The sequence below is a fragment of the Microcoleus sp. B7-D4 genome (genome assembly GCF_036705125.1).
In the GTDB taxonomy this organism is placed as follows: Bacteria; Cyanobacteriota; Cyanobacteriia; order Cyanobacteriales; family Microcoleaceae; genus Microcoleus.
Genome location: NZ_JAUBTT010000071.1, coordinates 1 through 47,092 on the forward strand (window position 1 = coordinate 1; position 47,092 = coordinate 47,092).

The 47,092-nt window shown below is 45.3% G+C and carries 39 protein-coding genes; 24 read left to right on the top strand and 15 right to left on the bottom strand.

Annotation, left to right across the window (positions count from 1 at the left end; genetic code table 11):
• Positions 1–91: 91 nt before the first annotated feature.
• On the bottom strand, positions 92–3,043 hold the full coding sequence (locus QUB12_RS25305) for an AAA family ATPase (RefSeq protein WP_333141985.1): 2,952 nt from the start codon (positions 3,041–3,043) through the stop codon (positions 92–94).
• A gap of 91 nt (positions 3,044–3,134) precedes the next feature.
• Here QUB12_RS25305 and QUB12_RS25310 point away from each other — a divergent pair, with 91 nt between their 5' ends.
• The 3 genes from QUB12_RS25310 to QUB12_RS25320 are packed head-to-tail and all read left to right on the top strand — an operon-like array spanning position 3,135 to position 5,880.
• Positions 3,135–3,443: a hypothetical protein gene (locus QUB12_RS25310; protein WP_333308956.1), complete on the top strand. Its 309-nt coding sequence runs from the start codon at positions 3,135–3,137 to the stop codon at positions 3,441–3,443.
• A gap of 5 nt (positions 3,444–3,448) precedes the next feature.
• Positions 3,449–4,864, top strand: coding sequence for an MBOAT family O-acyltransferase (locus QUB12_RS25315; protein WP_333308958.1), 1,416 nt, complete (start codon positions 3,449–3,451; stop codon positions 4,862–4,864).
• A gap of 5 nt (positions 4,865–4,869) precedes the next feature.
• A complete protein-coding gene (locus QUB12_RS25320; protein WP_333308960.1) occupies positions 4,870–5,880 on the top strand; it encodes a DUF459 domain-containing protein in 1,011 nt (336 codons plus the stop codon).
• Between the two features lie 96 nt (positions 5,881–5,976).
• Here QUB12_RS25320 and gloA read toward each other — a convergent pair whose 3' ends face one another.
• The 4 genes from gloA to QUB12_RS25340 form a co-directional block, all read right to left on the bottom strand.
• Positions 5,977–6,372: a lactoylglutathione lyase gene (gene gloA / locus QUB12_RS25325; protein ID WP_333308963.1), complete on the bottom strand. Its 396-nt coding sequence runs from the start codon at positions 6,370–6,372 to the stop codon at positions 5,977–5,979.
• A gap of 110 nt (positions 6,373–6,482) precedes the next feature.
• Entirely contained in the window at positions 6,483–6,995 is a 513-nt protein-coding gene (locus QUB12_RS25330; RefSeq protein ID WP_333308965.1) for a cupredoxin domain-containing protein, read from the bottom strand.
• A gap of 19 nt (positions 6,996–7,014) precedes the next feature.
• Positions 7,015–9,270 carry a heavy metal translocating P-type ATPase gene (locus QUB12_RS25335; protein ID WP_333308967.1) on the bottom strand — a complete coding sequence of 752 codons (2,256 nt, stop codon included), beginning with the start codon at positions 9,268–9,270 and terminating at the stop codon, positions 7,015–7,017.
• A 165-nt stretch (positions 9,271–9,435) separates the two neighbouring features.
• The gene (locus tag QUB12_RS25340) at positions 9,436–9,636 is read right to left on the bottom strand and encodes a heavy-metal-associated domain-containing protein (RefSeq protein ID WP_333103811.1); all 201 of its coding nucleotides are present in this window, start codon (positions 9,634–9,636) and stop codon (positions 9,436–9,438) included.
• A 247-nt stretch (positions 9,637–9,883) separates the two neighbouring features.
• Between QUB12_RS25340 and QUB12_RS25345 the strand changes: the two genes are divergently transcribed.
• The 7 genes from QUB12_RS25345 (at position 9,884) to QUB12_RS25375 (ending at position 16,348) form a co-directional block, all read left to right on the top strand.
• Positions 9,884–10,387 carry a helix-turn-helix domain-containing protein gene (locus tag QUB12_RS25345; protein WP_333141990.1) on the top strand — a complete coding sequence of 168 codons (504 nt, stop codon included), beginning with the start codon at positions 9,884–9,886 and terminating at the stop codon, positions 10,385–10,387.
• Positions 10,388–10,430: 43 nt separating this feature from the next.
• Positions 10,431–10,979 (top strand): RNA-guided endonuclease TnpB family protein, encoded by a 549-nt coding sequence (locus QUB12_RS25350; protein ID WP_333142031.1) that lies wholly within the window; start codon positions 10,431–10,433, stop codon positions 10,977–10,979.
• Between the two features lie 249 nt (positions 10,980–11,228).
• Positions 11,229–11,951 (top strand): DUF305 domain-containing protein, encoded by a 723-nt coding sequence (locus QUB12_RS25355; RefSeq protein ID WP_333141991.1) that lies wholly within the window; start codon positions 11,229–11,231, stop codon positions 11,949–11,951.
• A gap of 348 nt (positions 11,952–12,299) precedes the next feature.
• A complete protein-coding gene (locus QUB12_RS25360) occupies positions 12,300–12,497 on the top strand; it encodes a hypothetical protein (protein WP_333141992.1) in 198 nt (65 codons plus the stop codon).
• Positions 12,498–12,699: 202 nt separating this feature from the next.
• Positions 12,700–14,643 (top strand): efflux RND transporter periplasmic adaptor subunit, encoded by a 1,944-nt coding sequence (locus QUB12_RS25365; RefSeq protein WP_333141993.1) that lies wholly within the window; start codon positions 12,700–12,702, stop codon positions 14,641–14,643.
• A gap of 109 nt (positions 14,644–14,752) precedes the next feature.
• On the top strand, positions 14,753–14,971 hold the full coding sequence (locus QUB12_RS25370; RefSeq protein ID WP_333300771.1) for a hypothetical protein: 219 nt from the start codon (positions 14,753–14,755) through the stop codon (positions 14,969–14,971).
• 135 nt (positions 14,972–15,106) lie between these two features.
• On the top strand, positions 15,107–16,348 hold the full coding sequence (locus tag QUB12_RS25375; RefSeq protein WP_333141995.1) for an ABC transporter substrate-binding protein: 1,242 nt from the start codon (positions 15,107–15,109) through the stop codon (positions 16,346–16,348).
• A 63-nt stretch (positions 16,349–16,411) separates the two neighbouring features.
• Here the strand turns inward: QUB12_RS25375 and QUB12_RS25380 are convergent, their stop codons facing one another.
• Positions 16,412–16,570 (bottom strand): hypothetical protein, encoded by a 159-nt coding sequence (locus tag QUB12_RS25380; RefSeq protein WP_333141996.1) that lies wholly within the window; start codon positions 16,568–16,570, stop codon positions 16,412–16,414.
• Between the two features lie 428 nt (positions 16,571–16,998).
• Between QUB12_RS25380 and QUB12_RS25385 the strand changes: the two genes are divergently transcribed.
• Positions 16,999–20,112 carry an efflux RND transporter permease subunit gene (locus tag QUB12_RS25385; protein WP_333141997.1) on the top strand — a complete coding sequence of 1,038 codons (3,114 nt, stop codon included), beginning with the start codon at positions 16,999–17,001 and terminating at the stop codon, positions 20,110–20,112.
• 39 nt (positions 20,113–20,151) lie between these two features.
• Complete coding sequence (locus tag QUB12_RS25390; RefSeq protein WP_333141998.1) at positions 20,152–20,655, top strand: hypothetical protein; 504 nt, start codon at positions 20,152–20,154, stop codon at positions 20,653–20,655.
• A gap of 106 nt (positions 20,656–20,761) precedes the next feature.
• Here the strand turns inward: QUB12_RS25390 and QUB12_RS25395 are convergent, their stop codons facing one another.
• From QUB12_RS25395 to QUB12_RS25405, 3 genes are all read right to left on the bottom strand, one after another.
• A complete protein-coding gene (locus QUB12_RS25395) occupies positions 20,762–21,715 on the bottom strand; it encodes an FTR1 family protein (RefSeq protein WP_333141999.1) in 954 nt (317 codons plus the stop codon).
• Between the two features lie 87 nt (positions 21,716–21,802).
• A complete protein-coding gene (locus QUB12_RS25400) occupies positions 21,803–23,080 on the bottom strand; it encodes a helix-hairpin-helix domain-containing protein (RefSeq protein ID WP_333142000.1) in 1,278 nt (425 codons plus the stop codon).
• A 160-nt stretch (positions 23,081–23,240) separates the two neighbouring features.
• Entirely contained in the window at positions 23,241–24,245 is a 1,005-nt protein-coding gene (locus QUB12_RS25405) for a multicopper oxidase domain-containing protein (protein WP_333308968.1), read from the bottom strand.
• 288 nt (positions 24,246–24,533) lie between these two features.
• On the opposite strand from QUB12_RS25405, the gene rppA reads away from it, so the two are divergent.
• The 5 genes from rppA to htpG all read left to right on the top strand — a co-directional run bounded on the left by rppA (position 24,534) and on the right by htpG (position 29,863).
• Positions 24,534–25,223: a two-component system response regulator RppA gene (rppA, locus tag QUB12_RS25410; RefSeq protein ID WP_333308971.1), complete on the top strand. Its 690-nt coding sequence runs from the start codon at positions 24,534–24,536 to the stop codon at positions 25,221–25,223.
• Between the two features lie 86 nt (positions 25,224–25,309).
• A complete protein-coding gene (locus QUB12_RS25415) occupies positions 25,310–25,540 on the top strand; it encodes a hypothetical protein (protein ID WP_333103822.1) in 231 nt (76 codons plus the stop codon).
• Complete coding sequence (locus tag QUB12_RS25420; protein WP_333142003.1) at positions 25,537–25,884, top strand: type II toxin-antitoxin system PemK/MazF family toxin; 348 nt, start codon at positions 25,537–25,539, stop codon at positions 25,882–25,884. Before QUB12_RS25415 ends, QUB12_RS25420 begins: the two co-directional genes overlap by 4 nt.
• Before the next feature lie 20 nt (positions 25,885–25,904).
• Complete coding sequence (gene rppB, locus QUB12_RS25425) at positions 25,905–27,236, top strand: two-component system sensor histidine kinase RppB (protein WP_333308972.1); 1,332 nt, start codon at positions 25,905–25,907, stop codon at positions 27,234–27,236.
• 638 nt (positions 27,237–27,874) lie between these two features.
• Complete coding sequence (gene htpG / locus QUB12_RS25430) at positions 27,875–29,863, top strand: molecular chaperone HtpG (RefSeq protein WP_333142005.1); 1,989 nt, start codon at positions 27,875–27,877, stop codon at positions 29,861–29,863.
• Between the two features lie 23 nt (positions 29,864–29,886).
• Here htpG and QUB12_RS25435 read toward each other — a convergent pair whose 3' ends face one another.
• A complete protein-coding gene (locus QUB12_RS25435) occupies positions 29,887–30,159 on the bottom strand; it encodes a hypothetical protein (protein WP_333279982.1) in 273 nt (90 codons plus the stop codon).
• Between the two features lie 23 nt (positions 30,160–30,182).
• Between QUB12_RS25435 and rpmB the strand changes: the two genes are divergently transcribed.
• Positions 30,183–30,419 (top strand): 50S ribosomal protein L28, encoded by a 237-nt coding sequence (gene rpmB, locus QUB12_RS25440; protein ID WP_006634309.1) that lies wholly within the window; start codon positions 30,183–30,185, stop codon positions 30,417–30,419.
• 79 nt (positions 30,420–30,498) lie between these two features.
• Here rpmB and QUB12_RS25445 read toward each other — a convergent pair whose 3' ends face one another.
• The 3 genes from QUB12_RS25445 to proS form a co-directional block, all read right to left on the bottom strand.
• Complete coding sequence (locus QUB12_RS25445; RefSeq protein WP_333142007.1) at positions 30,499–32,562, bottom strand: adenylate/guanylate cyclase domain-containing protein; 2,064 nt, start codon at positions 32,560–32,562, stop codon at positions 30,499–30,501.
• A 139-nt stretch (positions 32,563–32,701) separates the two neighbouring features.
• A complete protein-coding gene (locus QUB12_RS25450) occupies positions 32,702–35,674 on the bottom strand; it encodes an adenylate/guanylate cyclase domain-containing protein (RefSeq protein WP_333308975.1) in 2,973 nt (990 codons plus the stop codon).
• Between the two features lie 535 nt (positions 35,675–36,209).
• On the bottom strand, positions 36,210–38,015 hold the full coding sequence (proS, locus tag QUB12_RS25455) for a proline--tRNA ligase (RefSeq protein WP_333308977.1): 1,806 nt from the start codon (positions 38,013–38,015) through the stop codon (positions 36,210–36,212).
• An 85-nt stretch (positions 38,016–38,100) separates the two neighbouring features.
• Between proS and QUB12_RS25460 the strand changes: the two genes are divergently transcribed.
• From QUB12_RS25460 to QUB12_RS25475, 4 genes are all read left to right on the top strand, one after another.
• Entirely contained in the window at positions 38,101–38,406 is a 306-nt protein-coding gene (locus QUB12_RS25460) for a hypothetical protein (protein ID WP_333142010.1), read from the top strand.
• A 288-nt stretch (positions 38,407–38,694) separates the two neighbouring features.
• Complete coding sequence (locus QUB12_RS25465) at positions 38,695–39,708, top strand: hypothetical protein (protein WP_333142011.1); 1,014 nt, start codon at positions 38,695–38,697, stop codon at positions 39,706–39,708.
• An 80-nt stretch (positions 39,709–39,788) separates the two neighbouring features.
• Positions 39,789–40,094 carry a hypothetical protein gene (locus tag QUB12_RS25470; RefSeq protein WP_333142012.1) on the top strand — a complete coding sequence of 102 codons (306 nt, stop codon included), beginning with the start codon at positions 39,789–39,791 and terminating at the stop codon, positions 40,092–40,094.
• A 506-nt stretch (positions 40,095–40,600) separates the two neighbouring features.
• Entirely contained in the window at positions 40,601–43,771 is a 3,171-nt protein-coding gene (locus QUB12_RS25475; RefSeq protein WP_333308979.1) for an MFS transporter, read from the top strand.
• An 86-nt stretch (positions 43,772–43,857) separates the two neighbouring features.
• On the opposite strand, the gene QUB12_RS25480 is transcribed toward QUB12_RS25475, so the two are convergent.
• On the bottom strand, positions 43,858–44,445 hold the full coding sequence (locus tag QUB12_RS25480) for a Uma2 family endonuclease (RefSeq protein WP_333308981.1): 588 nt from the start codon (positions 44,443–44,445) through the stop codon (positions 43,858–43,860).
• Between the two features lie 288 nt (positions 44,446–44,733).
• Here QUB12_RS25480 and QUB12_RS25485 point away from each other — a divergent pair, with 288 nt between their 5' ends.
• Positions 44,734–45,213, top strand: a complete 480-nt coding sequence (locus QUB12_RS25485) for an orange carotenoid protein N-terminal domain-containing protein (RefSeq protein ID WP_333142015.1) — start codon at positions 44,734–44,736, stop codon at positions 45,211–45,213.
• Between the two features lie 227 nt (positions 45,214–45,440).
• Here the strand turns inward: QUB12_RS25485 and QUB12_RS25490 are convergent, their stop codons facing one another.
• The gene (locus tag QUB12_RS25490) at positions 45,441–46,115 is read right to left on the bottom strand and encodes an acetoacetate decarboxylase family protein (protein WP_333142016.1); all 675 of its coding nucleotides are present in this window, start codon (positions 46,113–46,115) and stop codon (positions 45,441–45,443) included.
• A 205-nt stretch (positions 46,116–46,320) separates the two neighbouring features.
• Here QUB12_RS25490 and QUB12_RS25495 point away from each other — a divergent pair, with 205 nt between their 5' ends.
• A complete protein-coding gene (locus QUB12_RS25495; protein WP_333142017.1) occupies positions 46,321–47,025 on the top strand; it encodes a glycerol-3-phosphate ABC transporter substrate-binding protein in 705 nt (234 codons plus the stop codon).
• Positions 47,026–47,092: the final 67 nt, after the last annotated feature.

The window sequence follows — 47,092 nt, forward strand, 5'->3', positions numbered from 1 at the left end:
CTAATTTTCAATAACAGGCAGGATGCCTGTTCCACAAGAAAATGGATGGTTTGTGGAACAGGCATCTTGCCTGTTCCCAACTATTCGGCAACTACAAACTGTTACCTGTCAGCGCTGGGCGAGACTCTTTTTTGCGAAATTGCAAAGAGTTATTTTCACAGTCGATCGCAATTGTATCACCCTCCACAAACGCATTTTCCAGAATCTTGTTAGCCAGCGGGTTTTCTAGCTCCCGCTGGATGGCACGTTTCAAGGGACGAGCGCCGTAAACCGGGTCATAACCAACATCTGTGATATGATTTTTCGCCGCATCGGACAGTTCCAAAGTGATTTTTTGCTCTGCCAACAAACGCTCGATCCGCTTCACTTGAATGCTGACTATTTGCCGCAGTTCGATCTTGCTCAAAGTGTGGAACAAAATTATCTCGTCCACCCGATTGAGAAATTCGGGCCGGAAGTGCGATCGCAGCGCTGCCATCACCCGTTTTAACATCTGTTCGTACTCTTGGTCTGTCTCCCGTTCTTGAGTCAATAAATTGTCATTTTCACTCTTGTTCTCAGTCTTGTTTTCACTCTTAGTTACAGTATCACCATCGACTCGCTGGGCCGACACCTCAACAGTACCGTCTGCAGCCACTTTATAATCTGTCTTTTGACTTGACAAATCTTTCGTTTCCTGCTTCCGGCTAGCAGGTTTTTTGACGGTTTTTTCCTTCTTAGTAAACACGTCTAAAATGTGATCGCTGCCGATATTGCTAGTCATCACAATTACGGTATTTCTAAAGTCAACCACTCGACCTTGAGAATCGGTAATTCTGCCGTCATCCAACACTTGCAGCAAAATGTTAAATACGTCCGGGTGCGCTTTTTCCACTTCGTCAAACAGCACTACCGAATAAGGATGTCTCCGCACTGCTTCGGAAAGTTGTCCCCCTTCATCGTAACCGACATATCCGGGAGGAGCTCCTACCAACCGAGAAACGCTGTGCTTCTCCATGTATTCCGACATATCGATGCGGACGATCGCATCGTCGCTGTCAAACAAAAACTCCGCCAACGCCCGCGCTAACTCAGTTTTTCCGACGCCTGTCGGGCCCATAAACAAGAAAGAGCCGATCGGTCTGCCGGGGTCTTTCATACCCGCCCTAGCGCGCCGAATTGCCGCCGCCACGGCTGTTACAGCTTCCTCTTGACCGATAACTTTTTGGTGCAAATGTTTTTCCAATTGCAGCAATTTTTGGCGTTCGGACTCTAACAACCGGTTAACCGGAATGCCCGTCCATTTAGCGACAATTTCCGCAATATCGCCCTCAGTAACTTTTTCGCGCAGCAGGGAAGAACCTTGAGCTTGCTGTTTCAAAAGTTCCGCTTCTTTGGCTTCGCGATCGCGCACCGCAGTTTCCAACTTGCCGTACTTTAACTGGGCGGCTTTATTCAAATCGTAAGCCCTTTCTGCTTGTTCGATTTGGACTCGCAGTTGGTCTTCTTCTGCTTTCAATTTATTGATTGCATCCAACAACTGCTTTTCGCCCAACCACTGAGAGGACAATTTTTCCTGCTTGACTTTTAAAATGTCAATCTCAGAGGTGATGCGTTCGACGCGGAAGCCGAGCCCAGGGGCTAGAGCACCTTTTCCTTCCCCTTCGATCGACAATTTTTCCATTTCCAACTGCATCACCCGGCGGTCAATGCCTTCCAATTCCACAGGTTTAGAGGTAATCTCCATTTTCAAGTGGGCGGCCGCTTCATCTACAAGGTCGATCGCCTTGTCTGGCAAAAAGCGATCGGAAATATAGCGAAAAGACAGAGTTGCAGCAGCTACCAGGGCCGAATCAGTAATTTTTACCCCGTGGTGGCGTTCGTAACGGTCTTTCAATCCGCGCAAAATGGAAACAGTATCTTCAACGCTGGGTTCGCCGACAAATACTTGTTGAAAGCGGCGTTCCAGTGCAGGATCTTTTTCAATATTCTTGCGGAATTCGTCGAGAGTTGTAGCGCCGATGCAGCGCAATTCGCCTCTGGCCAACATGGGTTTTAACAAATTTCCCGCATCCATTCCCGAACCGGAACTGCCACCGCCGCCAGTGCCTACAACCGTGTGCAATTCGTCAATAAATAGGACAATTTGCCCGTCGGAATCGATGACTTCCCGCAGAACAGACCGCAATCGTTCTTCAAATTCGCCCCGGAATTTTGCCCCAGCAATTAAACTGCCCATGTCGAGGCTAAATAGCTGGCGATTTTTCAAAGATTCGGGTACGTCGCCGTTGACAATTCGTTGGGCTAAACCTTCGGCGATCGCAGTTTTTCCGACTCCGGGATCGCCAATTAACACCGGATTGTTTTTTTGGCGGCGGGAAAGAACTTGTACCACGCGGCGGATTTCCTCGTCGCGGCCGATTACTGGGTCGAGTTTGCCGGCTTTGGCGGCTTCTGTCAAATCGCGGCCGTACTTGCTGAGGGCGTCGGAGTTAGCTTCGCCATCTTGATCTTGGGCTTTAGCGCTGCTGCGGCTGCCTTTCCCCGTTTCGGAATTTTTTTCTTGGGCTTTAGCAGTGGCGCGGAAAGATTTGATGGCTTCTTCGAGTTTTGGTCGATCGAGTGTACCGGCTGGGGGTTTGCGATCGTAACCGGGGCGACCTGGCGGGCCGTCGCCTTTTGTCAGCAACCTGCGCCCGACTCGTTCGTCTTCTACTAAACCAATTAATAAATGTTCAACGGCGATAAAATTATCTTGCCAAGTCGCCCTGGTGGCCTCGGCAACATCTAACATCACTTCTAAGCCGCGACCGAGGTATAGTTGGTCAGCGTTGGCAACTCTGGGCTGTCGTTTGGCAAAAGCATCTAACTGCTGGGCCAAGCGGGGGGCATCGACTCCAGCTTTGCTGAGAATGCTGTTGGCCTGGCCTTGCTGTTCGAGAAGGGCGATGGCTAAATGTTCAACCTCTAGCTGCTGATTGGCAAAGCGGCGGGCTACATCCTGGGATTTGACAATGGCTTCCCAGGCTTGATCTGTAAATTTGCTAGGGTCTGTTGGCTGCACGTTGGTTCCTCGCAATCAAGGGGATTCCTGTTGTTATCCGTTAATACATCGTCTCACAACCATCATAATCTTTAAACAGGATTATGAATTTATGAGTGCGGTTAACTACGGCGCAAGTTGTGACCTAATTGACAAGATTGCAAAAGCTTACAGTCCGCAATCCACCCCGAAATTTGCTGCGGTGAGACTCACATCTTGCGCCATTCTCAAGAACGGGCAAGATGCCCGTTCCACAAAAGATAAATTTTCTTGTGGAACAGGCATCTTGCCTGTTCATAAAAGGCTAACTGACAATGGTGCAACATATGAGTTCAGACCGACTCTGGCGATTCCCTTGGGGATAGGTTCGCTGGCCGTACTTATAAAAATATTGCCACAAACAAGATTTTTTAGCGACTGAGATTTATGCTATTTCCCACTTACCAATTTTTAGTATTTTTCCTAATTATTTTTAGCCTGATCGTCTCGGTGAAACCCCAAGTCGATTTGTATAAAATTGTCTTGTTAGCTTCGAGTTTATTATTTTATTCGTTTTGGAGCTTTGACTTTCTCTTGCTCCTCATTTTCTCTACCGTATACAATTATATCATTCTCCGGGTGATCTGCAACAGTAAGTATAAAAAAATTGCTTTCATCTCCGGCTTAGTTTTCAACATTGGCTATCTCGGCATCTTTAAATATTGCAACTTCTTTGTAACTTCTTTATTTGAGGTACTGAACCAGCTACAAATTCCCGCCAACTTTCCCGTTTTGCAAATAATCGCCCCCGTCGGCGTGTCTTTCTACACTTTTAGAATGATTTCTCATTTAATCGATTGCTACCAGCAAAAAATCCCTTGTCCGAAATTTGTAGACTATGCCGCCTACATTACCTACTTTCCGCAAATTGCCTCCGGGCCAATCTCGCGAGCTCGCGAATTTTACGGGCAGCTAAATTCACCGGAAAAATACGACTATAAAATTGAAGAAGTTATAGTTTTGATTTTGTCGGGACTCTTCAAAAAATATACTTTATCGAGCTTTTTGTTTAACTTCACTGACTTGCCATTCAAAGTCCCCCAGCAGTACAGCAGCATCGATTTAATCCTCGCGGCAATTTCCTATTCCTGTTTAATTTACGTAGATTTCAGCGGCTACTCGGATTTAGCCAACGGCATCTCCTGTTTGCTGGGTTTTAAACCCATTGCCAACTTTAATATGCCATACCGATCGCTGAGCCTGCAAGAATTTTGGAAAAGGTGGCACATCAGTCTTTCCGAGTGGCTGAGGGATTACGTTTACTTTCCCTTTGGCGGCAACAAATACGGTAAGTTGAGGAAGTACGTAAATTTACTGATGACAATGGCGATCGGCGGATTGTGGCACGGCGCAGGTTTAAACTTTATTTTCTGGGGAGCAATTCACGGTTTAGGATTAATTGTCAACCATTTATGTAAAGATATCCCCCAAGCTATCCACTTTAAATTAGACTATGCCTTTCCCAGATTTGCTAAATTTTGCAGTTGGCTGCTAACATTTACTTTTGTTACTTGTAGCTGGGTATTTTTCGGCACTCCCAACTGGGAAACTGCGATGAGTTTTTTTGAAGGAATTTTCCATCCAGCAGTCGCCACTTTTCAATTTAACTTTTGGCAATTGTATTTAGTAATTGCAGTCATTGGCGCGATCAACTTGTGGGGCGATCGCATCGCGAAACTATTGCAAACCGTATTGTCATTAAAAAACATTTTCTTTCGGGTTGTCTTAGTTTCACTGCTCGTGTATACTATCTTGATGTTGGGACCGAGTACCATGCCGCCTTTTATTTACTTTAATTTCTAAGAAATATGAAAGACCGGGAAATTTTGCTGATTGTTACTTCTGTAATTCTCACTTTAATATTTTCAAACTTATCATTATTTCTAAAAAGCTTTGCTTCAACTCCTTTCGCCAGTCCAGAAATCAAAGAAGCAGCGCGCCAGATCGAAATAGACGGTTTCAGAAAATCCGAACAAGCTTTTTGGAGCAAAATTAAAGATATTAACTTCGATAGCCTCCCCAAAGAATCAGAAATTCCTCCTGTCACAACCGAAACAAAAGCCGCCGTTGAACCCCCAAAGCCTGCTAATGCTAAAAAACCAACCCCAGCTAAAAAACCAACCCCAGCCAAACCTAAACTGACCAGACCTTATCGCAGATTTTTATTTATTGGAGATTCCGTAATGTTCGACTTAGGAATTCAACTCCAGTACACTCTTAAGACAAAATACAATATCGCCGATACGAAAATAGACTACAAGGTCTCGACCGGATTAAATCGGATAGATTATTATGATTGGTATGCCAGAACTCGCCAAATTATTAATAATTACCAGCCGGATGTAGTGATAGTTATGTTTGGAACCAATGACCGTCAAAATATCATTGATTCTCAAGGAAAAGGCTGGGCTGTTATGACCAAAGAATGGCAAAAAGCTTATCAAGAAAGAGTTGAAAAATATGCAAATTTACTTGATTCGTCATCCGTGAGAAAAGTGTATTGGGTCGGTCAATCGATGCCTAACAAATCTTCGTATCTCAAAGCTTTTCCCATCATGAACAATATTTATAAAGCTGCCAGCAAATCTTCATCCAAAATAGAATTTATTTCTACTTGGGAGACATTTGGACAAGGAGGAAAATTTGTTCCAGTAGTTGCTAATAAATCTGGTAAGCGAGGCTATGTAAAAAATAATGACGGCTTGCACTTTACCTCCCACGGAGCTCAGATTATCAGCGAATTAATCGTTGATAAAATGGGGAAGGACAACATCTTAAAATCTCCCCAACCTCCCCAATCTCCCAAAAAGAAACCCTAAACTTTAATAATTGGTTCCCATTGGGAGTCAGAAACCGGGTTTCTTCACCAAGTCTCGATGAGGATGCCAAAATTATCGCAGAAACCCGGTTTCTTTCTAGTCGCGTGGATTTTGCAGTTGAATTAATTCAACTTTATATCCATCTGGGTCTTGTACAAAAGCGATGACAGTTGAACCGTGCTTCATCGGGCCGGGTTCCCGACTAACTTTACCACCGCGAGCTTTAATTTCTTCGCAAGTACCGTAAATGTCGTCAACGCCGATCGCAATATGACCGTAAGCATCCCCCAAATTGTACTCTGTGACGCCCCAGTTGTATGTTAACTCCAAAACTGTAGTGTCGGATTCATCGCCGTAGCCCACAAAAGCCAGAGTAAATTTACCGTCTGGATAGTCCTTTTGTCGCAGCAATCTCATGCCCAGAACCTCGGTGTAAAATTTGAGGGACTCTTCCAGGTTGCCGACTCGGAGCATCGTGTGTAGTAGTTGCATTTAGCTCACTCCAAATTTTTTAAGCTTTCATCTATTTTAGCTATTTCCTGCGGAAAAAACTCGCCCCTCAACCGTGGCAGTTCCCGCAGGTTGATAACTGTCTATTTGATTTAGCTTTGTACTTCCACCACACCCCGAAACATATTCATGCCGCACGTAAATAGGTATCGTCCAGGTTTGTCAGGGGTAAATTCAACAGCCGTTACCTGATTGAGAGGTAATTCTCGCACAATGTGAAAATCTGGTAACAACACTTTTTCAAGACAACTATTGGGGTCGCGCCTCAAGAATTTGAGCCTGACTAATTGACCTGCGTTCACAACTACAGTGGCAGGCTCATAACCCCCGTCTACAGTAATAGTCAACTCTTGTATCCCCTGACTAGATTCAGCTTGCTGCCCTTTAGCTTTACTGAATAAAAACCACCACAATTCCAAACCAATTAATGTCAAACCACCTATTGTTACGCCAACTTTTAAACCTAGTGGCTGTTCAATGCTGCGGAATTGAGTCGTTGAAGTAGAATGCTGGACGGACATTTTGGAAGCTTGAACTCCCGATGCCATTCCCATCACAAGCCCTAAACTCGCGAGACTTCCCAAAATTTTACGATGGTGTAACATTTTTCTAATTTCTCCAAATTTATGCACTAGATTTGGCTTTAAAATTTCGCAATCGCAAAGCATTAGTAACTACAGAGACTGAACTGAAAGCCATTGCTGCACCGGCGATAATTGGATTTAGCAGCCAGCCAAAAATGGGGAACAAAATGCCCGCCGCGATCGGGATTCCAGCGATGTTGTAAATAAACGCAAAAAACAGATTTTCGCGGATGTTCCGCATGGTGGCGCGGGAAAGTTTAATTGCAGTAACTATGCCTTGCAAATCTCCTGAAATTAAGGTAATGTCGCTGGCGGCGATCGCGACATCTGTGCCGGTGCCGATCGCAATTCCCACGTCTGAAGCGGCCAAAGCCGGTGCGTCGTTAATCCCGTCTCCCACCATCGCGACAATTTTTCCTTCCCCTTGCAGGGCTTGAATTTGAGCTGCTTTTTGGTCGGGTCTAACTTCGGCAAAAACGCGAGTAATGCCTACGGATTGGGCGATCGACTCCGCAGTCGCGCGATTATCCCCAGTCAGCATCGCCACCTCCAAACCGAGCTTTTGAAGCGCTTTCACCGCCTGCGCTGACGAGGGTTTGAGGGCATCCGCAATGCCCAGAATTGCCTCTATTTTGCCTTCTACAGCCATCCAAACAACCGTTTTGCTCGCAGCTTCCAAAGCTCTCCCGCGCAGTTCCAGATATTCAGTATCGCCGCCGAGTTCCTGCATCCACCTCAGCGTTCCCAGGGCGATCGACTTTCCGGCTACAACCCCTCGAACACCACTCCCCGCGATCGCCTCAAAATCCTTAACATCCGTCAAATTAACCTCTTGAGATTGAGCGTATCTAACAACAGCTTCCCCCAAAGGATGCTCCGAATTTCGCTCTACAGACGCAGCCAATTGCAGCAAGTTTAACTCATTGCTGTTCGCCGTTCCTCTAACAGTCACAAAATCAGTTACAGTCGGCTTGCCTTCTGTGAGGGTTCCCGTTTTATCTAACACGATAATTTGGATTTGGTGAGCCAATTCTAAACTCTCGGCTCCTTTAATTAAAATCCCATTTTCTGCACCTTTTCCCGTTCCCACCATCACAGCAGTCGGAGTCGCCAAACCCAAAGCACAGGGACAGGCAATAATCAGCACCTCCACCATTGTTACGGTTGCTAAAGTGATATTTCCAGTCGCGTTAAACCAGATAATAAAAGTAGCTAAAGCGACGGCAATTACTACAGGAACAAACCAACCCGTCACTTGGTCTGCTAACTTTTGGATCGGTGCTTTTGAACCCTGTGCGTCCTGCACCATCTTGACAATTTGAGCTAAAAATGTATCTTTGCCAACTCTTGTCGCCCGAAACTTGAAACTGCCAGTTTTGTTAATTGTGGCTCCGATAACTTCGTCGCCAAGCTGCTTTTTGACAGGCAAACTTTCTCCCGTAACCATTGCTTCGTCTACTGTGGAAGAGCCTTCAATAACATCTCCATCTACGGGGATTTGCTCTCCCGGCCGCACCTGCACGATGTCGCCAATTTCCACTAGGGCGATCGGCACTTCCAACTCTTCCCCGTTGCGAATTATCCGAGCAGTTTTTGCTTGCAAACCCATGAGTTTGCGAATGGCTTCGGAAGTCTCTCCCTTCGCCCGATTTTCTATGGTTTTTCCCAACAAAATTAAGGCGATAACACTGGCCGCAACTTCGTAGTAAACGCCATGATTTAAACCTTTGGCTGTGAATAAACCTGGGAAAAATGTCACAAATACAGAATAAAAGTAAGCAGCACTTGTACCCAAGGCAATCAGGGTATCCATTGTTGCTACACGCCGTTTTAGGGATTTCCAAGCTCCCACATAAAACGATTTGCCGCACCAAAATTGTACGGGTGATGTCAGCACTAATTGCAGCCAATAATTGTGCAGCCACGCGGGAATAAATGGCAGGTGCAAGCCGGTCATCGCTGGAATAGCGCCCACAACTAGCAGGATGCTGATGATACCTGCTGTCCAGAGTTTCCGCTGCAAGGTTTGAGATTCAGATTTGCGATCGGCTTGTTCGGAATCATCCTCTGGCGCAGCCATTTCTTGAAGCGGCAAAGCTTCGTATCCCGCATCATCAACAGCAGATTGAATTGTTTCTAAGTTGGTTTGCTTGGAGTCGTATTGGATGGTTGCTTGTTCCATCCCAAAATTGACATGACACTCAATTACGCCGGGAACAGATTGAATTGCTTGTTCGATAGAGGAAGCACAAGAAGCACAACTCATGCCCCGCAATTTAAGTGTGAGATTGTCCATAGATGCCCTCCTAAATTATAAAGTTACCTTATGTCTTCAAAGGACCTCGCCTAAAAACGGATAACGTGCGACGTACTCCTGTCGTGGAGAATCAAAAATTTTAGACTCTTGTTAAATCTCCCAGATTCAAAGCTGCAAGTAAATCTAAAATCTAAAATCTAAAATCTAAAATTGACTTGTTGGATAGCCCGCCGATGCGATCGCTTTCCTAACTTCACTTTCCGACTTAGCGGTTTGAATCGTGACCAATTTTGTCTTGAGATCCGCCTCAACCGTTGAGGCTGAGTCAATGGCTTGGACTGCTTTTGTGATTGTAGTCGCACAAGCAGAACAAGCCATCTTAGGCACTTTTAGCTGTAAAGTCATAATTTGAACCTCAGCAGAAACTACTCTGCTCAATCAATGAATTAACTTTATTGTAAAGTCTCCAGTCCACAGGAGAGTCAAGGGGAATTGCAAAATAAATCAGGAATTCTGAAAAAACTGGTTTGACACGCTATCCATAGGGGTAAGGCGCGCACTGTGCACCCTACATAATTAGGTTGTGAGTAAGACTTAAGTGTCAAATAGTTTGCTAAACTTGTCCATAGTTAATCGCCATTGAGGAAGTTTTATGTTTGCCATTAAACGAGCGCTCAAATTAAATAACAAGGAAGCGACCTTGATGGCGAAACACGCAGGGTTCCGGCGCGTAGTTTTTAACTTTGGGTTGAGCTTGCGGACTCAAATGTATGGCGAGGGAAAATTTACCGACTCGAAGGTGATCAACGAAGTCAAGAAAGTTCTCACCAACCATGTCAAGAAAAAGCCTGAATTTGCTTGGATGAACCAATTGTCTAGCCGAGTCTACCAAAATGCTTTGATCGATCTCAAAGATGCGTTTAGTCGCTACCGTTCTGGGAAAGCAGGTCATCCAAGATTCGCTAGTCGCAGGGACGGTCAATCTTTTACGGTCGATTCGTCTCACGGCAAAGTTTTGCTAACTGCTGGCAGAACGATTAAGATTCCTACATTGGGAACTTTTAGGCTTTTTGAACCCCTAGAATGTAGCTTCCTCTCTCAAACTTTCACGATTTCAAAAGAAGGAAATCGCTGGGAAAGTCTCCTTTTGCGTTGATGCAGAACGCCTACCTGTTCAGCCGTCTGAAAGTTCTGTAGGAATAGATCTCGGTATTAAGTCTTTTGCCACGCTGTCAACCCAGCAAACTTTTGATGCACCAAAGCCGTTGATAGCCAGTGCGAAAACCAAGCTTGCCACTTTGCAGCGCAAAGCATCAAAGCAGGTGCGAGGCTCTCAAAACCAGCGTAAAACCTACAGTAAAATCAGCCGACTCCATGCGCGGATAGCTCGCATTCGCTTAGATTTCCTTCACAAGTTGACAACTTACTTAGCTAAAACATTCAAGTTAATTAAGATTGAGAACTTAAACGTTCATGGAATGATGGCGAATCACAAGTTAGCTGGAGCAATATCTGACCTTGGATTCTACGAGTTCAAACGTCAACTTGACTACAAGTGTCAAATGTATGGAGCTAATTTAGTATTGGTAGACCAGTGGTTTCCTAGTACCAAGACTTGTTCCAATTGTGGCACCAAAAAAGATATGCCACTAAGCATTCGGACTTTTGACTGTCCTGCTTGTGGCATATCTTTAGATCGGGACTGGAACGCAAGTCTAAATATTTTAAATTGGGAACCCTCGGCTTGAGGGGGATAGCCTACTTATCTTGGGATTAGCCGTCTACCCAACAGCGTAGGAAGTAAGCACAAACTGTGTCTAAAAATGAGTTTAGAGAAGTTTAGGTAAGTTTTACAAAGCAGTTCTGTAAATCTTAACTTTGAGTGCGATCGACGGCAGAGCAATAATTCTTTACAAGTTCGCAGCAAAAATTTCATCCTAATTTCATTTATATGTGGAAAGCTGAAGATAAATGGCAGTTTTAAGGATATAAGCTCTATGAAACCAATTTCATTAAAAACAGGCTTTGCAGCGCTGATGTTGACCGCCACAGCCGCTTTAACCAGCGGAGTGCTTGCAGCTTGTTCAAATGCCCCTTCCAGTGAAACTCCCGCCCCAAATGTTACGGCTGCAACCGAAGCAAACAACAAGCAAAACGTGGCACAAGGCGGTGGCATGGGTGGCATGGAGCATCATGGCATGAATCACGATATGTCAATGGATTTAGGCCCTGCTGATGCCGACTACGATTTGCGATTTATTGATGGCATGACAGTACACCATCAAGGTGCTGTAAAAATGGCTCAAGATGTGCTTAAACAATCTAAACGCCCGGAAATGAAAAAACTTGCCACTGATATAATTGCTGCTCAAAACCGCGAAATCAATCAAATGAAAGAGTGGCGAAAAACTTGGTATCCCAAAGCCAGCAGTACCCCGATGGCTTATCAGGCTCCAATGGGTCGCATGATGGCCATGACTCCCGAACAAATGCACCACATGATGATGAGCATGGATTTAGGGGCGGCTGACGACCAATTTGACTTGCGATTTATCAATGCGATGATTCCTCACCACGAAGGAGCTTTAGTGATGGCCCAAGATGCTTTGAAGAAGTCAAAACGCCCGGAAATGAAGAAATTGTCTCAAGAAATTCTGACTTCGCAAAAGCAAGAAATTGAGCAAATGAAACAGTGGCGGCAAGCTTGGTACAAAAAGTAATTTAGCTCACCTCAACAAAACGTGACCAAAATCATGAAAATAAGTGACCTTAATCACAGTAGTTCGATAGTTAAGAAAATACTTGGTTCACAAAAGCAAGAAATTGAGCAAATGAAAAAGTGGCGACAACCTTGGTAGACAAAGTAATGTAGCTTGACTGTGGCTGTCAGCATTGGTCTGACTCCACCTCAGTTTCCTGAGAGTACCTACACAGACTGTAGATAATTGAGCCGCCCTAGCTCTAAAGTAGTAGAAAGTTACGTAAGAATACTGTAGACAATTGCTCAGCCATACCTCTAAAGTAGTAGATAGGTCAGCAAAAAGCTAGATAGATAGAGAGGGTAGTTTATGATATTGAATAGCTTGGAATTAAACACCACTTATAAATCAAATGCAGCCGTAGATGAGCTAGTGAGCGCATTGACCAACGAAATTGCAGCGCCAGCAGAGATAAAAAAACCGGCAAAAAATCTACAGCCAAATCGCTTGTCACTAGGCGCAACTTATATGGGTATTTTAGCAGCCGGTGGGTATCTGGGCTGCTGAGGCGAAATTTCATCCTAATTTCATTTGACCGTGAAATACTAGGTTGAGTAGAGCATTTCTAGCTCTTGGTCATTGCTTAGCAGTCGCTTCTTGGAAAATGCTAATAAGTAACTTTACTTAATGGGTATCACTTACTTACCTTGGCAAAATACCAACTGCTAAACCTGTGGCACTCAACCTGATTTCAAGGACATTGCCAACGATGATATTCCACAAATATGCTCAATATCCGGCAATTATTAGCAGCTTTTCGGGAAGTTTGTTCAGCCTAATTTTGCTAAGTTCTCCTGCCGCTGTTTTTGCCCACGCTGGCCACGGAGATGAATTTCACCAAAGCGGCGAAACAACTGAAACTCCTGCTGCTATTTCTGTCGATGCCGAAACAGCAAAACGATTAGGTATTAAAGTCTCCCCTGCCTCCCGCCAGCGACTAGATATCGGCATCAAAACCACAGGACAAATTGAAACTTTACCCAACGAAAAAGTTGAAGTTACGGCTCCTGTTGCTGGGAAAGTAGTAGAGTTGCTGGTTAAGCCTGGGGACAAAGTATCAAAAGGTCAACCGGTGGCGGTTTTATCGAGTTCAGAATTAGGACAGTTGCGGGTTGAATCTCTCTCGAAACGTGCCGAAGCTGAGGCAGATTTGCAGCAAGCGGAAGGCGATCTCAAACTAGCACGAGAAAATTACGATCGCCAAAGTCAAATATCCGCAGCAGAAATCGCCCAAGCCCAAACCCAATTGGCAGCGGTAACTAAGCAGTACCAGCAAGAACAAGAATTAGTAAACAAGCGTTCAGTTGTACAAGCCGCTAAAGAAAACTATCAGCGTCAAGTTGAAATAGCGCAAGCCGAAATAGCACGGGCAGAAACAGAATTAACTGTTGCCAAAGAACAGTTCGATCGCGACAAAGAATTAGTGGCATCAGGGGCGATCGCGCGGCGCACAATGCTGGAATCGCAAGCCCACTTCGCCGAAGCAAAAGCCGCTGTTGCTAAGGCAAAAAGCCGTCCAGAAGTTATCAAAGCCCAAACCGAAATTAAACAAGCCGAAGTAGACCTCCCAATGCGGGAATTGCGGGAATCTCAAGGCAGAGTAGCGGAAGCAAAAGCTCAACTTACCAGAGCTCAGAGCCGCCGGGAAGTCCTAGAAGCCGAGAACCAACTCAAACGCGGCAAAACTGCCGTCGAAGTCGCTCAGTCGCGGATTCGCTTGGCTGACGCAGCCTATCAAGCGCGACTCCAACAATTAGGAACTGTTGCCAACGATCGAGGACTCGTTACCGTAGTTGCTCCGATTTCCGGGACGGTAGCCGATCGCGAAATCACCCCAGGAGAGTCAGTAAACGCTGAAAAACCGTTGATGAGTCTGTTAAATGACAGCCGCGTTTTTGCCACAGCCAATATTTACGAAAAAGACCTGAATAAAGTAAAACAGGGTCAGGAAGTGAGGGTAAAAGTCGCTAATTTACCCGATCGCACTTTCAAGGGAAAAATCGCCTTAATTGGGTCATCCGTGTCAGGAGAAACGCGGGTGGTGCCGGTGAAAGCAGAACTAGATAATATTAACGGTGAATTAAAGCCCGGACTGTTTGCGGAGTTGGAGATTTTAACCGACAAAACTGCAACAAATATTTTAGCAATTCCCAGTGCGGCGGTAGTGGATGTTAGCGGTAAAAAAACCGTTTACGTCCAAAATGGCAATGCTTATCAAGCTGTTGAAATTGAACTCGGTCAAACGGCCGGAGATTTAGTTGAAGTGAAGAGGGGTTTATTCGAGGGAGATTTGATAGTAACGCAGCGAGCACCTCAACTTTACGCACAATCTTTGCGGGGTGGCAGCAAGCCATCAAAAGACGAGGAAAAGAAAGACGCAAATCCCAAGGCAACAGAGGTTAATTTTAATAATTTACCCGTGTCTTTATGGTGGGCGGGAATAGGGGGAGGAGTTGCGATCGCATCCCTGACTTTCACAGCCGGCGTGTTGTGGGGAAATCGGCGCAAATTGCCAGCAATAGCAGCGGCTCCTGGAAACAATGCTGCAAATAATGGTTTTTCCGCCTCTACATCGGCGTTGGACAATGAACTGCTGTTACACAATGACAACCATCACGTTAAAAATGCAGAGACAGAAGTCAATCGATTTTAGATTTTAGATTTTAGATTTTAGATTGAAGCATTGACCCCACGGATAAATACGTTCGGCAAGTTTCATCGAATACAGGTTTGTTATTTCTGGGTCCTGAGTCTGCGAAGGAATGAATCACGTGGCGGGTATCCTGGATGCTTTCGGTCAAGAGTTTGAAGTAACAGCACGACACGGAAGTAACGGATACACGGATAGTTGTTTTTATCAATGCCCAATGCCCAATGCCCAATGCCCAATGCCCAATGCCCAATTCCCAATTCCCAATGCCCAATGCCCAATTCCCAATTCCCAAATTATTAAATGTTCAGCACTATTCTTAGATGAGTAATTAACCGCCGCTGGCTAGTTTCGCCTTATCCCAGTTGGCGAAAGTTCGGAGTAAGATAGAATTACCAATTACCAATTACCTAACTAAATGTTCAGGACTATTGTAGTTGCACATACTCACTGCGGAAGTCCTAAGATGTTTAAGAAAAGTATCTTTACTCACATTCTCACCTCGTTCATCACTTTTATACTGGTTGTTGCTTGTAGTCAAACCAATCAACCTACCACCACCACCACTAATACTCCGAGCAATACACCAGCAGCAGCTACACCCAATTCAGCTACTGCCCTTCCAATTGGAGCAGCATTCTCGCAAACCAGCAACTATGCTCTTTTAGCTCAGGAATCAGTGGGTGGTGTCAAAATTGCTGAGAAATATTTCAACGACAGGGGAGGTGTTAATGGTACTCCTATTAAAATGGTGTTTCAAGACACTGGAGGAGATGAAGCAGGAGCCATCAACGCCTTCCAAACTCTAATTAATCAAGATCGAGTGGTTGGCATTGTTGGGCCATCGTCTTCTCAGCAGGCATTTAGTGCCAATCCAATCGCAGAACGAGCAAAATTGCCAGTCATTGGCGCATCGAATACTGCCAAAGGGATTCCTGAGATTGGTGAGTATATTGCGCGTGTCTCTGCACCTATTTCGCTTGTAGCTCCCAATGCAGTAAAGGCAGCGCTTAAGCTTAATCCTAAGATTAAAAAAGTCGCTGTCTTTTATGCTCAAAATGACGCTTTCACCACATCGGAGACAGAAATTTTCCAGCAAGCGATTAAAAACCAAGGGCTTGATATCGTCACCGTCCAAAAGTTCCAAACTACTGACACGGACTTCCAAGCTCAAATTGGTAATGCACTCGCTCTCCAACCCGACTTAGTTGTTATTTCAGGATTGGCAGCCGATGGGGGTAACTCGATCCGGCAACTGCGGGAACTGGGTTATCAAGGTACCATCGTTGGCGGCAATGGTTTGAACACGTCTAATATCTTCTCGGTGTGTCAAGCACTCTGCGATGGTATTATCATTGCTCAAGCCTATAGTCCCGAAGCCCCCGGCGAAATCAATGCTGCCTTCCGCGATGCTTATGTAAAGCAAAACAAGAAGGAACCACCGCAGTTTAGTGCTCAAGCCTTCACTGCCGTACAAGTATTCGTGGAAGCCTTGAAAGCTTTGGATAGTAAAACCAAACTCAGCGTGTTGTCATTGGCAGAGTTACGCACAAAGCTGAATCAGCAAATCCTAGCTGGAAAGTACAATACCCCTCTCGGTGAAATTTCCTTTACCCCTGAAGGTGAAGTTGTACAGAGCCAGTTTTACATTGCTCAAATCAAGATGGATGTAGATGGAAATAATGGCAAGTTCATCTTTTTGAAGTAAGTCAAAAGGGTACATCCCTATTTTGCAAAATAGTTGATTAATTTACCTGCACCCAGAAAGGCTCTACGATCGTTCTTCATCGAAAATATACGGCAGAGGTTTTTTACGCCCTTTGAACTGAGCGCGCATGATTACCCGTTCCGAGCGCTTTGGCGGTACTGGATTGTAGTCTATTTCGCCAATGCTTTCTAGAGTTTGTGAGGAGTGTTTTGGTGCTTGCATAATAACTATTCTGATATCTTGCACTATTGTCAAGAACGGGCAAGATGCCCGTTCCACAAAGAATGAGTTTTCTTGTGGAACAGGCCGAAAAGCCTGTTCCTAAACAAGTAATTGAGAATGGTGCAAGATGTGAGTATTGTTGTAAGCTGCATTGTCAAAAATAGCAACGCAGGTTATATCATTTTAGATTTTAGATTTTAGATTATAGATTTTACATGACTTATGAATTCGGGTTGAAAGTTAAAATATTTCATCCTAATTTCATTTTTGGGTGTCAAGCTAAATAGAATGGCTATTTAACACTGTTCAGCCAAGGAATCGCGGGAAAAGCTACGGCAGCCGGAGCATTTAATATTGGCTAAATTTTATTGTTAAATGGTCGATCGCCCAACGGTGGCTGGTAGTCATCACCTCTATAAAATCATAAAATGTTCAGCACTATTCTTAGATGGGTAATTAACCGCCGCTGGCTAGTCGTTGTCGCCACCATTATTGTTAGTCTTTGGACATTGTATATCATCCCCCAAATGTCCCTTGATGTCTTCCCTCCTTTTGCACCCCCGCAGGTGGAAATTCAGACGGAAGCACCGGGGCTCGCGCCGGAAGAAATCGAGTCTTTGGTAACACTACCGATCGAAAGTGCGATTAACGGAACTCCTGGGGTAACAGCAGTGCGATCGTCTTCCGCTGTGGGCCTTTCTTCGGTTAAGGTAATCTTTGATTGGGGAACTGAAATTTATCAAGCGCGCCAGTTGATAACAGAACGGTTGCAGCAAGCTCAAAGCAAACTCCCGGCTGGGGTAGAAACACCGCAAATTTCTCCCACAACTTCTCCTGTCGGCACTGTTATTACCTATGCTTTTACCTCGGAAACTACTCCTTTGATGGAAGTGCGCCGTCTGGTTGATTGGCAAGTCACAAATCGGCTTTTGGCAGTGACAGGCGTTGCTCAAGTGGTGGCATACGGCGGCGAAGAAAGGCAGTATCAAGTATTAGTAGAACCTGCCAAGTTAAAAGCTTTTAATGTGTCGTTGCAGCAAGTAGCTGAAGCGGCGGCGGCTGCGAATGTTAACGCGCCGGGGGGGTATTTAATTACGCCGGATCGAGAAACTTTAATCCGGGGGGTGGGGCGGATTGAGTCTGTGGAAGATTTGCAGCAATCGGCGATCGACTCTCGCCACGGAACACCCGTCAGAATTAGTGATGTGGCTGAGGTCAAGATTGGTGCTGCAATCAAGCGGGGCGATGGCAGTTTTAACGGCAAAAAAGCTGTGATTGTGATGGTAAACAGACAGCCAGTTGCTGATACTCCGACGGTAACGAAAGCAGTTGAGGCAGCAATGGCTGAGGTGCAGCAAGCTCTGCCCAAAGATATTAAAGTTACTGTGACTTTCCGCCAGGAAGAGTATATCAATTCCTCGGTGGAGAATGTGCGATCGGCTTTAATTGAAGGCAGTATCATTGTCACCCTTATTCTCATCCCGTTTTTGATGAATTGGCGCACTCTCGCGGTTGTTTTGCTGGATTTCTTTCTGACTTGGCTGTTGGCGCTGCTGGCGATGAATTGGCTGGGGCTGGGATTAAATACGATGACTTTGGGGGGTTTGTCGGTGGCGATCGGCACTGCGATCGACGATGCGATCGTCTATGCCGAAAATACCTACCGCAATTTGAGAGAAAATAAGGCTTCTCTTCATCCTCGCCCGGTGATGGATGTGATTTTTGATGGCAGTCAAGAGGTGCGCGATTCGTTAATTGGAGCGACTGTTATTGGGATTGTTGTTTTTTCTCCAATTTTTACTTTGCCCGGTGTAGAAGGTCGAATTTTTACGCCGATGGGGATTACTTATTTGGTAGTTGTTGTGATTTCTAGTCTGGAATCGCTGTTAATATCTCCGGCCCTTTGTGCTATCTTGTTGCCTACCAAACGCATGAGTGCTGCGGAACCTTGGCTGCCGAGATTTTGCAAGCGTATATATCATTTTTCGATAAATTTGTCAATGCGCTATTCGGGGATTATTTTAGCTTTAGCGGCTGCTAGCATGGTGGCTGCATTAATTATTTTGCCTTCCTTTGGACGGGTGTTTTTGCCAGAGTTTCAGGAGCAAACTTTGGTGAATACTATTATGCTTTATCCGGGGGTGTCTTTGGAGACAACAGATAGCGCTGCTTTTGCTATTGAAGATGCACTTAAGGATGATACCAGGTTTGAATACGTGCAAGTGCGATCGGGCAGAGCTCCGGGTGATGCTGATGCTGCGGGAGTTAATTTGGCTCACATTGATATTGGTTTAAGCGAGGAGGGCATGAAAAACAGGCCAAAAACTTTGGAAGCGCTGCGGCAGGAGTTTGGTAAATTGCCGGGAGTTGCACCAAATATCGGCGGTTTTATTTCTCACCGGATGGATGAGGTTTTATCTGGTGTCAGAAGTCAGATTGCTGTCAAAATCTTTGGCCCGGATTTGGATCAACTTCGCAGCATCGGTGCCAAAGTTGAAGAGCAAATGAAAACAGTGGAAGGCATTGTGGATTTGCAACTCGAACCGCAGGTGCCAGTGCCACAAATTCAAATTAAGTTTAACCGCCAAGCTGCGGGTAGATACGGTTTGAAAATCGGAGAGCTTTCTGAAATAATTGAGACCGCTTTAAACGGCAAAGTTGTTTCTCAAGTTTTGGAGGTTCAGCAAACTTTTGACTTAGTTGTTTGGTTGCAGGCTGAAGCCAGAAACAACCTAGAAACTATTCAGAATTTGTTGGTTGATACTCCAAGCGGCAACAAGATTCCCCTCGCCCAAGTTGCGACTGTTAAATACGGTACGGGGCCAAATACGATTAACCGCGAGAATGTTTCCCGGTTGATTGTGGCGGCGGCGAATGCTAAAGGTAGGGATTTGCGATCGGTTGTGAATGAAATTCAAGCTAAAGTCAAACGAGAGGTGCAGTTGCCTTTTGGCTATTTTATCCAGTACGGCGGTCAATTTGAAGCAGAACAAAGAGCTTCGCAAAATATTATGATATTTAGTGCGATCGCCTTTTTGGTAATTACAGTATTGATGTACTTGTCCGTCAAGTCAATTCCTTCAACTGCTATGATTATGATTAATTTGCCGATCGGATTAGTAGGAGGAGTAATTGCGGTAGCTTTGACTGGCGGCATCATCTCTGTAGCTTCCCTGGTTGGCTTTGTCACTTTATTTGGCGTTGCCACCCGCAACGGCTTGTTATTAGTAGACAACTACAACACTAAATTTGCCGAGGGAATGGCTTTTAAGGAAGCAATTATTAAAGGCTCGATGGAACGGCTAAACGCTATCCTGATGACCGCTTTAACATCAGCTTTGGGTTTAGCACCTTTAGTCTTAGAAGGCGGCCCGGGAAAGGAAATTTTGCAACCGCTGTCAGTCGTAGTTTTAGGAGGGTTATTTACTTCTACAGCCTTAACTCTGTTAGTTTTGCCAGCTTTGTATGCTCAATTTTGGCATTTTTTACGACCTCAACAACCTCAGCCAGTTATTGAAGACGGCAAGGTAGTTAATGTGTGATATTTTCCAATTATTGTCAGTCAGCAAGGAGTCAAACAAATGAAATCGCTTAAGTCAAATTTAATTGTTCTAGGTAGTGTTGGATTGCTGTTTTTGGGAGCTTGCAGTCAAGGCGAGAAAGCCAGCGATCCAAATAACAGCCCGACATCCAATCCAGCAGCCTCTCAAACTGAGCCTTCACCTCCAAATGCTTCCCCGGCAGCAACAGCTAAAACAGAGCATACGAAAACATCTCAAGGAGGTCAAGTTGTCGAGTCTGGAGCTTATTACTTAGAGTTTATAACTCAGAAACAAGCAACCGGAACTCACTTAGATCTTTATTTGAAAAAAGGGGACAAACGCGAACCCGTTACCGACGCCAAAGTCATCGCTCAAGTGCAGTTAGCGAATGGAAAACTACAAACTATGGAACTCAAATACGACGCTGAGGGCAAACATTACTACGGGATTTTTCCAGGTACAGAAGCCGGACAATATCCAGTGAAAGTGATAGCGGATATTAAGGGAGAAAAAGTTGACGGTCGTTTTACCTTCAATCAATAGATGGCTGATTTCCTAATGCGCTCTAACTTAGGAGCGCATTAGTTATTAGCCACAAACAACTGCCTCCTGCATTTCGACTACAAAGCCGATCGCGTTTCGATCGCACTTAATTTCTTATTTCGTTACCTGAGTTTTTTTTGAACGGGAAAAACACTCGACCCGCCAAACTTTGAAAATAAATCCCGCCCACGGTAATTAAAAAGACGAAATAAGCGATCGCCTGCACGACATAGAGCTTATCCGTGTAGCCAAACAACGCACTCAACAGCAAACCGGGAAACTTGTCTTCTGGAACCAGTTTCGAGGTATTCCAGACCATTGGGCCGAGAATACAAGAGTGGATTTTAGTAAATCTTTCGTAATAGAAACACAGCGCTGCTGACTCGCGATTTGCTTGCGATAAAATATTCACCGCGCTGTCAAATAATCCCAAAGTAGATACCACTAAACCCGCTACAATGAAGAGCAATAAAATGCCCATATATTTAAAAAACAGGCGGATATTAATTTTGACTCCCCATTTAAACAGCAGGACACCAAGTCCGGTGGCTGAAAGTATTCCTCCCAAAGCGCCGATGGCTGGAATAATGCCTTGTTGAAACTTGGCGACGACAAACAAAACAGTTTCAAACCCTTCGCGCAAAACGGCAATAAAAACTAAACTAAATACGCCCCAACCGGCATGAGAGTTTTGCGTTAAGGCGGCACTCACAGCGCCTTCGACTTCGGCTTTCATAAATCGCGCTTGCTTAGTCATCCAAATCAGCATCCAGCTCAGCATTGCTATTGCTATAACCCCAAAGGTGGCCTCTAGCAGCGATTCCATAATCGGTGCAAAAGGCTGATTGGATGCGGACAAAATTTGCATAGTCCAGCCGAAAAGTACACCTATCAAAGCGCTGGCAATAAGTCCAACCCCAACACCGCCGAAAACCCAAGGACTTAAATAACTTTGTCCTGATTTTTTGAGGCAAGCTAGAACGATGCCGACAACTAAGGCGGCTTCGACTCCTTCGCGGAGAGTAATTACAAAGGTGGGCAATGCTTCGCCAAAATTCATTTTTTTATGGTAGGAATGGGAGTGGTTAAGGAGCGAGGTAATTGGCAGATTATTTACCAATTACCGCTCTTGATGAGAAGTGATTTTTTAGGAGGCTGGTTTGAGAACTTTTTGGCTGTCGCTTTCGATAGTTTTAACTAGCTTGGTGACTTCTTCGGTTGTTTTTACGGGCGCGGGGGGTGCGATCGCCGTTGGCCAATTTGTCTTCAGTTCAGTCATGTTGGCAACAATTGCTTTGTCAATTTCCGGGCTAGTTTTAGCCACTTGCTCGGCGATATCTTGGTACAGGTTTTCCGCGTACATGACAAAACCCCGCGAATCTTGATATTCAATAATTGCGGAAATTTTGCCGTTAGCAACTGCCGCTCCGTATTCGGAATTAGCTGTATCCAGCAAGCCGTTAATCACTTGCAGCACGAATTTCGGATCTTTTCGCTGCGCTTCGGGAAGAGCGGCAATTGCTCCATCTACAGCTTGCATCGATGTGTCAAATTCCGCAGTCACTTGAGCCGGGTCTTTTGCACCCGCTTTAACTAAATCCTGCAATTTAATTAAAGTAGTCTTAAATTCGGGAATTTTACGCTCGTTTAGCTGATCTTCCACATCGGCATAAATTTCTTCGACTGGATGCCCGATGTGAGGTTCTGCCTGGTCTGGTTTGCCTTGATCCAAGAGTTCTTTTGCTACGATAAGATGCCCTTTCATCAATCCCATTTTAGTCATGAAGTCTACATCTTTGGCTTCACCTGTGAGGACGACATCTTCAATAGTCACCATGTCTTTAATTTCGTCGAATTGGGGTTGAGTAATGACATTTTTTGATACCAATTCTTCGACTTTCCCGTAAGGACGGCTGGCTTGAATTTTGTTAGAAAGTGCCGGTATTCCTAACTTGGCTTCGAGTTTATCTAACTCTGAAAGAATGGCAGTATTGATGTTGATGCCGCCTTTGCCGCCGTGATTCCCGCTGTGACCGCTTGTGGCTGCGGGACTGGCTGTAGCAGCGGGTGAGGGTGTGCTGTCGGTGTTGCTGGCTGTGGGGGAAACGCAACCGGCCAGAGCAACGAGGATGGCTGTAGCAGCGGCGGTAGATAATAAACGATATCTTGCAACATTTGCAACAACCCTGCTACGGGCGGGCGAGACGCCCACCCCACAAGAAAAGTCATTGTTTGTGGAACAGGCATCTTGCCTGTTCTTGGGGACGCCCACCCCACAAGAAAAGTCATTGTTTGTGGAACAGGCATCTTGCCTGTTCTTGGGGACGCCCACCCCACAAGAAAAGTCATTGTTTGTGGAACAGGCATCTTGCCTGTTCTTAAGAAGGGTGCAAGATGTGAGTAATAAACGAAATGTTGATAACATGGCTGTTGCTAATTTTTACGTTATGTGCATTTTGATTCACAAGTTATTAAGAAAGATTCTCAATTATTTGCGAGTTATTTATTCTACCTATTTGCGATCGAGCTTGTCAAATAATTTCATACTTTATTTGAATCGGCGCACCCTGGTAGCAGGATTTGGTTTAAGTGATGACTTCAAATACACCCATGCAGCCAGCTTCGGCGATCGCATCTTGATGGGGATGAAACATATATTTTCCGGCGTAGCCGTAGGTAAATTCTAAAATATGTCTTTCAGCTACTCCCATTGTGATCACATCAGTTCTTTCACTGGGAGTTAAAGTCATTCCCGTGCGATATACGTCAAAAAAATTACCGTGCAAGTGGAACGTTACTGCTGCTTCGTACTCAATCAGGTTGAGAACGTAAAGCCGAACTAGCTGATTTTTATAGATAGAAATAGGGTGGTTCATGTAATAGTTTGGCAATCCGTTAAAAGCGTAAATTTCATTCTTTTCGTCCTCGTTTACGTCATATCCCCCCATGATTAACATGATTTCATCGGCGGGAGGACGGGGTTTGGGCGGATCGATGATGAACATACCATAAAGTCCTTTACCGATATGGCGAGTGACAGGAGCAATATGGCAGTGATAAAGATGCACTCCGTAGGGATGGGCATCGAATTCATAAATAAATACCGAACCGTTTTTCACTGGTTTAACGCCATCCATTTCGCTGGTATGAATTCCGTGAAAGTGCAGCGAATGAGAATGTCCGGCTTTGTTATAAAAAATGACGCGGATACGATCGCCCTCAGTTGCCCTCAACGTCGGCCCCGGCACGCGATTGTTCACGTTCCAGGTGTTGAAAGTGACGGCGCTGTTAAGTTGGACGATCGAAGTATTAGCTTCCAGGCGAAATTCGCGTACCGTGCGCCCGTTTTCGCGCGTCACCGTGCCGTAATCAAAATCCCGTGCAATTTGCATCGGGTTGATATTGCTGACGGTGAGTGCATCTGCGGGCATGGGCGGTATTCTCGCAACTGATGTCGGTTTGCGAGTCAAGTTTTGAAGTGCGATCGCGCCGCCCGCTACCCCAGCCCCAGCTATTCCTAGCTGTAGCAGTTGGCGGCGGCTCCAGCGTCCCGGCTTTTTCATGGCGGGACGATCGGATAAATCTGTCATAACTTATTGAAAAATTTTCTCAAAAATTTACTCGTCGTTGATTATAAGACATTACCAGCTTGTTGTCAATTATTCTCAACTGTTCTCTTTTTCTGCGAAGTCAATCGATTTTAGATTTATTCCCGTCAGTCAGCCTGCGCGTTGGAATGAATCCGGGGGGTTGCGATCCAATTAGTCTCGGTCAGAAGATTTCATGCTGATTTCATCTCAGTATGTGAGCTTAAAGATTGGGGTAGATGCTGCCGATCGCTAACAATGTATAAGGATTTACCGCTATAAATTAGAGTTATGAGAGTTTTGCTAGTTGAAGACGAGCCAGATTTAGGGAAAGCGATCGAGCGAACCTTAAAGCAGGAAAAATATATAGTTGATTGGGCCCTAGATGGCAATGAAGCTTGGGAATATTTAGACAGCCAGTGGACGCAATACACCCTCGCTATTTTTGACTGGTTGCTACCAGGATTGTCGGGATTGGAACTGCTGCGGAGATTGCGTGCTAAACATAGCGCACTGCCCGTATTGATGCTGACAGCAAAAGACCGAATGGAAGATAAAGTTGCGGGACTAGATGCCGGAGCTGACGATTATTTAGTCAAGCCGTTCGGGATGGCGGAACTGTTAGCAAGATTGCGGGCTTTGCAAAGGCGATCGCCCCAAATTCAGCCCCAACAGCTACAAGTAGGGAATCTCGTTCTCGACTGCGGAAATCGCACTGCTTGTCATGTCGATACCCACGGCAAAAACCAGATAATTTCGCTGACAAACAAAGAATTTCAACTGCTAGAATACTTTATGAAACATCCGAACCAAATTGTCACCACTGACCAAATTCGGAATCAGCTATGGGAGGCGAGTGCAGATAGCTTTAGCAATGTGGTAGCAGCTCAAGTGCGTTTGCTGCGACGCAAACTTGAGTCGGTTGGCGGCGCGAATTTAATTGAAACTGTACACGGCGTCGGATACCGCATGAGAAATTAAAGCTGTAGGGGCAACGGCGGGGGGAATATACCTCGTTTCCAGTATCTAGCTATAATATAGAAAACTCGATCGGAAAAATGACTGCCATGAAAGATTTAATCCAACAAGAGTTAGAAAAGCTCGATATAGAACAACTCAAACAAGTATTTGAATTTATTGCTTTCCTGAAATTTCGTGCCAAATTAGTTACTATTCCAGCAATCGATGAAACTAACTTAGCTGCACTCTACAGCGAATTTGCCGAAGAAGACCGACAACTTGCGGAACTCGGAATGAGCGAATATGCAGAACTCCTAAAACATGAGGATTTGGCATGACAGTCAGACGGGGTGAAATCTGGATTGCAGCCCTCGATCCTACGCAAGGTTCCGAACAGGCAGGTGTACGTCCCATAATTATTTTCCAGAACGATACTATTGCGAGATACACGACTACTGTTATCAGTATTCCTCTAACAACTAATCTGCGCCGTGCCTCTCTCCCTTCATCTGTTTTCATTCCCAGCGGTGAGGGAGGATTGACTCAAGATTCCGTTGCCTTGTGCCATCAAATGCGAGTTTTGGATAAAACACGATTGCGAAATAAAATTGGTGAAGTTAATCCAGAAATCTTGGTACAATTAGAAAATAATGTATTATTTACCTTGGGATATTTACCTTAAAAAAGAGCGCTCGAATCAATGTGAATCAAAATAAACTCTTTAACCGAACTCGCTGGCAATTAGCTCTTTCCTATGCAGCAGTAATGGGTTTGATTTTAAGCTTGCTGGGATTGGGCGTATATAAGGCGATCGCCCACGCTCACTGGGTAGCCATAGACCGCGAATTAGAATCGGTAGCGGGGACGCTACACGACAGCCTAGAAACAAAATTGCAGCAGCCCGGACGCCTAGAACCAATAGTCAATGAGCTGTTGCCCAACCTCCGCCTAATGGGAGTTAAAGGCATTAAAGAACAGTTGCCAAGCCGCCATATTTTAAGCGCTATCAACCAAGGCTATTACTATATTCGTTTATTTGATGAGTCGGGGAAATTAATTGCTACCGCCGGCGCTTATCCAGAAGAATTACCAGCCGAATTCAACTCCCAATACTGGCAAACGATAACTGATACTAAAGGTAATGTTTTTCACCAAATTTCTGTAGCGCTCCACACCCAAACACAGCAAGATTGGGGATATTTTCAAGTTGGCCGGAGCCTACAAGACTTTAATGATTATCTCAGTACAGTGAAATGGGTTTTAAAATTAGGATTACCTACAGCATTGATTCTGATAGGCTTTGCTAGTTGGTTATTGGCAGGATTGGCAATGAAACCGATTTATTCTTCCTACCGACAAATTCAACAGTTTACAGCGGATGCTGCTCACGAATTGCGGACGCCTTTAGCGGCTTCGCAGGCGACAGTAGAATCAGCGCTGTTGACGCCTCAATTGGATGAAAAAGAGGCGCGGGAAATTTTGCGAACTGTAGAGCGCCAAAACCGACGATTAACTCAGTTAGTGGCTGATTTGCTGCTACTGGCTCGCATGGATAATCAAGCGATACGCGATCGCCCTCAATTGTGTTGTTTGAATGACCTTGTTAGCGATTTAGTAGAGGAATTGGCAGCTTTGGCGATCGCCTCAAAGGTAGCGCTAACATCCGAAATGCGCGTACAACAGCAATTAAATGTTGTCGGCAATTCCGACCAACTTTATCGCTTAGTTGCTAATTTAATTGTTAATGCCATTCAATACACTCCGGCGGGCGGGAAAGTAACAGTTATTTTAGATTGCAATCACATTGAGGCGATTGTTCAGGTTCAAGATACCGGTATTGGGATCGCGGCGGCAGATTTAGAGCGAATATTCGATCGATTCTACCGAGTCAACAGCGATCGATCGCGCCATACCGGCGGTTCGGGACTGGGATTGGCGATCGCCCAAACCATCGCCCGGGCACACCGCGGCAGCCTCAGCGCCCGCAGCGAATTGGGGCAGGGCGCTACTTTCCTGCTGCGGTTGCCTTTGTGAGCTACTATTTGACATCTCCCCAGCCCTTTCATAGAGGGGGATTCATAAGACTATAATGGAGGTCTTACAGGTGCTGACAAATCACCTCTACACGCTCAAAACAACTACCATTACCAGAGGTATTGCAATTGCGCTTACTTTTGTTTTACTTTCAGAGTCCATCACAACGCCAGATAGGTACGCTCCATGTTCACCATTACTTGTTTACCCAGGCTACGGTCATGCCGAGACGAGATAACGAGCGGGGTTTCTCCTTAATAAAACACTTCTTCACGTAGATGGTTATTCTTACTTGCAATTTAATTCTAGCATATTGAGGGCGGTTGAAACCGCCGCCGCGTTCCTCCCCATGATGTAAGCCATTGGCTTCTCGCTCAATTATGGTGAGGGAAACCGAATCATCTTTTTAGGGTAATCCCTTTTGCAGAAGAGAGCACGATCGCCGAAAATCATTAAATAGTCATTAGTCCTCAGTCAGTAGTCAGTAGTCAGTAGTCAGTAGTTAGTAGTTAGTAGTTAGCAGCTAACAACGTATAACAGGAAAATTAAGCTCGACTAACAATTAATAACTAATGACCAATGACCAATGACCAATGACTAATCACGGTTCATTACCGACAAATACCTAGCGAAAAATTATGACAGTTTTAGAACAGGGAACAATCTCAATCCATACCGAAAATATTTTCCCGATTATCAAGAAGTCGCTATACACTGACCACGAAGTCTTCTTGCGGGAACTAATTTCTAACGCCGTCGATGCCATTGCTAAACTCAAAATGGTTTCTCGTTCCGGCGAATACAGCGGCGAGGTGGGCGAACCGCAAATCAACATAGCGATCGACAAAGAAAACCAAACCCTCTCAATTTCCGATAACGGCATCGGCATGACCGCCGATGAGGTAAAAAAATACATCAACCAAGTCGCTTTCTCCAGCGCAGAAGAATTTATTGAAAAATACCAAGGCAGCGGCGAGGACGCAATTATCGGTCACTTCGGCCTAGGTTTCTACTCTTCTTTCATGGTGGCGAAGAAAGTAGACATTGATACTCTTTCTTACCAAGAAGGCTCCCAAGCAGTACACTGGTCTTGCGACGGTTCTCCCGCTTTTGAGCTATCAGAATCCTCCCGCACGGAACGCGGCACTACTATTACTCTTACCCTCCAAGATGAAGAACAAGAATATGTAGAACCCACTCGCATTAAGCAGTTAATCAAAACTTACTGCGATTTCATGCCCGTTCCCATCAAATTTGAGGGTGAGGAACTCAACAAGCACAAAGCAATTTGGCGGGAATCAGCCAGCAATTTGCAAAAAGAAGATTACTTAGAACTATACCGCTACCTTTACCCCTTCCAAGACGAGCCACTGCTGTGGGTACACCTGAATACAGATTATCCTTTTATTGTCAACGGCATTCTTTACTTTCCAAAACTGCGCCCGGATGTCGATGTTACCCAAGGCAATATCAAGCTATTCTGCAACCAGGTTTTTGTCAGCGACCACTGCGAAGAAATTATCCCGAAATTCTTGATGCCGCTGCGGGGAGTTATTGACAGTACCGATATTCCGCTGAACGTTTCTCGCAGTTCTTTGCAAAGCAATCGCACTGTGCGGAGAATTGCTGATTATATTGCGAAAAAAGTGGGCGATCGCCTGAAAGAACTCTACCGCGACGACCGTGACGAATACATCCGTTGCTGGCAAGATATCGGCACTTTTGTCAAGTTTGGAACTCTCAACGATGACAAGTTCAAAAAGCAAGTCGAAGATATCTTAATCTACCGCAGCACCTACGAACCAACAGCCGAGAAGCCAGAAACTGTAACGCCCGAAGTTCAGGTGCAAACTGAGGAAGGAGATTTGTGGCAAGATGTAACTCCGAAGTCGGAAACTTCTACTTCGACGCAGCCTTACACGACTCTGAAAGAGTATTTGGAACGCAATCAAAAACGCCACGAAAATCGGGTGTTTTATTGTACAGATCCGGCGTCTCAAGCAACTTATGTGGCAATGCACAAAAGCCAAGGTTTAGAAGTGCTGTTTATGGATTCTTTCATCGACACGCACTTCATTAGTTTCTTGGAACGAGAACACTTAGATGTCAAATTCTCGCGGGTTGATTCCGACATCGACGAAACGCTAATTGACAAAGAGAAAGAAGCGGAAATTGTCGATCCGGCGACGAATAAAACTCGCAGCGAACAAGTTCAAGAAATGTTCCAAAAAGCTCTCAACAAGCCGAAAGTGAACATTCGCACAGAAGCTTTGAAGTCTGACTCTGCGGAGGCGACGCCACCTGCGATCGTACTTTTGCCGGAAGCTTTGCGCCGGATGCGGGATATGACGGCGCTTTTGCAGCAGCAAGCGGCCGAATTCCCCGAAGAACACGTTTTGCTGGTGAATACGTCTCACCCGCTGATTCAAAATCTGGCGAGTTTGAGTCAGGGTGCGATTATTCAAGGCGGCGGGGAGTCTCCGTCGGCTGAGTTGGCGAGTATGATTTGTCACCACGTTTACGACTTGGCTTTGATGGCCCAGAAGGGTTTCGATGCTGAAGGGATGAAGGATTTTGTCGAGCGATCGAATCAAGTGTTGACAAAATTGACTGAACGTGCAATGTAATTACCCCCCCCAACCCCCCCTTGCTAAGGGGGGGCTGTTTCATTCTCTTGTAGGGGCAATCCCCCCGTGGTTGCCCCCATGTCCCAAACGCCTGTGAAATCGTCTGTGGGTGGGGGCGGGCACGGGGGCACCGCCCCTACAAAAGCCTGATTTTGGTGAGAATGAAACCGCCCTGCCCTTGCTAAGGGGGGGAGCAAGAGTTTATTTCTATTGGTAAAGGGATAAGTCAAGCCTTCTTCCTTCTTCCTTCTTCCTTCTTCCTTCTTCCTTCGGGTATAATGAAATGCTGCACGCAAAAAACGGTAATCTGGAGGGAAGTATGTCACGGAAATGTCAGCTAACGGGGAAGAAGGCGAATAACGGTTTTGCAGTTTCTCACTCGCACCACCGCACTCACAAATTGCAAGACGCCAATTTGCAGTGGAAGCGGGTTTGGTGGCCGCAGGAGAAGCGCTGGGTAAGATTGCACCTTTCTACAAAGGCGATTAAAACCTTGCAACACAAGGGTTTGGAAATCATGGCGAAGGAAGCTGGAATTAACCTGTACAAGCTTTAAAAAACTTGGCTAGCGTAAAAGTAAGGGCGATCGCACTCTCAAGCGTGCGATCGCCCTTACTTTTAGAGAAAAACCTTTACTAAACCAATTTTCGGCATTTCAGTAAATAAGTAGTCATCTCGCCTTTGCCTTTAACTTCGATCGCGCCGCGGTTTTCAAATGAATACTTTTCTCGCAACTGCTGATAAGTTGTCTCTGTTACCTGAATACACCCCGGCAAGCCGTGAGATTCCATGCGGGAAGCGGTGTTAACGGTGTCTCCCCACAAATCGTAAATAAATTTTTTAATTCCGATGACTCCGGCGACAACCGGGCCAGTGTTGATGCCGATTCTGATGCTGAAATCTTGATTGTGGATATTGCTGAAGTCAGTAATTGCCTGCAGCATATCGATCGCCATTTCTGCGATCGCTTCTGCGTGATCCGGGCGAGGAATTGGCAGCCCTCCTACTACCATGTAAGCGTCGCCAATCGTCTTAATTTTTTCCAAACCGTGCCTTTCTGCTAGGTTGTCGAAGGTCGAAAAGATGTCATTCAGCAAGGCTACTAATTGTGTTGGAGAAACTCGCGAGCTCAATTGAGTAAAGCCTACTATGTCCGCAAACAAGACAGTAACGTCAGCAAAGGTGTCTGCGATCGTACTGTCTCCTCGCTTCAACCGATTTGCTATTTCTTCAGGCAAAATATTCAACAACAAGCGTTCTGATTGTTCCTGTTGCACTCGCAGTGCACTTAAAGTATCATTCAGAGCATTAGTTCGTTCTTTCACTCGAAATTCTAACTCTTCATTCAGCTTGTAAAGTGCCATTTCAGCCCGCCTGCGGTCTGTGATATCCGTACCGATTGCCAGCATTCCCGCGAACTTTCCTGCCGCGTCAAACAGCGGTTTATTTGCCCAGGATACCCAAACCCGATCGCCGCTGCGCCGGATGCTTTCATTTTCATTTCGCGTGTATTGTTCTGGGTTTTGCAAAATATCTCTCAACTTTGCTGCCAAGTCATTTCCTGTTGTATCTGTCTGGGGAATAATTGTTCCCACGGCGTTTTTGCCAATTATCTCTTTTTCATCGTAACCAAAAAACTTCTGTGCAAATTCGTTAAAAAAAGTAATATTTCCTGCCCTATCTATTTTTAAAATAATGCTGTTAGCATTTTCCACTAATTCCCGATACTTAATTTCGCTTTGGCGCAGCGAATCCTCTGCTGATGCGCGTTCGGCTACAGTGGCGGCCAACAGCAGCGATGTAACTACAATTACGCTCATAAAAGCCTGCAAAAATAAGATTGCCTGATTGATATTTTCCGCTTTGGCAATAAAAGGCCCGCCTCCCTGAGAACCGCCCCAAATGGCGATACTGGATACAATGAAAGATGCTAAAACCGCCCCTACCTGACCGAATTGAATGGTTGCCCAAATTACTAAGGGAAATGGCAAGTATTCGAGGGGATAACCGGAGAGATTACTTTCACTTTTTGAGTTGTAGATTAGCCAACTGACTGTTACTAATAACAGCAGGCATATTCCGGCACCGATGCGATTGAGAATCGTTTGAGAAGCTGTATTTGGTGAAGGGCGGGGCGCTGGTTTGTGGTTGTATATAATCAACAGCAGGGGAGTAAAGATTAACACTCCTAATGTATCTCCGAGATACCAATTCCATCGAATGTTCCAATATTCGCTCCAGTCAACTAAACCAGTTACACAGAGGCGCAGCGTGCCGAGAGTGCAGTTGATTTGAGTGGCAACTATAGCGCCGCCCAAGACTAAATTGACTACATCTATGAGCCGAGATAGTGATGAGCGAAAGTTGAGTCTTCGCAACAAAGCAAATGCAAAAAAAGCTTGCAAGCAAGCACTTAACGCAGCTAACAATGCACTAAAAAATGACATTTTGTTGATAGTCTCGAACAAAAATACGCCTAAAGCTATTCCCGGCCAAACTCGCCGACCCAATAATAAAAGTGCAGCTTGTGCAATTCCTGCCGGCGGCCAGACGCAGCTAGCTAATGTATTGACGCCTGGGATTGAAATTGCTATTTTTCCTCCCAAAGCGTAAGCAAAAGCAATGGCAGCTACTTTTGCTAAGTATTGCGAATTTCTAGATTGAGTAAATCGCAGAAACTGATTTTTTTTTGGAATCATACTGAGTGTTATATTTTTAACTAACTATAGCAACCGCCAGCGAATATTAGGATGTTCTTAATTGCTGAAACATGAGTTATTATATTGCTTCTTCCTTCTTTTTATGCTGAGCGAAGCCGAAAAGCCTTTTTCCTTACAGCTATAACTTGATGCCTGTAAGAAAATAAGTGTTCATCTCGCCTTTGCCTTTAACTTCGATCGCGCCGCGACTTTCAAATACATACTTGTCCTGCAATATATCATAAATTGCCGACGTGACTTGAATGCACCCCGGCAAGCCGTGGGATTCCATGCGGGAAGCGGTGTTAACGGTGTCTCCCCATAAATCGTAAATAAATTTTTTAATACCGATTACTCCCGCGACAACTGGGCCGCTGTTGATGCCGATTCTGATGCTGAAATCTTGATTGTGGGTATTGCTGAAGTCAATAATTGCCTGCTGCATATCAAGGGCCATTTGTGCGATCGCCTCTGCATGATCGCTGCGGGGCATGGGCAGCCCTCCTACTACCATGTAAGCGTCGCCAATAGTCTTAATTTTCTCCAATCCGTGCTTTTCTGCTAGGCGATCGAAGGTGGAAAAAATGTCGTTTAGCAAGGAAACTAATTCCGGTGGAGAAATTTGGGAACTAATTTGGGTAAAACCGACTATATCTGCAAACAATACTGTTACTTCGGAAAAAGTATCGGCGATGATGCTTTGGTCTTGTTTTAATCTGTCGGCGATCGCTTGCGGTAAAACGTTGAGCAGGAGACGGTCAGATTTTTCTTGTTCTAAGCGCAAAGCTGCCTCAGCTTGTTTGCGAGTTGTGATATCTTGAACAGTACCTTCGTAATAAAGCAAATTTCCATGTCCGTCGCAGACAGTATAAGCATTCTCCGCAATCCAAATTATACTGCCATCTTGGCGGTAAACTTGAGATTCAAAATCTGATACTGTGCCGTTTTTTCGCATTAATTTAATGACTTCGGCGCGGCGTTGGGGGCATACATATAGCTGGCGGTTAATATTAGTTAAATTTGCCTTCAACTCTTCAAAGGAACTATAACCGTAAATACGAATTAAAGCAGGGTTGACGCTGAGATATTCCCCATCGGGAGTAGTTTGAAAGATGCCGACGATCGCATTTTCAAAAATGCTGCGGTATTTTGCCTCAGCTTGCCGCAGCGCTTCTTCAGCGCGCTGGCGTTCTCGCGCTTCCACTGCGAAAGTTACAGAGTCTGCTAGAGAAACAGCGAAACTTTGTTCTTCAATCGTCCAATAGCGGGGCATTCCTACGTGTTCTAAACAGAGGACTCCTGCTGTTTCTCCGCCTATTTGAATCGGCGTATCTAGCATGGAAGTGATGCCGAACGGAATTAGGTAAGATTCCGCAAATTCTCTCGTTCTAAAATCGTTTTGCGCGTCAAAGGCAGCAATTGCGCGTTCTTCTCGCAGTGCTTGGAAATAGACAGGATAGTCTGCTTCTGCTAATTCCAAACCGTCTGAGTGCTGGTTGACAGCGCGATCGAACAAATCCAGGCACTCGATCTTGGATTTAGTGCGATCGTACAGCCAGACGCTCGATCGGGCAACTTCCAGAGTACGGCTAGCAGTTTCAGTTATTTCTTGAAGCGCTTTTGTTAAGTCGCCTTGATTCAGCGCTTTATTTTTGGCTAAATCAATTAATGCCGATTTCTGTTTCTGTAGCTGAAGTTCGCTTTGTTTCAGGGCATTTGTCCGCTCTTCAACTCGGATTTCCAGCTTTTCATTCAGCTTTTGCAGCGCTATTTCAGCTTTTCGGCGATCGGTGATATCTGTGCCGATGCAGAGGATTCCCAGGATTTCTCCCGCTGAACCAACCAGCGGTTTATTTGCCCAAGATACCCAAACGCGATCGCCACTGCGCCGGATATTTTCATTTTCATAGCTGGTAAAGCGATCGGGATTTTGTAAAATTTCATGATAAACCAACTGTAAGTTATTCCCTTCGATGTCTGTCTGCGGAAGAATTGTTCCCATTGCATTTTTACCCAGGATTTCTTCCTGAGTGTAGCCAAAGAATATTTCGGCAAATTCGTTAAAAAAAGTAATATAGCCGTCAGCATCCAATTTCATAATAATGCTGCTAGCATTTTCCACCAATTCTCGATATTTTATTTCGCTTTCTCGCAGGGAATTTTCTGCCTCGGCGCGTTCAGCTACCGTCGCTGCCAATAACAGCGAGGTAATTGTAACTACAGCCATAAAAGCTTGCAAAAATAAGATAGCCTGAGTGATATTTTCGGCTTTGGCTATGAACGGCCCCCCTCCCTGAGAACTGCCCATAATTGCGATGCTTGAGACAATGAACGAGGCTAGGACAGCGGCTCGTTGACCGAATTGGAGCGCCGACCAAATTATGAAAGGAAACGGCAAATATTCCAGGGGATAACTAGAAATAGAAGCTTCATTTTTCGACACAAAGACAATCCAGCTCACCCCAATTAATAATAATAACCATACTGCCCGCCAAATTAAATATCTTTGCTGGTGGCCTGTTTGTCTTTTTAAACGATCGGCGGTTACTTTAGGGCGAAAAAATATTAGGATTAAGGGAGTTAAAATTAAAACTCCCATTGTGTCTCCCAACCACCAATTCCATCGAACCGACAAATATTCTGTCCAATCTACTTTGCCCGCAAAATATAGGGAAAACGCGCCAATCGTGCAACTGATTTGAGTAGAAATTAGACCGCCAAACAAGATTAAATTAACTACATCTTTCAAGCGAGCGAGAGATGGACGAAACCCCATCCAGCGCAGGGCAGTTACTGCAAAAACAGCTTGCAGAATTGCCCCGGCGTTTCCTCCCAGCCAAACCGCGAATATCTGTTCATTTGGGTTAACCAAATTTAGCAGAAATGTACCCAAAACTATGGCCGGCCAGACTTTTCTCCCAAACAATAAAAGTCCAGCTTGTGCAATTCCTGCGGGTGGCCACACCGAGGCCGCAAAGGGACTAACACCTTGAATTGAAATTGCTAGCCTCGCTCCCACGGCGTAAGCGACAGCAACGACAGTTACTTGAGCTAAGTACCGCCCAATTCGGGATTGAGGGAATCGCAGAAACTGATTTAGGTTCAGATTCATACCGAGTTTTAAGTTTTAGGGAATTTCACATCTCAAAGAAGAGGGAAGTTCGGCAACGGATTCTGTAACGGATGTAACGGATGTCAGGAAGAAGGAAGAGGGAAGAGGGAAGAGGGAAGAAGGAAGAGAGAAGAAGGAAGAGAGAAGAAGGAAGAAGGAAGAGAGAAGAAGGAAGAGGGAAGAGCATCTCATATTTGTAAAAACACTGGGAGCATCTCATATTTGCAAAAACACTTCTTTCTTCTTCCTTCTGACTCTTTTCTCCTGGCTCCTGACTCCTGACTCCTAATTCCAATTTCGAGCTTTGCTGCTTTCATTGAGATGCTCCCAAAACACTTCTTGTGGCTCCTTCTTTTTTCCTCTTTCCTCCTGCATTTTGCATCCTGCCTCCTGTCTCCTGCCTCCCAACTCCAATTTCTAGCTGGGCTGAAAAAGTGTGATGCTCCCAAGAGGCTCGCAATGTAGGGTGTACACCGGGAACATTGCGAGCCTAAATGTAGGTGCACGGTGCGCGCACCTTACCAATTATAAAGGCTTAGTTGATGGCGGCTTCAATCCACTGTTTTAAAGTAGAATTTACTTCATCAATGAGAATTTCATGTGATTTGTGAGTTGCTCTTTCCACGACTTCAACTTTGCCTGCTTTGAGCGAACGACCCGGAACAATGCGATAGGGAATGCCGATTAAATCAGCATCTTTGAATTTAACTCCGGCTCGTTCGTCGCGGTCATCTAGTAGGGTTTCAATGCCAGATTGGTTGAGTTCTGCATAGAGTTTTTCGGCGACTTCTACTTGTTGGGCGTCGGAAATATTGGGGATGCTAATGATGGCGTGATACGGGGCGATCGCCACTGGCCAAATTATCCCGTCTTTGTCGTAGGATTGTTCTACGGCTGATTGAGCTAGCCGCGACACGCCGACGCCGTAGCAGCCCATAACAAAGGGCATTTCTTCGCCTTGTTCACTGGTGTAGGTGGCACCCATTGCTTGAGAGTATTTGGTTCCTAATTGGAAGATGTGGCCGACTTCGATGCCTCTGGCGCTTTGCAAGGTTTGTTCGGGGTTGTGCACTGCCCGATCGCCCTTTTTGGCTGTTCTGACGCCTACAACCGTTGCTGGTAGCGGAAATTCTTTATCCCAATTAGCCCCGACAACGTGGTATCCTGATTCGTTTGAACCAGTGACAAAGTTTGTCAGGTCAACTGCGGTGCGATCGACCAAACGCAAAAACTTAGAGTTTACCTCCTTGCTCCCAGCGATATAATCATCAGCAAGATCCGGAGCCATATAACCCAGAGGTAAAGATTTAGCCGCCCATTTCCGCTGAGCTTCCGCATCGGGAACAGTCAAAAATAAAACAGTTTTAGCTTGATAATTGCCCGCTAACTTCGTCAACTCATTCAGCAACTTTACCTGATTCACATCTTGGTCGCCGCGAATGCTTACCAAGACCAAGACTGTGATCCCATTCTCGTAAACAGCTTGATAAAGCACATTTTTGACAACTTGCGTCGGAGAACATTTCAAAAATTTGCAAAGTTTATCAATTGTTTCAGTTCCCGGCGTTTCCCGCTTTTCAAACGTTGCAAAGGGCGACGGTTCGGCATCAGCAGGCATCGATACAGCCTTTTCCACATTAGCTGCATACTGACCATCTTCAGTATAAAGAACTTCATCTTCTCCCGCTTCAGCCAACACCATAAACTCTTGAGAACCAGAGCCGCCAATTGCTCCAGAATCAGCATCTACTGCTCGGAATTGCAAGCCCGATCGGCGCAGCATATTGCTATAAGCTTGAGCCATATCCTGATAAGTTTTTTTCAAACTTTCTTCGTTTGTATGGAAAGAATAGCCATCTTTCATAATGAATTCGCGACCGCGCATCAACCCAAAACGCGGGCGAATTTCATCGCGAAACTTAGTTTGGATTTGATAAAGATGTAAAGGCAATTGCCGATAGGAACGAATCATATCTTTAGCAATTGTAGTAATTACTTCTTCGTGAGTTGGGCCCAGTCCCAATTCTCGCTGCTGCCTATCTGTCATGGCAAACATAATACCTTCAGCTTGAGTGTAGGTGTCCCAGCGGCCGGATTCCCGCCACAAATCAGCCGGTTGCAATTGCGGGAGGAGACATTCTTGAGCGCCGGTAGCGTCCATTTCTTCGCGCACAATTTGAGATACTTTTTTGAGAACTCGCCACATTAAAGGTAGATAAGCGTAAATTCCGCTACCGATGCGCCGGATGTATCCGGCACGGAGTAATAGTTTGTGGCTAGGAATTTCTGCTTCTGCCGGGTCTTCGCGCAGGGTAACAAAAAGCATTTGAGATAGTCGCATGGCTGATTTCCTTAAAATACCGGATGAGTGTAATTTTAGATCAACTTCTGATATTATCAGAACTAAGCCCGATTTGATTAAATATATGAATAAAATTTGGCAAAACTACGAAAAAGGTATGGCAGTCTTTGATAATTGTCACTCTCCTACTGTGCAATCTCAGTGGCTTGCCTTAAAAGATGAAATAGGAGAATTTGTTCAAGAACCTAATTTAAGCGAAATTTGGGATATTGTTCATGCTGCTGGTCGATTGCTTTACAAACTAATCGGAATTCCATTATATTTACTGGCCTATCCTACTGTTCGCAAACACAGTCAACGTTTCGAGGAGTACGGCTGTATTCGCAGCATTCGCAACTGTGAGGGTAAATGCTGCGGCAAAAATTCGTAGGGTACGCTGCGGCGCACCTGATATCATGTTTGTTGAATGACGCGCAATTACATTCTAATGACCGACAGCATCCAGGATACCCGCCACGTGATTCATCCGTCCAGAAATAAAAAACCTGTATCCGATGAAACTTGCCGAACGTATTTATCCGTGGGATCAATGCTTCAATTCTTTAATCTAAAATCTAAAATCTAAAATGGATTGACCGGATTCAAAAAACCATGCAACTTGAGGCAAGCGCCAAACCCATATCCAGTAACTAATTCCCCCTCTAAAATCTAAAATCGCATGACCAGATTTATTCACGACCAATTTGCCAAACAGTATCTGAAAGAACTATTAACCCCTCTCGGTAATGTAGAAACCAGCCGGGATGTCGCTGGAGAAGTAAGGCAGGTTGACGTTTTATTTTCCCCGAAAGCAGAACCGGAAGTCGAAGCAACAGCCCTCGGCATTTTGGGTCAAATTGCAGCAAAACCCGCTGTATTTGAACCCTTCCGCAGCCCCGTCCAAATCGGAGAAATTCGCAGTTGTCTGGGCAAACTCTTCGATATCCACGGCGAATTTGAACGCGCGGCAGTTAGAGAAAATACCCGGATTGCAGAGGCAGACTTGCCCCAACTTTGGATACTGTCGCCGACTGTTTCCGACACGATATTAGCTGGATTTCGAGCGATTCCCGAACCGGAAAATTGGGTAAGTGGAGTTTATTTTATGGGTGCGTCTCTGAAAGCAGCGATTATTGCCATTCACCAACTCCCCCGGACTCCAGAAACCCTGTGGCTGAGAGTTTTAGGGAAGGGAAACGTGCAGAAGCAAGCTATTGCCGAATTGAGAGAGTTACCCTCAGATAATGTCTTTCGGTTGAATGCGTTAGAATTGTTGTACAACTTGCGAACGATATTAGAAGTACGTCAAGACATAGATCGAGAAGATCGGGAGTTAATTATGGAACTGTCACCCCTCTACTTGCAACGGTTGGAAGATGCAACTCAGCGCGGTATCCAGCAAGGTATTCAGCAAGGTATGCAGCAAGGTATGCAGCAAGGTATGCAGCAAGGTATGCAGCAAGGTATTCAGCAAGGTATTCAGCAAGGTATGCAGCAAGCTATGCAGCGCGCTCAACGCCTGATGGTTGAGAGTCTCCTACAACTAAAATTTGGCGAGATTGATGAAGAATTAGTCCAAATAATCGAGCCTTTGATTCAGCTAGAACCCCTCGATCGCACGCGACTAATTAGGCAGCTCGATCGCTCTGAATTGCTAGCTCATTTTGAACAAAAAAATCAACCGGAATCCTGAGTCAGCAGCGCACTCTACAATCGGTAGGGTGCGCTCAATATCACTTTACTATTTATTATCGATAAAATCTGGAGTTAATTATGGAACTATCACCCCTCTATTTACAACGGCTTGAAGAAGCAAGTCAGCTAGGTATCGAGCAAGGTATTCAGCGAGGTATCGAGCCAAGTATTCAGCAAGGTATCGAGCAAGGTATTCAGCAAAGTAAACGCCATTTTCTTGAGAGTATATTACAAGTAAGATTTGGCGAAATTGATGAAGAATTAGCCCAAATAATCGAGCCTTTGATTCAACTAGAACCTCTGGAAATCACGCGACTGAGTATGGATCTCGATCGCCCGCAATTACTCGCTCGTTTTGAGCCTAAAAATCCAACGGAATCCTAACTCGGTAGCGCACTATAGCAATCCTAAATGATTTGTGTAATTCTTGTAGGGGCAAAACCCACGCCCGGTTGCCCCGCCTTGGCTGGGCTAGGCACGGGGAGTAGGGGTAGCACTACCCCTACATATTTTTACAACTGATTTAGGATTGCTATATACGATATGTAGAGTGCATCACATCGCACTTTACTACTATTGATAATTGGTGGGGATTGCCCCCGCCTCAAACTTGCCAGTTTTATGCGAACTCTGCTGCTACCAATCCCTTAAAAAGTAATTTCTGACTTTAGACGGATTTATTTTTTAGCTTCCAGAGCCATAATAAGCAGTAAGGATGAGATTACTATAGAACTGAGTTACCACTCATCCCAATGTCACTAATAAGGGCTTCCGTAAGATAAAGCCGAACCCAAACAAAACCTCATCTAAAGATTACAAACACCCCTAGAAAAAAGTTGGGGGCAATTTTCGCTATGCCGAGTTAGGCATAAAAATTAAGGAGGTAAATTATGTTTCAAAGCGAGTTATTAATGTCGCTGTACACTCCAAAACTCGATAGGGGCCAAATGCCAGTAGAAATGCCAGTACAAATGCCAGTACAAACGCCAGTAGAAATAGATGTGCCATTTGACCACCCCGATATCGGAGGGCTGATGTTTTTAAGCCCTCAGTTTTTCGTAGCCTTAATCGCCGGAGTCATTATGGCTTTCGGCTTCCAATTCCTGTTAACAAATTTCTCGATCGCCGCCAAGATATCAAATTGGGACGAGGCTTTACCCGACGATGACGATGATGATGACGAGTCCGAAAGTTTAGGCAAGAAAGTTCGGAAAATCGAAGGTTTAGTCGGGGGTTGGATTTTAGTCACCGTTAACCTGGCTTTATTTTTGGCTTGTTTTTTGGCAGTCAAACTAACTTCAATTGCCAGCGTAGACGGAGCGGCAATTATTGGTGTGGTAATCTGGGCTGCCTACTTTTTAACCCTGGTGTGGATCGGTTCTAGCGCCGTCGGTTCTATGATCGGTTCCTTGATAAAAACTGCTTTTTCAGGCGTTCAAGGCCTCATGGGTACTGCGGGTGCAGCGATCGGCGGCAAGATGGCCAGCGACCAAATGGTCAATACTGTAGAGGCATCGGTGGCCGCTGTCCGCCGTGAATTGAGTTCGGCTGTAGACCCGGATAGCATTCGCGAAACACTGCAAGATTATGTGGGTTCTTTGCAGTTACCGAAATTAGATGTTAAGGAAATTCGCGGTCAATTTGAAAAGTTGCTGGGCGATGCAGATATCAAATCTCTTGCGGGAAGCGACGTTCTGAAGAATGTTAACCGCCAGACTTTTGTGGATTTAGTTAAGAGTCGCACAGACTTTTCTCAAGAGGAAATAACTCAAGTTGCTGACCAACTCGAAGGCGTTTGGAAGCAAACTTTCGGTAAGCAGCAAGAGCAGAAAGACCCGAATTTAGAGTTGGTTGATTTTCTCAAGTTTGCGGCTCCCGATTTGCTGAAGTCTGACGAACTAAATGCCAAGCTGTCTCAAATTCTGGAAAGTAGGGAAAACAAATCGGAATCCAGCAGCCCCATGAAGCGAGCGATGCAGTTGGGAGTGGGCTCTCTTGTGAACACTGTTTTGTCGCGGACGGATTTGTCGGATTTGGATGTTGAAAAAATCACTGGTCAGTTGCAGCAACTGACAGCCAAAGGGACGGAACAAGCTAAATCTTTGGCTTCTAAGGTGGGCGACAAAGTGCCTGCGCTGCCTTTCAATACAGCTAAGGCTGATGTGGAAAACTACTTGATGAATGCCCAACCTTGGCATCTCAACCGGGAGACAATCAAGCAGGAATTTAGGGATGTGATTTACGACCCGGAAGCTTCTCCGGGGGCAGTTTTGCGCCAGTTAGAGCTGTTTAATCCCGATTATTTTGTAGGGATTCTGGGCCGCCGCGAGGGGTTTGCTCCTGAACAGGTGACGGAAATTGCCGAACAGCTTGAAGGTGTCCGACAAGAAGTGTTGGAAATTGTGCAAGCTGCTGCTGGTGAAGAACAGTCTCAAGATTTACGGAGTCGGATTGAAAATTATTTGCGATCGACCGGCAAGGAAGAATTGAACCCTGAAGGCATCGAGCGGGATTTCCAAGCGCTTTTGGAAGATCGGGATGCTGGTTTTGAGGCTTTGCGCGATCGCCTTTCGCAGTTTAACCGCGATACTTTGGTGCAGTTGCTGGGTCAGCGCGAAGATTTCAGTCCAGAGGAAGCCGATCAGTTAATCGGGCGGCTCGAAAGTTCGCGCGATCGCGTGATTTCTAAAGCTCAAGAATTGCAAGAGCAAGCGCAATCGAAAGCCCAAGAATTGCGGCAAAAGGTAGAAGACTATCTCCGCAATACTAATAAGGAAGAACTCAATCCTGAAGCGATCGAGCGCGAGTTTCAAACGCTGTTAAACGACCCGGAAGCCGGATTTAAAGCGCTGAGAGAACGCTTATCTCAATTCGACCGCGATACGCTGGTGCAGTTGCTGTCACAGCGCCAAGACCTCAGCGAAGAACAGATCAATCAGACGATCGACCGGATCGAATCTGTGCGCGACAACATTATCCACGCGCCGCAAATAGTTGCAGATAGAGCTAAGCAACAGTACGAGGAAGTTACTGCAAAAATTGGCGATTACCTGCGGAATACAAACCTGGAAGAACTCGATCCAGAAGCCATCAATCGGGATTTGACTAAATTGTTTGAAAATCCGAAAGAGGGTGCTTTGGCACTTCGGGACAGACTTTCTCAGGTCGATCGCGAAACTTTAGTCAAGCTGCTGTCGCAGCGGGAAGATTTGAGCGAAGAACAGATCAATCGGACGATCGATCGCGTGCAAGATTCAATTCGCAGCATCGTGAAATCGCCCCGCCGCTTGGCATCTCGCGCTCAAAAAACAGTCCGGGATTTCCAAGGAAGTTTGGAAAATTACTTGCGGAATACGGACAAGGAAGAACTCAATCCTGAAAGCATCAAACGCGATTTGCAGTTGCTGTTTAGCGAGCCGGGAATGGGGATGCAAAGTTTGGGCGATCGCGTGAAGCACTTCGATCGATCGACTCTGGTAGCATTGCTGTCGCAGCGGGAAGATATCTCGGAAGAGGAAGCTAACAGAATTGCCGACCAAATTGAATCTGTCCGCAACCAAATTGTCGAACAAGTTCAAATGGTTCAGGACAAGTTTCAGTCGGCAATGGATGGTATTTTTGGGAAAATCCGGGATTACCTCAATTCGCTCGATCGACCAGAACTAAACTACGAAGGCATCAAGCGGGACTTCCGCAAAGTGTTTGATGACCCGCAGGCAGGATTTGACGCGATTAAAGAGCGTTTAGGTGAGTTCGATCGCGGTACTTTAGTTGCCCTGCTGAGTTCTCGTTCCGATATTTCCGAGACTGACGCTCACCGAATTGTTGACCAAATGGAAGGAGCCAGGGACAGCGTTTTATTGCGATCGGAACGCCTGCAACATGAAGCCAAAAAACGCATCAAACAGCTCAAGAAAAAGACCAAGCAGCAAGCAGAAGATGCACGCGAAGCGGCAGCAGCCGCAGCTTGGTGGCTGTTCGGTACGGCTCTGACTTCTGTGGTTGTTTCCGCTTTGGCTGGAGCAATAGCAGTCAACGGGATTTCGGGTTTGTTTAGCTAGATTTTCAACGAGTTTGAAATAAAGTTCTCCTGATTCTAGGCTGGCTGTTTGCCAGCCTATTTTCTTTGGAATAATATCAGAGTCCTTCAGGATTCTATAGTTGGCGGAAATACTCTCGATAAATCGAGCGCCAAGTCGTGAAAATAAGGCAGATTAACAGACTCGTTGGGCAGAAAAATCAGCGTCCTGCGATAACCAAATTGGCCAGGGGCATTCTGATACGGATCGCTGTAACATTCCAAGCAAGTTTGTAATAAATTAAATATCCAATAGTTCGAGATTCCGGCTTCAGCATAAAGGGGGAGCTTAACCTGTTTGTCGTAACTCAAAGAAGAATCTGCAATCTCAATCAGCAACAGTATATCCCCTGGACAGGGGTGAGAGGATAGATAGTCGTCAGGGCGATTTTGTACGAGCGAAAAATCAGGTTCAGGTTCGCTGTTTGTCGGTAAAACGATGGGAGATTGACACTGTAAAGTTGCCCGCTCTGCTACTATGGCGCTTAATTCCCGCAATAATCTTCTCAGACAGGTTTCGTGAGCGGTACCTTTAGCTGCCATTTTCACAAGTTCTCCATTAATTAACTCAACTCGATCGTCCTCACTAAAGAACCCCAGTTCTGTCAGGCGGTGATATTCCGCTAGGGTGAAGCGTTTTGCAGTTGCGATCGACATAACAGCCACCTCAATACAGGTCTGTTGCGATTATAGGCGATCGTCGATCGGCTAAACAATGCTAATCCTGAGATCCGCTAACAACAATTTTGTCAAATTTGCCTCATCCTTTGGTTGCAAATATTCCCTATTTTGGTTAATTTACTCGCCGAACTTAGGTCCTGGCTCATCTCTGTCTTAAGCAAGATTCTAGCCTCACTCTTTATTAGGTACTTTAACTTAAGTAGCAAACAAAAGTTTTCTCACAAATAAGAAAACTGAGCAATACATATTATTTTGGAGGCTTGAATGACCTTTACTACTACCAGTGCTTACGACCAAGGAAAAGCAGATATTAAGAAGTTGAGTGTAGACGACCAATTAGGTTTGCTGTGGTTTGTTTACACCCAAATGGGCAAGTCAATAACACCAGCGGCTCCCGGTGCTTCCGGTTCCGAAATCGCTCAGGGTTTGTTCGAGCAAGTCAAGCCGCTGCCCCACGAAGAACAACTACAAGTAATGCGCGACATTGCCTCAAAAGCCAATACCGAAATCAGCCGGATGTACGGCTCGATGAGCCCTGAAACGAAACTGGCTTTTTGGTATTTTCTAGCAGTAGGAATGGACGAAGGAACTATTATTCCTGTCCCTCCAGACTATCAACTTCCCGACGCAGGAAAATCTTTATTAGGAAAGATTGAGGGCATGGACTTCCAGCAGCAAATTGATTTCCTTCGCGGTACAATTTTAGAAATGGGTGCTGAAGCCGCTCCGGGGGCTGGCATTTAAAAATAGGACTTACGAAAAACAACCCGGTTTCTCGGAGAATATTGGGGGCTGCAACGACGCATCTAAGAAGAAACCGGGTTTTTAGCACCGTTTGATGCGTAAGTCCTCAAAAAGATTAGTAAGTAGCTCAAACTAATACGCCGCGCCAGAAACCCGGCTTCTTCAAGAAACCGGGTTTCTGGTTGTTGTGTTTTTTTAGGTTTACGGCGAATATCCGCACTTTACAGCTAATAACTGAATTCAACGGCTCTGTTTCCCACAACTTCCGGCGCACTGACTGTTAAACGCATATCTTCGCAGGCAACTGTTAGCAAGGGCTGACCTAAGTTTAAACTGCCAAAAGGACTTTCTTCTGCCACTTCTAATTCGCCTTTAATCAAACCGATGCGAGACTGTAATCCTCCTTTAAACAACAGCAAATTGCTGCGGTCAGCGCTGAAAACATTTCCGCTAAAAGGCAGCGGTAAGGCTAAGCTTTGCTGGCTGTAATTGAGGCTGCACAGTTGACGGTTTCCTTGGCTAACTGTGACGCGGTAGCCTAGGGGTGCTGCTTTTACCGAATCGCTGCCTTCCCAACTAAATGTAGCTAATTCTTTAGGAAGTCCCCAAATTTCCCGCCCGCCGGCTACCGAGTTAGGGTTGTCTACGTAAATATGGGAAATCCAAGCGCCCCATTTTCCTGCATAATTGGCGATCGCGCTAACTACAATTAACTCATTGTACTCCATAACCGAACCCAACCCGTAGGAGGATATATAAATGCCACCTAGGGTTTTTCCGGGCAATACAGAGACAATTTCTAACTCAGAGGGAACCAAGAGGCGCACTCGTGCCACATCTACCAATTGTAAAGTCTGAACAGCATAACCTTGCAGACTCCAAGGTGCAGGTGGATATACCATTTTAAGTGATTTAATGTCTGATATTTTATATTTATTTTAGCTTGGCGCTTCAAAAAGCAACAAGGCTTTACATTTCTTCGCAGCTTGTTAGTAAATTTACTTACTTTCAAACCAATAATAGTTTTACGCTCGGCAAATAGTTGACATCGGCTCAGCATTTACCTATGCTCTAAAGGTGGATACTTAAAAGGAAACCTAAACCTGTATGCTGACATCTTACAAGCCAGATATTTTTGATTGTTTAGATCATTTTTTCACTGCGAAAGACCTGTTAGAGCAAGCCAAAGACAACATGACAGAACTGGGCGCGATCGTCCGCCGTCACGGTTTACAAAAGCAGGTTGGTATCTGTTTGCTGCACAAACACTTCGACCTTTCCGATAACGAAAGATTGGTCGAAGAATTTGAAGGCAACAATGCTTATATCAAACCCACCACAGAATATACCGATGCGATTCCCTATATGTGGAAGGTTGAACACAATCAAACATCGGGCGAATCGGTTTGGTTTCCCTTAGAATTTGTCCGCGTTACAGAGGCTGTCTCCGCAGCAATCGAACGATCGGAAGCAGTTGTCAACAACTCGGAATTTCTCAATGAAATTGCCTCTAAGTTGTCAGAATTGGGCATGACCAATATGTTCGGCATCAGCATTTTGCACCGAGATGCAATTCAAGTTGCTGAGGGTGAAATTTTGGTAGAAAGCACAGACGACGAAGCCCGCGTTTTGACTTTTTCTTCAGTTCCCAGGCAGGATGTTGACCCGACAACTTTAACGCAAACCCTCTGGCAATTTCCTCATGCTGAAGGGTGTGAAGTAGGGGCTTTGTGCCGTCACTGTACTCACTGCACTAATCACTGCTCTCACTGTTCTCACTGTTCTCACTGCGGTCATTGCGGTCATTGCTAACAAGTTAAGCTAAGAAAGCATTTGTCAATCAGCAATTATGCTCAACATTTACTCGGATTTTGGGCAT

Excerpts from the sequence above, each read along its gene's own strand:
- QUB12_RS25310 (WP_333308956.1), top strand. The coding sequence starts at position 3,135 with ATGAGTGCGGTTAACTACGGCGCAAGTTGTGACCTAATTGACAAGATT.
- QUB12_RS25315 (WP_333308958.1), top strand. The coding sequence starts at position 3,449 with ATGCTATTTCCCACTTACCAATTTTTAGTATTTTTCCTAATTATTTTT.
- QUB12_RS25320 (WP_333308960.1), top strand. The coding sequence starts at position 4,870 with ATGAAAGACCGGGAAATTTTGCTGATTGTTACTTCTGTAATTCTCACT.
- gloA (WP_333308963.1), bottom strand. The coding sequence starts at position 6,372 with ATGCAACTACTACACACGATGCTCCGAGTCGGCAACCTGGAAGAGTCC.
- QUB12_RS25330 (WP_333308965.1), bottom strand. The coding sequence starts at position 6,995 with ATGTTACACCATCGTAAAATTTTGGGAAGTCTCGCGAGTTTAGGGCTT.
- QUB12_RS25335 (WP_333308967.1), bottom strand. The coding sequence starts at position 9,270 with ATGGACAATCTCACACTTAAATTGCGGGGCATGAGTTGTGCTTCTTGT.
- QUB12_RS25340 (WP_333103811.1), bottom strand. The coding sequence starts at position 9,636 with ATGACTTTACAGCTAAAAGTGCCTAAGATGGCTTGTTCTGCTTGTGCG.
- QUB12_RS25345 (WP_333141990.1), top strand. The coding sequence starts at position 9,884 with ATGTTTGCCATTAAACGAGCGCTCAAATTAAATAACAAGGAAGCGACC.
- QUB12_RS25355 (WP_333141991.1), top strand. The coding sequence starts at position 11,229 with ATGAAACCAATTTCATTAAAAACAGGCTTTGCAGCGCTGATGTTGACC.
- QUB12_RS25360 (WP_333141992.1), top strand. The coding sequence starts at position 12,300 with ATGATATTGAATAGCTTGGAATTAAACACCACTTATAAATCAAATGCA.
- QUB12_RS25365 (WP_333141993.1), top strand. The coding sequence starts at position 12,700 with ATGATATTCCACAAATATGCTCAATATCCGGCAATTATTAGCAGCTTT.
- QUB12_RS25370 (WP_333300771.1), top strand. The coding sequence starts at position 14,753 with ATGAATCACGTGGCGGGTATCCTGGATGCTTTCGGTCAAGAGTTTGAA.
- QUB12_RS25375 (WP_333141995.1), top strand. The coding sequence starts at position 15,107 with ATGTTTAAGAAAAGTATCTTTACTCACATTCTCACCTCGTTCATCACT.
- QUB12_RS25380 (WP_333141996.1), bottom strand. The coding sequence starts at position 16,570 with ATGCAAGCACCAAAACACTCCTCACAAACTCTAGAAAGCATTGGCGAA.
- QUB12_RS25385 (WP_333141997.1), top strand. The coding sequence starts at position 16,999 with ATGTTCAGCACTATTCTTAGATGGGTAATTAACCGCCGCTGGCTAGTC.
- QUB12_RS25390 (WP_333141998.1), top strand. The coding sequence starts at position 20,152 with ATGAAATCGCTTAAGTCAAATTTAATTGTTCTAGGTAGTGTTGGATTG.
- QUB12_RS25395 (WP_333141999.1), bottom strand. The coding sequence starts at position 21,715 with ATGAATTTTGGCGAAGCATTGCCCACCTTTGTAATTACTCTCCGCGAA.
- QUB12_RS25400 (WP_333142000.1), bottom strand. The coding sequence starts at position 23,080 with ATGTTATCAACATTTCGTTTATTACTCACATCTTGCACCCTTCTTAAG.
- QUB12_RS25405 (WP_333308968.1), bottom strand. The coding sequence starts at position 24,245 with ATGACAGATTTATCCGATCGTCCCGCCATGAAAAAGCCGGGACGCTGG.
- rppA (WP_333308971.1), top strand. The coding sequence starts at position 24,534 with ATGAGAGTTTTGCTAGTTGAAGACGAGCCAGATTTAGGGAAAGCGATC.
- QUB12_RS25415 (WP_333103822.1), top strand. The coding sequence starts at position 25,310 with ATGAAAGATTTAATCCAACAAGAGTTAGAAAAGCTCGATATAGAACAA.
- QUB12_RS25420 (WP_333142003.1), top strand. The coding sequence starts at position 25,537 with ATGACAGTCAGACGGGGTGAAATCTGGATTGCAGCCCTCGATCCTACG.
- htpG (WP_333142005.1), top strand. The coding sequence starts at position 27,875 with ATGACAGTTTTAGAACAGGGAACAATCTCAATCCATACCGAAAATATT.
- rpmB (WP_006634309.1), top strand. The coding sequence starts at position 30,183 with ATGTCACGGAAATGTCAGCTAACGGGGAAGAAGGCGAATAACGGTTTT.
- QUB12_RS25445 (WP_333142007.1), bottom strand. The coding sequence starts at position 32,562 with ATGATTCCAAAAAAAAATCAGTTTCTGCGATTTACTCAATCTAGAAAT.
- QUB12_RS25450 (WP_333308975.1), bottom strand. The coding sequence starts at position 35,674 with ATGAATCTGAACCTAAATCAGTTTCTGCGATTCCCTCAATCCCGAATT.
- proS (WP_333308977.1), bottom strand. The coding sequence starts at position 38,015 with ATGCGACTATCTCAAATGCTTTTTGTTACCCTGCGCGAAGACCCGGCA.
- QUB12_RS25460 (WP_333142010.1), top strand. The coding sequence starts at position 38,101 with ATGAATAAAATTTGGCAAAACTACGAAAAAGGTATGGCAGTCTTTGAT.
- QUB12_RS25465 (WP_333142011.1), top strand. The coding sequence starts at position 38,695 with ATGACCAGATTTATTCACGACCAATTTGCCAAACAGTATCTGAAAGAA.
- QUB12_RS25470 (WP_333142012.1), top strand. The coding sequence starts at position 39,789 with ATGGAACTATCACCCCTCTATTTACAACGGCTTGAAGAAGCAAGTCAG.
- QUB12_RS25475 (WP_333308979.1), top strand. The coding sequence starts at position 40,601 with ATGTTTCAAAGCGAGTTATTAATGTCGCTGTACACTCCAAAACTCGAT.
- QUB12_RS25480 (WP_333308981.1), bottom strand. The coding sequence starts at position 44,445 with ATGTCGATCGCAACTGCAAAACGCTTCACCCTAGCGGAATATCACCGC.
- QUB12_RS25485 (WP_333142015.1), top strand. The coding sequence starts at position 44,734 with ATGACCTTTACTACTACCAGTGCTTACGACCAAGGAAAAGCAGATATT.
- QUB12_RS25490 (WP_333142016.1), bottom strand. The coding sequence starts at position 46,115 with ATGGTATATCCACCTGCACCTTGGAGTCTGCAAGGTTATGCTGTTCAG.
- QUB12_RS25495 (WP_333142017.1), top strand. The coding sequence starts at position 46,321 with ATGCTGACATCTTACAAGCCAGATATTTTTGATTGTTTAGATCATTTT.